We start from the raw sequence: 56,083 nt of genomic DNA on the forward strand, positions 1-56,083 counted from the left end.
CGCAGCTCACCACGGTCGACCAGCCCCACCAACCGCGCCAGCTGCCCGGCATCACTCCGCACGAACAGATCGATCCCCCGCACCCCACGCCCCTCATCCGACGGCGCGGGCATCCACACCGTCGTGTTCACTACCACCCCGCCCGGACGGACCACACCAGCCAGCGCGGCCAGCTGCTCCGGAGCGACCGGGGCCAGATTGAGGGCCAGATCGACCGGCTCGGTCACCGCGTCGGTCACCGCGGTGGCGGTGTGGTCGACGACCTCATCAGCGGTCTTGACCGCCTCGGCACTACGCGGACTGGCCGTCGCGATCACATAAGCACCAGCGTTCTTCGCCAGCTGCACCGCATAACCCCCGACCGCACCCCCCGCACCGTTGATCAGCACCCGCTGCCCGGCCGCCAGCTTCCCGTGATCGAACAACGCCTGATACGCCGTCAATCCCACCACCGGCAACGCCGCGGCCTCGGCCAACGGGATGCTCCTCGGCGCCGACGTCAGCACCTCCACCGGCGCCAGAACGTACTCCGCCGCCGCACCGGTCCCGTCCATCGGCAGAAAACCGACGACCGGATCACCCACCTCGAACCCGGTCACACCTTGACCCAGCGCGTCGACCGTCCCGGCGACGTCCAGACCCGGCGTGTGCGGCAGCACCACCGGAATCGGCCCCTGCATGAATCCACCCCGGATGTTGCCGTCGACGGAATTGAACGACGTCGCCGCCACCCGGACCCGCACCTGCCCGGGCCCCGGCACGGGCAGCTCCACGTCCTCGTAACGCAGGACCTCGGGGCCGCCGTACTCGTGGAAACGCACTGCCTTCATCGGACTCTCTCCTCGTCTTGCTTCAAATTCGAAGTATCTGAGGTGAACGATAGACCTGCTTTGAATTCGAAGCAAGTGACGTGGAGCACGACCGTCAGCGGGCCAGCAGGTCCCGGATCGCCGCCGTGATCTCGTCCGGGGCTTCCTCGGCCATGAAGTGCCCGGCCCGGGTCAGCCGGTGGTCCAGATCCGGCGCCCACGCCTTCCACACCCCGGCGGCGTCGTAGCCCAGCTGCGCGCCCCAGTCCTGCTGGACGACCGTCACCGGCATGGCCAGCTGCGACCCGGCGTCGAGGTCGGCTTGGTCGTGGTCGACGTCGATGTCCGCCGAGGCGCGGTAGTCCGCGACGATCGACGGCACCGCGGCGGCGCTCGCGCGCAGGTACTCGGCCCGCACCTCGGCCGGGATCGCGGCCGGGTCGTTGGCCCAGGCGTCGAGGAACGAGCCGAAGAACGCGTCCGCGCTGTTCGCGATCATCGTTTCCGGCAGGCCCGGCGGCTGCGCCATGAGGAACAGGTGGTAGCCGACCGCCGCCCGGACGCCGTGCAGCACGTGCCACATGTCCAGCGTCGGGACCACGTCGAGGATGCCGAGGTGGGTGATGGTCTCGGGGTGGTCCAGGCCCGCCCGGAAGGCCACCAGGGCACCCCGGTCGTGCCCGACGAGGGCGAAGCGCTCGTGGCCGAGCTCCGCCGCCAGCCGCACCACGTCGCCGGCCATCGCGCGCTTGGCGTACACGCTGCGGCCGGTGGCCGCCGGCTTGGCACTGGCGCCGTAACCCCGCAGGTCGGGGCAGATCACCGTGTGCTCGCCGGCGAGCCGTTCGGCGACGTGCCGCCACATCAGGTGCGTCTGCGGGAAGCCGTGCAGCAGCACGACCGGGCTGCCGCTGCCGCCCACGGCGGCGGCCAGCTCCACGCCGTCCGCCCCGGGCAGGCGGACGTGGTCGAAACCGGGAATCGTGCGAGTCATCGAAGATCGTCCTTCTGGTCGGGAACTCTGACCCGGCCAGCCTGGGCGCCGTCGATCAGCAACCGATCAGTGCGCGGGGCGCGGCCGACGCCCGGCCCCGATGATGGGGGCATGCGAATCGACGTGCTGGGTGCCGTGCGGGCGCTGCGCGACGACGGGAGCCCGGTGGACCTGGGCGGACCCCGTCATCGCGAGGTGCTCGCCCGGCTCGTCGCGGCCGAGGGGCGGCTGGTCACCACCGACACCCTCGTCGGCGACCTGTGGACCGACCCGCCGGTCCGCGCCGTGGGCGCGCTGCGCACGTTCGTCGCCGCCCTGCGCCGCGCCCTCGAACCCGGCCGCCCGCCCCGCACGCCGCCCCGGCTGATCGTCACCGAAGGGCCCGGCTACGCACTGCGCCTGCCGCGCGAGGACGTGGACGTCCACCGGTTCGAGGACGCCCTGGACCGGGCCCGGCGGGCTCCCGGCGCCGTGACCGACCTCAGCGCGGCACTGGCGGCCTGGCGCGGAACCGCCTATGCCGACGTGCCGGACTCCGCCTGGGCGCAGCGCGAACGGACGCGGCTGGAGGAACTGCGGCTGACGGCCGTGGAGCTGCGCGCCCGTGTCCTCCTCGACTCGGGCGAGGGCGGCGACCTGGTCGCCGAACTCGGCGCCCACGTCGCGGAACACCCGTGGCGGGAGCCGGCCTGGGGGCTGCTGGCCCGCGCCCTGCACCGGGCCGGACGCCAGGCCGACGCGCTGGCGACCCTCCGCCGGGCCCGCGCGATGCTCGTCGACCAGCTCGGGCTCGACCCCGGAGCCGACCTCCAGCGGGTGGAGACCGAAATCCTGACCGGGACCGCGTGGCCGGCCCCCGCGGCCCGGTTCGGCCCGCGCACCACCGTGGACCTGGCCCGCACCCTCGCGCTGGCGGGCGGCGACGCCCTCGTCCACTCGCGGCGCGACCGCCTCGCCGCGATCCAGGCGGCCGAACGCACCGGGGACCTCACCCTGACGGCCCGGATCATCGGCGCCTACGACGTGCCGGCGATCTGGAGCCGGGCCGACGACCTCGCGCAGTCCCGCGCCGTCGTCACGGCCGCCGAGCGCACGCTCGCCGCGCTCGGCCCCGGCGGCCCGGCCGACCTGAGGGCCCGCCTCCTGGCCACGGTCGCCGTCGAAAGCCGCACCGCCGATCTGGCCCGGTCCGGGCTGCGGCGCGCGCGGCAGGCCGCGGCCGAGGCCGAGGCACTGGCCCGCGGGCTCGGCGATCCCGCGCTGCTCGCGTTCGCGCTCAACGGCGTGTTCCTGCAGTCCTTCGCCCGTCCCGGGCTGGCGGCGGACCGGGACCGGATCGGCGCCGAAATCCTCGACCTGGCGACCCGGCACGAGCTGCCGGCCTTCGCCGTCCTCGGCCGCCTCGTCCGCCTGCAGTCCGCCTCGGCCGCCGGCGATCTCGACGCTGCGGCCGCGCACGCCACGGCGGCCGAACGGCTCGCCGCCACCGCCGAGTCGCCCCTGGTCGCCGTCCTCACCGCGTGGTTCCGTGCCCGGGCGACCGCCGCCCGCAGCACCGAAGCCGGCGGACCGTCCCCGGCCACGGCCGCCGCGCAGTACCGCGCCGCCGAGGACGCCCTCCGGACGGCGGGCATGCCGGGCCTGCACCGCGGCCTGTTCCCGCTGGCGCTGCTCGGGTTGCGCCTGCTGCACGACCGCGCCGCGCCCGATGACCCGCACCTCGACTGGGGTCCCTACCGCCCTTGGACGCAGCCCCACGTGTTGCTCGCCCGAGGCGAGCGGGAGGAGGCCCGCGTCGCGCTGGCCGCCGCCCCCGAACCCCCGCGCGACCACCTGCAGGAGGCGATGTGGTGCCTGACCGCCCACGCCGCCGTCGTTCTCGGCGAGCGCGGGATCGCGGCCGCCGCCGAAGAGGCGTTGCGCGACGCCAAGGCGGAACACGCCGGCGCGGCCAGCGGAATGCTGACCCTGGGCCCGGTTTCGCGGTACCTGGCCGCGGCGGCGGCCTGCGCCGCAACGAGATGAGCGCCGGAAAGTGGCCGAAGAGGCAGACTTCCCCGGCATCCGTTGACGTCACCAGCCGCCGGACACCAGGATCCCGCCGACGAACCCGAAGCCGGAACACGCGGCTGACCGAGGGGAAAATCCTTGCCTGGTGGAAGAATCGTCCCGGTGGTGACCGCTCGGCGGCCGGCGGCGCGGTGGCTTTTCCCGCTGGTGCCGCCGATGGCCCTGCTCGCGGCGGCGTGCGGTCCGGTCAGCGTGGCCGGGTCGGCGAACCCGGCCACGACCGCCCCGGCCACCTCGGCCACCTCGGCCACCTCGGCGGCGAGCGTCCCCGCCCCGGCGTCCACTGAGGAGCCCGCTTCCGGCGCCAGGACTCCGGACGCCGCCGTCGAGCGCTGGGTCACCCAGATCCTGCGAGAGCAGTACAAGGAGGCGTGCCTGTCCAGTGCTCCGGCGCTGCCCGCCGGTCAGGACGCCGAGGCCCTGTGCGCCAAGCCCCGGGCCGCGGCGAGCGCCAGGTCGCTGCACGACGCGTGGGCGAAGCCGGGCGTCAAACTGCCCCCGGAAGGCAAGGTGGAGGTCGCCACCGTGACGGCGAACGGCGACAAGGTCACGGTGCCGGACACAGCGGTCAAGCTCGACGGCCGTACCTTGCGCAGTCTCGAACTCATCGGCGCGACCGGCGACACCGGCTCGTTCAGCCTCAGCCTCAAGGTGGAGAAGCACGCCGGATCCTGGTACGTCACGGGTTTCGACCTCAAGGCCTGAGAACGGCGGCGGCTCAGATCTTGATGACGACCTTGCCCGCGGCGTGACCGTTCTCGACGGTGGCGAGGGCGGCAGGCGCATCGGAAAGCGAGTGCGTCGCCGTGATCACGGGAGCCAGGACTCCGTCCAGGGCCAGCCGGGCGGACCGCTCCAGGTTCTCCCGGTCGAGGCGGCGCTCGACGAACCGCCCCCCGAGCTCGGGCACGGACATGTCGCCGACGGAGATGACGTTGCGGGCCTCCCGGGCCAGCGGGGCGACCGTCCGCAGCGAGGTACCGCCGGCCAGGTCGACGATCCCGTCGAAGCCGTCCGGGACCAGCTCGCGCACCGCGGCGACGACGTCCCCGGCGGTGTAGTCGACGAACCGCACCCCGGCGGCCTCGGCGTGCTCGCGCTTGGCGGTGCTCCCGGTCCCGATCACCCGCAGCTCGCGCGCGACGGCCAGCCGGGCGACGGCGAGGCCCACCCCGCCCCCGACCCCGTTGACCAGGATCGTGGCCCCGGCCGGGAGGCCGAGCTGATCGAGCGCGTCCACCGCGGTCGTCCCGGCGATCGGCAGCGTGGCCGCCACGGTCGCGGACAGGCCCGCCGGGATGCGGGCGGTGTTCGGTGCGGACAGCACCGTCGTCTCGGCGTAGGTGCCGCCCCCGGTGAGCGCGAAGCCGAAGACCGCGTCACCCACCTCGAGCCCGTCGACGTCTTCGCCCAGTCCGAGCACGGTCCCCGCGGCCTCCATGCCCAGCACGCGGGGGAACGGACGCCCGCCGTCGAGCCCCGGGACCAGTCCCGAACGCAGAAGGTGGTCGAGCGGATTGACCCCGGCGACGTCGACCCGGACCAGCACCTCGCCGCGACCGGGGACGGGATCGGGACGCTCGAAGAACTCCTGCACCTCGGGCCCGCCGTGCCTGCCGTAACCCCACGCCTGTCCCATTTTTCGCTGCCTCCTGGATGACCGGCCCGGTGGTTCCGGGCGCTGTCGCCATCGTCACCGCTGACACCGGTGTAAGGGGCAATCGCCTGAGGCGCAGGTCACAACCTCAGGCCGGCTGGGCCGCCGGTTCCCCGGCCCCGGACAGCGCCACCCGGTGCCGGCTGTTGGCCCTGAGCAGCACGTCGAGGGCATCCCGGGTCTCGGCCAGGTGCGCGATTTCGGCGTCGATCCGATCGCGCTCGCGCATCATCGCCACGAACGTCTCCTCGGCGACGTCCAGATCACTGGGGGCATCCACACACGGCAACACGGTCGCGATCACCCGGCTGGACATCCCGGCGTCGAACAGCTGCCGGATGAGCGACACGCGCTGGACCGCGGCATCGGGATAGTGCCGCTGCCCCGCGGCCGAGCGGGAACTCTTCAGCAGGCCCTGTTCTTCGTAGTACCGCAGCGAGCGCGGACTCACGCCCGTGCGCTGGGAAAGCTCGCCGATCCGCACACCCGGAGTTTACGCCCGCGAGCTCCGGGCTCGGGCGACTGTCATGGCCCCGAGGCGTCGTGCGCCTCTCACCTCGATCACGAAGCTGGCTAGCTTGGCGAGGATGAGGTCAGCTTCACCCGCTCGTACGCTGCCGGGATCCAGGCGTCGGGGCGGTGGATCAGCATGACGCTGTCGACCCCACGGCGATGGGTTCCGGAGTCCCGTAGATCGGCAAGGCCCGGTGGAGGCATGACCGGCTGCCGGGGACCAAGGTTGAACGACAGCTGGGCAGTGGTGACGATCGCGGCATTGGCGTCCAGAGCGAGCCGCTTCAGCCGCCGGGTGACCTCGGCGACCTCGCCTTCACGGTTCTCGTAAGGCATTTCCGTCGGGCAGTGACCATTTGAAGTGAGTCGATGACGAGTTGTGTGTTCTCTTCCCCGGGTCGCCGAGTCGTGTGATCACGAGGGCTTCTCGTGGATCGAGGTCATCTTCGCCGCCATACGCGCCCAGTCGTCGTCGGTCATTCGACCTGTCCGCATGTCGACAACGCGAATCTTGGCCTCGGCGCAGATGAGCGTCGATCACGGTGAGGGACATCGCGCCTCAAGCCGTTCATGACCTCATCGAGATCGTCGAAGCCCATGGCCAAAGAGGAGTTGACGCCCTCACGGCTCGCGATGGCATCGACTTGGTCGATCGTCGACTGGAGCACGTCGGTCAACAGCTCGTACGCCCGGACCAACTGGCTCGCGAGCTGACCGACACGCTTGCCGAGGACCGCGGCTGTCCGCAATCGGTGCCAAGGTGGGCGAAGCCAACCCGACGACCAACCTGAGGAACCACGATGAGCCGACACGTCCAGGTCACCTTCGACGCCCACGACCCCCGAGCGCTTTCGGCGTTCTGGCGCGAAGTGCTGGACTACGTGCACCCGGCACCGCCCGGGGTCGAGCTGCCCGAGGGTGCCGATCCGCTCGCCGCGTGGGATGAGTTCCTCGCGCGGGCCGGGGTGCCGGAAGAACAGCGCAACAGCGGCTCCGCCGTCGAAGATCCCGATGGGCAGGGGCCGCGGCTGTTCTTCCAGCGGGTGCCGGAGGGCAAGACCGCGAAGAACCGGGTCCACCTCGACGTGCGGGCCGCACCGGGCCTGCAGGGCGCCGACCGGATGGCGGCGCTCGAGGCGGAGTGCGAACGGCTGGTCGCCCTCGGCGCGACCCGGGTGCGCCGCTTCGAGCCCGAACCTCCGCTCAGCGCCGGGTTCATCGTGATGACCGACCCCGAAGGCAACGAATTCTGCCTGGACTGACCGCGCAGCCGCGCCGGGAGGGGGAAATCGCGCTTGGCTGATCGGGCGCCGGGTAATCCCCCCGAAATCGGTTCCGCGGAACGGACGTGGAACCGCGATCAGGAAGGGGTCTGCCCCCGATGCCGAGCGAACAGCAGACGGCGCAGTTCGACGACTCGCTGCGCGTCATCGCCCTCGAGGTCGCCGACGACCTCGCCGAGCTGGCCAGGGTGCGCGCCTGGGCCGATCGGCTGCTGCAGGATCTGCCCGAAGAGCAGCGGGTGGACGCGCTCATGGTGGTCGACGAGCTGACCTCCAACGCCCTCCGGCACGGCCTGCCACCCCGCCAGGTACGCCTGCTGCGCAAACGCGACTGGCTGTCGGTGGAGGTCGACGACACGTGCGTCGACCCCGCCTGCCCGCGCCCCCCGTCGACCGACGGCGGCCACGGGCTCAAGCTCGTCTCCGCCATGAGCGTGTCCTGGGGGCAATGGCAGCGTCCCACCGGGAAGACCGTGTGGGCCGAGATCGACCTGTCCGCGTCCGGTGGGCCGCGCTGAGCGATCCGCGCGGTACCTCCGTTCGTCACCCGGACGGGTGGTAGCCGGGTTCGACGGCCTCCGGCGCTGGCCAAGCCGGCGGCCGGCGGGCGAAACTGGGAGCAAGTCACCAGGCGGGGCCTCCGGGCCGAGCTGGGGTGGCCCAGGTCCGCGGCCGGTTCAAACCGGAGCCGCCGCAGACCGCCCGCGGCTCTCGCCGGGGTGCACAAAGGACAGCTACCCGATTCGGCGGCATCCCACGGACCTCGAGCCCGTTCCGCCGGCGCGCGTCCGCTCGATCGGCCGCGAGCAAATCCGGTGATCTCGGCCCCGGCCTGTGGAAAGCTCACCGCATGCCGGACGATTCGGAGTGGCTGCCGCCGGCGGGGGCGGAGGCGCACGACAGCGTGGACCTGACCGCCGAGACCCGCAGGCTGCGCGTGCTGGGGTGGCGGGCGCTGGTCATCGCCGCACTGTGGCTGGTGGCCGCCGGCGGGGCGTTCACCGGGCTCGTGCTGTACAAATCTTCCGCCGGCGCGCTGCTGCGGGACGGTGCGCGGGTGTCCGGAACCGTGCTGACGGTCCACGACCGCCCGCGCGAAATCCACGTCACCTACTCCGTGCGGGGCGAGCCGTACGTCGCCGCCATCCGCGTCACCTCGAACCGGCGCTACGTCCAGGGCTCGACCGTCACGGTGGTCTACGACCCCGCCGACCCGGCTCGCGCGCGCACGACGCTCGAAGACGGCCTCGACCCCCGCGGGACCGTCTTCTTCTGGATGGTCGGCGTGGGCCTGCTGACGGCCGTGGTCCTCAGCCTCGTCGGCTGGGGCCGGTGGTCGTTGCGGCACCGGGCCGTGCTGCGGACCGGCTGGCGGCCGGCCGCGGTCACCGTCCGGCCCGATCCGGCCACCCGGTACCGGCACCGGCCGGACCTGCTCGTCGAGTACGGCGACGGAAGCCGGGCCGGGCTGCGGGCGACGCTGTCGAGCCACCGGAGCACCTGGCTGCGGCACCGGAGCGGCCGTCCGGCGTGGGTGGGCGGCTCGGGTGGGGAGATGGTCGTCCTCTTCGAGACCGGGCCCGGGCAGCGGCCCTACGCGGTGCCGGCGTACGGACGGGAGGCCCGGACGGGGACGTAGGCCCGGGGCGTCGGCGGCCACGGATTTTCCCCCGAACGGGCGAGCCGGCCGGAAGCACGGTAGGAAGTTGCGCAGGTCAGGTTCTCCGGCGCGCAGGAGGCCCGGCCCAGGCCCCGCCGGTCCAGCAGCCGGCCGGCGGGGCCGCCCCGCCGGGACCGGGCGACCGGGTCCGCGATCAGTCCCGGTCGACGGCGGTGAGCAGGTCGTTCTCCTGGACCGCCTGCGCCGACAACGTCTTGTAGCCGTGGTCGTCGAACACGACCGTCAGGGTGTCTTCGTCCGCGGACATCACCACGCCGGGGCCCCACTCCGCGTGCTCGACCGCGCTGTTGGCCGGGAACGCCCCGCCGCCGGACGAGACCGCCTCGGCCGTGCCGGCGATGCACGTGTCGCAGTTGCCGCACGGCTGCTCGAGCTGCTCGCCGAAGTAGCCGAGGAGGAACTGGCGGCGGCAGCCGGTGGTCTCGGCGTAGCCGCGCATCATCTCGATCCGCGACCGGATCAGCCGCTGGTGCGCTTCGGCCGCCTCGACACCCTGCTCGACGGCCTGGCCGGGGTCCACCGCGGACTTCCGGTATTCGAGACGGCCGTCGGCGGTGACGGCCACCGCGCCGGTCTGCTCCAGCAGGTTGACCGCCCGGGTGCGCTGGGCCGCCGATACGTTCAGCTTCTTGCCGAGTTCGGACGGCTTCAGCGGCGCGCCGTGCCCCGAAAGGGTGGTGGCCACCTCCGCCAGGGCCTGCTCCGGCGCTTTCGCCGCGGTGAGGAACTTCTGCCGGCCCAGGTCCCGCGGCCGGTGGTACAGGGTGATCTCCGCGGGCTCGCCGTCGCGGCCGGCGCGGCCGATCTGCTGGTAGTACGTGTCCAGCGAGTCCGGCGCGGCCGCGTGCAGGACGAACCGCAGGTCCGCCTTGTCGATGCCCATCCCGAACGCCGAGGTCGCCACCACCGCGTCCAGCTCGCCGCGCAGGAACTCCTCGTGCACCCGTTCGCGGTCGGCCGCCTTCATCCCGGCGTGGTAGGCCGCCACCCGGACCCCCTCGGCGGCGAGCTCCGCGGTGTAGGCCTCGGCGTCCTTGCGGCTGGTGACGTACACCAGCCCGGGGCGGGTCGCGGGGTCCGCGGTCAGCGCCCGCGTCCGCGTGATGACGGCCTGGTGCCGGTCGTCGTCGTTCGGCAGCGGGTCGACCCCGAGGCGCAGGTTGGGCCGGTCGAAGCTGGCGAGCACCTCCCGGTGGTCACGCAGGCCCAGCCGGGCCACGATGTCGGCGCGCACGGGCAGCGCCGCGGTCGCGGTCAGCGCGATCACCCGCGGGTGCCCGAGCCGCTCGATCACCGGCGCCAGGCGCAGGTAGTCCGGCCGGAAGTCGTGCCCCCACGCGGAAACGCAGTGCGCTTCGTCCACGACGAACAGCGAGACGCCGAGCTCGGCGACCGCGTCGAGCACTTCGTCGGAGGCCAGCTGTTCCGGGGACAGGAACAGGTACTCGGCGGTCCCCCGGCGCAGCGCCTCCCACGCGTGCTTGCGCTCGGCGGCGCGCTGGGAGGAGTTCAGGGCGACGGCCTCCGGCGCCCGGCTCTCCCCGATGCCCTCGATCTGGTCGTTCTGCAGGGCGATCAGCGGCGACACGACCAGCGTCGGGCCGTCCAGCAGCAACGCCGGCACCTGGTAGATCGCCGACTTGCCGGCCCCGGTGGGCAGCACGGCGAGCACGTCGTGCCCGGCCATCACCTGCTCCATCGCCTCGAGTTGTTCGCCGGTCAGCTGCCGCCAGCCGAATTTCTCGGCCGCGATCCGCTGGAGTTCGTCCCGTCTGCCTGCCATCCGCGGCAGGTACCCACGCGCCGGGCCCGAAAACACCGCCGGGGTCAGGCGCAGTGCCGGGCGGTGCCCTTCGACGTCCCGGAGCCGGCCGGTCGGCAGGTGGCGGTCGCGTGGCCGGCGACAGGTCCGCCGCGTTGCGTCCGATGTGGACCTGTTCACGGTGCGGCGGAAGACCCGGCCGCTCGTCCTCAGCGGGCGAAGTAGTGGCCGGCGTCGATGTCGGCGAGCAGTCCGGGGCGGGCCGGGTGCCAGTCCAGCAGCTTCCGGGTGCGGGTACTCGAGGCCGGCGTGTCCATCGCGAAGATCGGCCCGAGCCAGCCGAAGTGCTCGGCGGCGGCCTCGACCGGGACGGACGTGACCGGCAGGCCCAGGTGCTCGCCGATGCGCTCGGCGATCCGGCGCACCGGGATGCCCTCGTCGCCGACCGCGTGCAGGCGGCTGCCCGCGGGCGCCTGCTCCAACGCCAGCCGGTACAGCACGGCGGCGTCCAGCCGGTGCACGGCAGGCCACGCGTTGGCCCCGTCTCCCGGGTACGCCGACACGCCCCGCTCGCGGGCGATGTCGATCAACCGGGCGACGAAACCGTGGTGGTCGCCCTCGCCGTGCACCGACCGGGGCAGCCGCACCACCGAACCGCGGACACCGCGGCCGGCGAACGCGAGCACCGCCTCCTCCGCACCCAGCCGCGCCGCGGCGGGCGTCCCGGAGCCGGGAACGGTGTCCTCGGTCGCCGTCCCGCCGGCGCCGCCCGGGGTGCCGGAGCTGAGCACGAAGGGGCGGTCCGTGCCGGCCAGCGTCTCGACGAGGGTCTCGACGGCCCGCAGGTCCACCGCGACGGAGTGCCCGAAGTCGGTGAAGTCGTGGATGAACGCCGCGTGGACCACGCCGTCGGCCGACGCCGCACCGGCGCGCAGGCTGTCCAGGTCCTCCAAGGTGCCGCGGTGCACCTCGGCGCCGGCCGCGGCCAGGGTGGCCGCGGCGGCGTCCGAGCGGGCCAGGCCGAGCACGCGGTGCCCGGCGCCGAGCAGCTCCCGCACGACCGCGGAGCCGACGAAGCCGGTCGCTCCGGTGACGAATACGCGCATGATGGTGACGCTCCTTGTGATCGGGGAGTGAGGTGAACCGGCTCCTTCCACCCTGTCCCCCGGCGGCCGCCCCTGGCCAATGAAACTTCCGCACCGTGCAATACGGCCCGTGCATCACCGCAGCTCGCCGCCCCGGTGCAGGCGGCTACCCTGGACACATGCCCGACCTCCCGACGGCCGTGGACCTCGATCTGCGCCTGGTGCACAGCTTCACGGTCGTCGCCGAACACCGGCACTTCGGCCGCGCCGCCGAAGCGCTGCACCTCACCCAGCCGTCGCTGAGCCGGCAGATCCACCGCCTGGAACAGCAGCTCGGCGCCCGGCTGCTGGACCGCACCCCGCAGGGCAGCAGCCTCACCGAGGCGGGCCAGGTGTTCCTCTCCCAGGCCGAGGCGTTGCTGCGTACCGCGGCTCAGGCCGTGGCGCGCACGAAGGCCGCGGCCCGGCCGAGCCGGATCACCGTCGGCTACACCGCCGGCCTGATCGTCACGCCCGCCGTGCGCGAGCTGCGGAACCGCCATCCCGACGCTGAGGTGCACACCCAGTACGTGCCCTTCCAGGACGTCCGCGCCGCGCTGCTGGACCACCGGGTGGACGCGGTGGTCAGCCGCTTGCCGTTCCGCACCGACGGGCTGGACGTCACGGTCCTCTACGACGAACCGCGGGTCGTGCTCGTGCCGCTGGACCACCGGCTGGCGGGCAAGGAACAGGTCACCCTCGACGACATCGCCGACGAGCCCCTGCCCCGGCTGCGTGAGTCCGATCCGGAGTGGAGCGCCTACTGGCGCATCGACCCCCGCCCCGACGGCCGCCCCGCGCCCGACGGCCCCCTGATCGACGCCATCGAGGACAAGTTCGAGCTGGTGGCCGCCGGGGAGGCGGTGGCCATCTCGGCCGGCCACCACATCCGGGCCCTGCGCCCCGACCTCACGTCGATCCCGCTCGAGGGCGTCGACCCGGCCCACGTCGTCCTGGCCACCCGCGCCGACGACCGCGGCCGCCTGGTCGCGGCGTTCCGCAAGTACGCCCGGCTCCACCTCACCGGCGCTGGCTGAGCGTTGGGCCCTGCGGGCCGGCCTCATCCAGCCGAGCGTTTTCGGCCGGGTCAGCGTCACCAGGCCGGGAGCGCGCCGGGCCCGGGTCATTCCGAGCGCAGGTTGTCCCATCGGGTGACTTGCCGGAGCAGGGGCATCGTCAGACCGGTCACCAGCAGGACCGCCGCCACCGTGGCGCCCGCCAGTGCGAGCAGCACCGGGACGTCGATGATCATCGGCCGGCCCGCCAGCCGCAGGATCGGCGCGGTCAGCCCCAGCCCGGCCGCGACCGCCAGCACCACGCCGACCACCACCGGAATCCCGGTCTGCCACAGCGATCCGCGGGCCAGCACCCCGATCGGCACGCCGGCCGCGGACAGGGCCGCGAGCGGCCGCCGCCGTTCGCTGATCTGCTCGATCGACAGCATCAGCAGGCTCATCGCGGCCACCGCGAGCACGAACAGCGACGCGGTGATCAGCACCGAACGGAAGCTCTCCACCATCTGCCGGTCGCGGGCGCGGAAATCGTCGAGATAGTCGCTCTTGCCTGCCGAGGCGTTCCACGCGAGCGGGTTGACCGCCCTCGCGACGTTGTCGGTCAGCGCCTGCACGTCGCCGGTGCCCGACACGTAGACCACGACCGACGAGTCCGGGAGGGTGCGGCCGCCGAGCGCGCCGGGCGTGACCAGCAGGCTGTCGCCCGCCGCGTCGGCCGCCTGCACGACCTTGACGCCGGCCGGGACCGTCCACTCCGGACCGATCACGTCCTCTCCGCGGGAGTAGCCCTGCAGCCGCAGCTTGCCGGTCGGCGCCGAGCCGCCCGGGGACACCAGGGAGAACACGTCGCCGTCGGAGCAGGCGCCGATGTTCGCCCGGGCCCTGAGCACCACGCAATCGCCGACCACGACGTAGTTCCGCTCCTCCCCGGACCGGAACGTCAGGTTCCTGGCCGGGTGCACACCGGTCACCCCGGGCACGGCCGACACCAGCCTGCCGACCTCGGCCTCGTGCGCGGCGGTGGTGTCGACCCGGACCGGGGCGGCGGCCACGCCGTCCGGCGCGGCCTGCCGAGCGTCGCCGCTCGCGAGCGAGGCGACCACGCCCTGGATCAGGATCGTGCCGGCCAGCACGACGACCAGGCCGGACACCACCCGGCTGGCGGTGCCGCTGTCCAGCTGCAGCCGCCGGATCGCGAGCTGCCAGGACGGCGAACCGCCGTGCAGCCGCTCCACGAGCCGCTCGACCAGCCACGGCAGCAGGGCCGCGACGCCCACGAGCAGGAACACGCTGCCCACCGAGAGCGCCAGCGCGGCGGGCGTGTCGCCGCTGCCCCGCTCGAAGACCAGGGTGGCGGCCAGGAACAGCACGCCGATCGCGGTGAGCGCCCAGCGCCACCACATCCGCCGCCGCACCGGCTTGCCCTGGCGGACCACGCCGAGCGGTTCCACGATCGTGCGGCGCAGCCCGAACAGCGCCGAGCCGACCGCCAGCCCGGGCACCAGCAGCACGATCACCACGACCAGCGGCCAGGACGGGACGAGGTCCTCCGGGAAGATCCGCAGGCCGAACGGCAGGATGTCGGCGACGAACGTGCGCAGCACGGCGAAGAACCCGATCCCGGCGGCGAGCCCGATCACGGCCCCGACCAGCGATTCGGCCGCCGCGACCCGTTTGACCTGCCGGGAGTCCAGGCCGACCAGGCGCAGCGCGGCGAGCCGGCGTTCCCGCTGCGCCGCACCCATCCGCGACGCGGTGATCACGAAGATCAGCAACGGCAACAGCAGCACCGCCGCGATCGGCAGGATGACGCCCAGCGTGATCGCCGACAGCCCGAGCCCGGTGTAAGGCAGGCCGAACGCATAGACCTTGCGGCCGTCGGCCTCGGCCTCGATCTGCGCGGCCGGCACCCCGTAGTACGCGCTGAGGTCGCCCGCGCCGGCGACGCCTTCCCGCGCGATCAGGCCGGCCACGTGCCCCGGCAGCTGCGCTTTCAGCGAGCCGCCGCCCGGCGCGGCCAGCTTCGCGGCGAGCTCCGGCGACACGATCAGCTCGCCCGGCGCGGGCAGACGGCCGAGCCCCGGCGGCACCGGCGAGTTCGCCCCGGTCGCCGCGACCGCGGCGACGTTCACGAACTCGTCGCCAGCCGACGCGTACCAGCGGTGGACCAGCAGCGGGGCGACGCCCGCGCGAGGCTGGGTGACCTGCGCGATCGCCGCCTTGCGCTCCGCCTGCGCGCCCACGAGGTGGTGGACCGCCGCCGCGGGCAGCAGCACCGCGACCGCGAGCGCGATCCCGAACGCGGTCATCGCCAGGCGCAGCAGCGCCGCGCCGGACATCCGGCCGCCCCCGACGGCCAGCCGGAGTCCCAGCGCCAGATCCCCCATCACGCGACCAGCTCCCGGTCGATCGTGCGCCCGTCGCGCACCAGGACCTCCCGGTCCGAGTAGGCCGCCACCCGCGGCTCGTGGGTCACCAGCACGACCGCGGCGTGCGTCTCCCGCGCCGCCTGGGTCAGCAGCTGCATGACCTTCTCGCCGTTGAGCGAGTCGAGCGCCCCGGTCGGCTCGTCGGCGAAGATCACCTTCGGTCCGGTCACCAGCGCCCGTGCCACCGCCACCCGCTGCGCCTGCCCGCCGGACACGTCACCGGGACGGCGCTTCGCCGGCCCGTCGACCTCCAGCCGGGCGAGCCATTCGGCCGCCTTGGCCTCGGCCTGCTTCCGCCTGGTCCCGGCCAGCCGCAGCGGGAGCGCGACGTTCTCCAGGCAGGACAGCTCGGGCACGAGCTGGCCGAACTGGAAGACGAAGCCGAATTCGGTGCGCCGCAACGCACTGCGTCCCTTGTCGTCCATCCCGACGAGGTCGGCGCCGCGGTAGGCGATGGTGCCCGAGTCCGGCCGGATGATGCCGGCGAGACAGTGCAGCAGCGTCGACTTGCCCGAACCGGACGAGCCCATGATCGCGAGCACTTCCCCCGCCGAGACCGACAGCCCGGCCCCGTCGAGGGCCCGCGTCGGGCCGAACGACTTGTGCAGTCCCTTGCCGGTGAGCAACGGCGTTCCGGTCATCAGCGCACCGCCTTCTCGAGTTCACCGAGGCGCGCGGCGGTGAGCTCGAGCCACCGCAGGTCCGCCTCGAGGTGGAAGAGCGCGTGATCGCAGATCAGCTGATCGGCGAGGTCGCCCCCGTTCTTGCGCTTCGTGAGCGCCCGCATCGCGTTCAGGTGCTCGCCGCGCTGGATCGTCAGCACGTCGGCGGCGCTGCGCCCGGAGAGCAGCGCCAGCACCACCTTCGTGTACAGCGTGTTCTGCAGGTACGGCTGCGGGTTTTCCGGCGTGCGCAGCCACGTCTCGACGTCGGTGATCCCCGCGTCGGTGATCGTGTAGCGCTTGCGCTCCGGCCCCTCGCCGCTCTCGACGCCCGCCACCTCGACCATGCCGTTGCGCAGCAGCCGCGACAACGTCGAATAGACCTGGCCGTACGCCAGCGGGCGGTCTTGCCCGAACTGCTCGTCGTAGGCCCGTTTCAGGTCGTAACCGTGCCGCGGGCCGGACTCGAGCAGCGCGAGCAAGGTGTGCGGAACCGACATGCTCGTGCCCCCTCCTCGACCCGGGGGTTCCGGGCCTGCCGATCACTATACTCTCGAAGTATACTCGCCGTGTATACGAGGGTGGGCCGCCGGTGTTCGGGTTGCGATTTCCGGAGTGGTCCCCGGCCGGCACCGCCCCTGACCGCCGGACTCCCAGAGTTCTCCCAGGACTTCCCAGGAACCGGCCAGGCCGGCCCGCCACGCTCGCCGCATGACCATCGAAATCCGGGGCCTGACCAAGCGGTACGGGCCCGACACCGTGGTGGACGACCTGTCGTTCACCGTCGAACCCGGGCAGGTGACCGGGTTCCTCGGGCCCAACGGCGCCGGCAAGTCCACCACCATGAAGATGATCGTGGGCCTGGCCGCGCCGACGCGGGGCTCGGTCACCATCGACGGGCGCCGCTACCGGGATCTCCCCGTGCCGCTCACCGAGGTGGGCGCGTTGCTCGACGCCGGTGCCGTGCACGGCGGCCGGAAGGCGCACGACCACCTCCTGGCCCTCGCGGTGAGCAACGGCCTCCCCCGGCGCCGGGTCGGCGAGGTGCTCGCCCGGACCGGGCTGGAGGGCGTGGCCGGCAAGCGGGCGGGCGGGTTCTCGCTCGGCATGCGGCAGCGGCTCGGCATCGCGGCCGCGCTGCTCGGCGACCCGCGGGTGCTGATCTTCGACGAGCCGGTGAACGGGCTCGATCCCGAGGGCATCCGCTGGATCCGGGACCTCATGCGCTCCCTGGCCGGCGAGGGCCGGGCGGTGCTGGTGTCCAGCCACCTGATGAGCGAGATGGCGCAGACCGCCGACCACCTGGTCGTCATCGGCCGGGGACGGCTCGTCGCCGACACCGCCGTGAGCGAGCTCGTGCGGGGCGAGGGGACCGTGCTCGTCCGCACGCCCGATCCGGGCTTCGCGCGGCTGCTGGCCACCGCCGGGGCGGCCGTGCGGGCGGGGGCCGAGGCCTCGCTCGTCGTGTCCGGCATGACGAGCGCGGAGATCGGCAAGCTCGCGGCCTACCACGGCGTCGCGCTCGCCGAGCTCACCCCGCAGCGCGTCTCCCTGGAGGACGCCTTCATGGAGCTGACCAAGGACAGCGTCGACTTCAGGGACGCCGATCACCAGGACACTGCCGAACACCCGGAGGCCGTCGCATGAGCGTGTCGTTCGCCTGCTCCGTCCGCGCGGAGTGGATCAAGCTGCGCAGCCTGCGCTCCACCTGGTACACCCTGGCGTGCCTGTTCGCGGCCGGGCTCGGCATCACCGGCCTCGCCATGAACGCCGCCGCGAAGGACTTCCCCGGCGAAGGGCCGTGGGACCCGACCAATCGCAGCCTGACCTCGTACATCGTCGCCCAGCTGGTCATCGGGGTGCTCGGCATCCTGGTCGTCACGGCCGAGCACGCGACCGGCCTGATGCAGACGTCGCTGATCGCCACGCCGCGCCGGCACCGGCTGCTGGCGGCCAAACTGGTCGTGGCGGTGGCGGTCGCCGTGGTGGCGGGCCAGGTGCTGATGTTCGCCGCCTTCTTCCTCGGCCAGGCCGTCCTCGCCGGCCACGGCGTACCGCACGCGGGGCTCGGCGATCCGGGTGTGCTCTCCGCCGTGACGGGAGGCGGGCTCTACCTCGCGGCGATCGCGCTGCTGGCGGCCGGGCTCGGCACGATCATGCGGGCCACCGCGGGCGCGCTCGCCACCCTGGTCGGCATCGTCTTCCTGGTCCCGGCCCTCGCAGGCCTCTTCCCCGCGTGGGTGCGGAACCTCTTCCTGTACTGGCCGACGCTCGGCGCGTCCGCGGTGCTCAAGACGGTGCCCGATCCGGAGTTCCCGCACCCGTGGCTGAACCTGGCCGGGATGTGCGCCGGGGTCGCCGCCGTGCTGGCCGTGGCGTTCGTGGTCTTCCGGCGCCGGGACGTGTGATGCGGGAGGTGATCCGCGGCCTGGTGGCGGCCGCCGCCGCGCTCCTCGCCATGGCGGGCGTCGCTGCGGCCGGCCTGGCCCTGCTGGGGGCCGGCCGCGTCGGCGGGCTCGGCGGGCTGACCGCGGCGGCCGTCGCGCTCGCCGTGGGCGGCTCCGCCGAGGCCGGCGGGACCCCGGCCGGCGGGCTGCCGGTGGCCGTGCGGGTCGGCCTCGAGGTGATGCCGCTGGGGGTTTCCCTGGCGGGCGCGGTGGTGCTCGGCTCGCTGCTGCTGCGGCGCGGGGACGGATTGCTCGTCCGCGGAGCCGTGGCGGCGGTGGCCCTGCCGGCGGGACTCGCCGTGCTCGCGCTGCTGGCCCGGGGAACGCTGACGATGCCGGACGGCGTCGGTGCGGGTGCTGCGGGAGCCTGCGGGCGAGCGGCCGGTCCCGTGCGCCTTCCCGGCTCCGGCCGGCTCGACGCCGGGTTCTCCGTGGCCGTGGGGCCGGTGGTGGTGGGGGCCACGGCGGGGGTGCTCGTGGTCGTCGGTGTCTGCTGGCTCGTGACCCGGTTCCCGGCCGTGGCCGCGGGTGTGCGGGCGGTGCGGTGGCCGGCCGTCGGGCTCGCGGTGCTGTGCCTGGCGGTGGCCTGGACCTTCGGCGGCACCGCGGCGGCCGGGGGTGTCCTGCTCGCGCTCCCCCAGCTGCTGGGCGGAGCCGTGTTGCTGGGGCTCGGCGTGCCGTGGACGATCGGCTCCTCGGGCGCGTTCTCGTGCGCGCTGCCCGCATTGCCCGTCTCGCCGGGCGGCCCGCTGCTCGGCCTGTCGGCCGTGGTGTTGCTGGGCTGCGGCGTCGCCGTCGCCGCCCGGACCCGGCGATCCGGCGGACCGCTGCGCCGGGCCGCGGGGCTCGCCGTGCGGTTCGCTCCGGCCACCGCTGCCGTGCTCGCCGTCGTGACGCTGCTGTCGCGGATTTCCGCCGACGTCACCGTCAGCGCGTTCGGGTTCTCGCTGCCCGTCTTCGCCGTGCGGTTGACGGCGAACCCGCTGCTCGCGCTGGTGGCCGGCCTCGGCGGCGGCGCGGTGGCGGGTTTCGCGGGCTCCCTGCTCGCCGACGCGATCTCCGTATCCTCACGGGCATGGAAGCGATGACGTCCCGGCTGCTGGTGGTGGACGACGAGGCCACCGTCCGCGAACTGCTCTCCGCCGCGCTGCGGTTCGCCGGCTTCCGGGTGACGTCGGCGGCGACCGCGCGGGAAGCCGTGGCCGCGGCCACCGCGGAGCCGCCCGACCTGGTGCTGCTGGACGTCATGCTGCCGGACATGGACGGCTTCGAGGTGGTCCGGCGGCTGCGCGAACGGCACCCGGGCCACGGCGCGCCGGTGCCCGTCCTGTTCCTCACCGCGCGGGACCGCCAGTCCGACAAGGTCACCGGCCTGTCCCTCGGCGCCGACGACTACGTGACGAAGCCCTTCGACCTGGCGGAGCTGATCGCGCGGATCCGCGCGATCCTCCGCCGGACCGCCGGCCCCGCCGCGGGCGTGCTCACGGTGGGTCCGCTCGCGCTCGACGCCGAGGGCCGCCAGGTGACGCGCGCGGGGCAGGCGATCCGCCTGTCCGCCACGGAATTCCGGTTGCTGCACTACCTGATGGAGAACGCCGGGCGCGTGGTGTCGAAGGCGCAGGTCCTCGACCGGGTGTGGCGCGAGGACTTCGGCGGCGACGCCGGCATCGTCGACACCTACATCTCCTACCTGCGACGCAAGATCGACACCGGGGAGCCGAAGCTCATCCACACCGTGCACGGCGTCGGCTACGTGCTGCGGGAGCCCCGGCGGTGAGGCGGCTTTCCCTGCGGGCCCGGCTCCTGCTGCTCACCGCGAGCCTGCTGCTCGCCGGCCTGACCCTCATCGGCACGCTGGTTTCCGGGGAGCTGGAACGGTTCCAGCTCGACCGGCTCGACGGGCAGCTGCGCTCGATGACCGAGCTCATCTCCCGCGCCTCCGGACCACCGCCGGCCGCGACCCCGGCCGTGCGGCCCGATCTCGTCGACCCGGCGCTCGAACTGTTCGGCACTCCGTACGTGGTGTACCTCGACGCGAGCGGCGCGGTGGCGGGCGGCTTCCACTCGTCGCGAGTGGACAGTGCGACGCTGCCGCCGTCCGACGCGCTGCGCTCGGTCCCGGCCGACGGGACGGCCGTCGACCTCGACGCCGCCGACCGGTCGCAGCGCTGGCGGGCGGTCTCCCGGCCGGCCGTGCGCTGGGGCGGGCGGGTCGTTTCGGCCGCGCCGCTCGCCGAAGCCGACGCCACGATCGCCCAGCTGCGCACGAGCAGCCTGGTCACCGGCGCCGCGCTGCTCGTCGTGCTGACCGCGGCCGGCTGGTTCGCGCTCGGCCGGGGTCTGCTGCCGCTGCGCCGGATCGAGCACACGGCCGCCGCGATCGCGGGCGGCGACCTCTCCCGGCGCGTGCCGGACCTCGCGCCGCCCGGCACGGAGATCGGGCACCTGGCGGCGTCGCTCAACACGATGCTCGGCCAGCTCGACCGGGCCTTCGCCGACCGGGCCGCGTCCGAGGCGCGGATGCGCACGTTCGTCTCGGACGTCAGCCACGAACTGCGCACCCCGCTGTTCGGCATCAAGGGTTCCACGGAGCTCTACCGGATGGGGGCACTGCGCGGACCGTCCGATGTGGACGAGACGATGCGGCGCATCGACCGCGAAGCCACCCGGCTCACCGCGCTCACCGAAGACCTGCTGCTGCTCGCCCAGCTCGACGAGGCACCGGAGGAGCAGCTCGACCGCACCCCGATGGACCTGCGCACCCTCGCCGGCGACGCCCGGCACGACCTGAGGGCACTCGACCCGGCCCGCGAAGTGTCCCTGACCGGGCCCGGCGGCCTCGGCCCACCCGGCCCGGCCCCGGTCGACGCCGACGAGGCCCGCCTGCGGCAGGTCGTCACCAACCTGGTGGGCAACGCCGCCGCCCACACCCCGGCGGGCACCCCCGTCCGCATCGGCGTCGGCACGGTGGCCGGCCGCGCGGTGCTCGAGGTGGCCGACGAGGGCCCGGGGATGACGGCCGAGCAGGCGAGCCGCGCGTTCCACCGCTTCTACCGCGCCGACCGCTCCCGGACGCGCACGCCCGGCGCGGACGCCGGCCTGGGCCTCGCGATCGCCCGCTCCCTGGCCCGCGCCCACGGCGGCGACGTCGAACTGGAGACCGCGGTCGGGGAAGGCGCCTGCTTCCGGCTCGCGTTGCCGGTGCCCGAAAGCGGGTCCACGGACTGACCCGCGAGCCGCTTCGCCTTCGCGGCGAGGCCCGGCGGCGTGCCGGGGGTGCTCACCCGCCGGAGGCGGCATGACCGTCGGCGCGCCGGAAGGACTTGGCCGCGCTCAGTGCTCTCCCGGAACGGACCCGCCCGTAAGAGATCGGTAACCGCGTTTCGGCGGCCGCTGGGCGATTCGTCCCGGTTGAATGACCCGGGAACGAAGGAGGACGAAATGCATCGCACGCGGCGCCTGCTCACCCGGCCGTGGGTCCTGGGTGTCCTGGTGACGAGCCTGGTCGCCGTCGCCGTCGGCCTGTACTGGTTCCAGCCCTGGCAGCTGGTGGTGAACGAGACGGTGCAGGAGGACCTGCCCGCGGCCGCGCCGGTGTCGCCGTCCGCACCCCTGACCTCGCCGCCGTCGCCGTCGGCGTCCGCTGCGCCGGCCGCGCCCGCCGAAGTGGCCGGCGGCACCCTGATCAGCCACGAGCACCGGACCACCGGCACGGTCCGGATCCTGCGGGCCGCCGACGGGTCACTCGTGCTGCGCCTGGAGAACCTCGACACCAGCAGCGGCCCCGACGTGCACGTGTGGCTCACCGACGCACCGGTGAAACCGGGCAAGGACGGCTGGGCCGTGTTCGACGACGGCAAGCACGTCGACGCGGGCAAGCTGAAGGGCAACAAGGGAAACCAGAACTACCCGCTGCCCGCCGGCACCGACCTGACCGCCTACACGAGCGTGAGCCTTTGGTGCGACCGGTTCGACGTCTCCTTCGGCGCCGCGGAACTGACCCCGGAAGCGGTCTGACAATTACTGCGGCCGCCCCGGCCTGGCTAGGCTCGGGACAATGAACCGCCCCACCGCGAAGCGGTCGATCATGCCCCTGGCCGGGCTGGCCACCCCCATGGCCATCCGGGTGGCCGCCACGCTCGGCCTGGCGGACCACGCCGGAACCGAAGGCGCGACGGCGGAGCAGCTGGCGGCCCGCACCGGGACGTCGGCCGCCGCGCTGAGCCGGCTGCTCGACCACCTGGTCGCGGTGGAGGTCTTCGACCTGGACACCGCGTCCGGCCGCTACCGGCCGACGGACCTCGGCGCCCAGCTGCGGGAAGACGCGCCCGAAGGGTTCCGGCCGCTGCTCGACATCACCTGCGCCGGGGGCCGCGCCGAACTGGCGTTCGTCGATCTCCTCGAGGTGATGACCGACGGCGCGCCCGCCTACCCGCGCCGGTACGGCCGCGACTTCTGGGCCGATCTCGATGCCGACCCGAAGCTGCGGACCTCGTTCGACGCCCAGATGAACTGGCGGTTCCGCGAGCACGCGCCGCTGATCGCCCGGAACTTCGACTGGGGCCGCTTCCCCGACATCGTCGACGTGGGTGGTGGTGACGGACCGTTGCTCGTCGAGATCCTGCGGGCGCACCCGGGCGTCCGCGGCCGGCTCCTCGACCTGCCGCCGACGGCCGAGGCGGCCGCCCGGCGGCTGACGGCCGCCGGGCTCGGCGACCGGGCGAGCGCCGTCCCCGGCAGCTTCTTCGACCCGCTGCCGCCGGGGGCCGACGCCTACGTGGTGTCGGACATCCTGCACGACTGGGACGACGAGCACGCCCGCGCGATCCTGGCCGGCTGCCGCCGCGCCGCCGCGCCGGACGCGTCCGTCGTGGTGATCGAGCCGGTGCGGGGCCACGGTGCCGACACCGCGATCGATCTGTTCATGCTGATGTGCTTCGGCAGCAAGGAACGCAGCGTCGAGGAGCTGACCGAACTGGCCACCGGCTGCGGCCTCGCCTTCCGCGGCGCGGTCCCCGTGACGAGCGGGCGGTGGGCACTGGAGTTCACGACCCGGTCGTGACCCCGCCGGGACGCGGAAGTGAATCCCGGCTCGGAGGATGGCCACCCCGAACAGCGTGCCGGCGGCGAAGACCGCGGCGCTGCCGAGCAGAGCCCGCCGGAAGTGCCGGACGGCCGGTGACCGCGCGGCCACCCGGCTTCCCCGGACGCCCTGACCGGCCGGGAGACCGAGGTGCCGCGCACGGTCGCGACCGGGGCGGCGAACCGCGAGATCGCGGCGAGGCTTCACCTCCGCGAGGGCACGGTGAAGAACCACATCTCCCGCATCCTCGGCCTGCGCGACCGCACGCAGGCGGCCGCCCGCGACCGGGGCCTCATCCGAGCGCCGCTGCGCGCTGCCTCCGGTGGGCGGCCATCCGGACCGGGGAGTTGACCGCGCCGTCGCCGGCGTAGCCGCCGATGCGTTGCACCACCTCGAAGAACACCCGGCCGCCCAGCACGACGGTGAAGAAGTGCAGCAGTTCGCCGGTTTCGTCGCGGTCGTAGAGCACCGAGTGCTGCCGCAGGGCGGCCACCAGCTCGGGGTCCGGAGCCAGGCGGGCGTCGAGGTCGTCGTAGTAGTTCCCGGGGATTTCGAGCAGCGGGGCACCGAGTTCGCGCATCCGGCGGGCGCTCGCGAGGGCGTCCTCGGTCGTCAATGCGATGCGTTGCGGCTCGCGCACCCCCGGCGCCCAGTCTCCGCGCCGGAGCAGGGCCGACTCGAGGGCGACGCGGACGCGGCCGGAGCGGTCGGCCACCGTCCGGCTGCGCACCAGGCCGAACGGCGCCGCGAACTCGGTCACCGGCTCCGGTTCGAGGCCGAGGACCGCGCGGTAGAACAGGGCCGCCTCGTCGAAGTGGTCGAACGGCTGGGTCAGGGCCAGGTGGTCGATCCCGGTCACCCCGGCACCCGCGCCGGCCGCCGGGAGCTGCGTGAAGTCGCCGAGCCAGCTGTCCGCGGCGCCGGCACCGGTGCGGCAGAAGAACACCGACGTCCCGTCCGGTGCCGCGACCGCCGAGAGGTCCGCTTCGCCCGCGCGGTGGCTGCGCGGCAGGATCGGGGCGAGCAGCCGCTGGGCACGCCGGGCGGAGGCGACCGGGTCCGCGCTCTCGACGGCGATCGCGCCGACCGACGCGCCCGCCGCGGCGGGCGAACCGTTGAGCAGGATCCGCGCGTCGCCCTGCTGCCACAACCGGACCGGCTTGGACCGGTGCTGCCCCGTCTCGGCGAACCCGAGCCCGCGCAGGGCGTCCGTGAGGCGGACCTCCGCTTCGGCGTCCACCGCCAGCTCGACGAACGCGTGGCCGGCCAGCTCCGGTGCCGGCGGCAGGTCGGCGACGCCCAGGGTTTCCTGCAGGCTCAGCAGCGAACGCATGGCGTCGACGGCGGCAGGCCCCGGGTCGGCCTGGCGGAAGACGTCGTTGAACACCTCGAGCGACAGCGGCCCGCGGTAGCCGGCCGCGAGCACGTTCCGGGTGAACGCGGTCAGGTCGAACGCGCCCTGGCCGGGGAAGAGCCGGTGGTGCCTGCTCCACTGCAGGACGTCCATCTGCAGCCGGGGCGCGTCGGCCAGCTGCAGGAAGAACAGCTTCTCGCCGGGGATCGTGCGGATCGCGGCCGGGTCGCTGCCGCGCGACAGGATGTGGAAGCTGTCCAGGCACAGGCCCAGCGCGGGGTGGGCGGCCCGGCGCACGATGCGCCAGGAGTGCTCGTAGGTGTTGACGAACCGGCCCCACGCCAGCGCTTCGTAGGCGATCCGGATGCCCCGCGCCGCGGCGCGTTCGGCCAGCAGGTGCAGCTGCTCGGCGGCGAGGTCGTCGTCGTCGACCGCGTCCGGGGACACCGACGAGCACACGAGCATCGTGTCGGCACCGAGCTGGTCCATCACGTCGAACTTGCGCTCGGCGCGCCGGAGGTTCCGGGCGAGCACGTCCGGCGGCACCGCTTCGAAGTCCCGGAACGGCTGGTACAGGTCGATCGACAGGCCGAGCTCGGCGCAGTGTTCGCCGATCTCCTTGGCCGGCCACGACGAGGCGACGAGGTCGTTCTCGAAGATTTCGACCCCGTCGAACCCCGCGCGGGCGGCCGCGGTCAGCTTGTCCTCCAGGGTGCCGGAGAGGCAAACCGTGGCGATCGAACGGCGGGGTTCAGTCGAGGACATCGGCGGGCTGCCTTTCCGGGGAAGCGGTGAGCGCGGCGAAGTGGTCCAGCATCCGCGCGGCGTCGGGTTCGGTGCCGGTGAACAGGGCGAACGCTCCGGCGGCCTGGAAGACCGCCATGCGGCCGCCGTCGAGGACGCGGGCCCCGAGCGCGCGGGCGGTGCGCACCAGCCCGGTTTCGAGCGGGCGGTAGACGACCTCGGCGACCCACAGGTCCGGGCGCAGCAGCGCGGCGGGCAGCGGCAGTCCCGGGTGCGCGGCCATGCCGGTCGGGGTGGCGTGCACGAGCCCGTCCGCGGCGCCGACGGCCGTCTCGAGGTCCGTTCCCGCCGACGCCCGGCCGGCCCCGAACCGGCCGGCGAGGGCGCCGGCCAGCCCTGCCGCCCGGCCGGGGTCGAGGTCGAAGACCTGGACCCGGCCCGCGCCGGCGGTGAGCAGGCCGTGGGCCACCGCGGCGCCGGCCCCACCCGCCCCGAGCACCACGACCGCGCCGAGGTCCACGCCGGGCAGTCCGGTCTCCAGGCCGCGGGCGAAGCCGGACCAGTCGGTGTTGTGCCCGATCGCGCGGCCGTCCTCGAACACGACGGTGTTGACCGCGGCCAGCGCGGCCGCGTCCGGCGACAGCTCGTCGAGGTGCCCGAGCACCAGCTGCTTGCACGGGTGCGTGATGTTCAGCCCGCGGTACCCGGCTTCGCGGGCCGCGGCCAGCATCGGGCCGACGGCGGTGGACGGCACGTCGTGGTCGTCGAGGTCGAAGCGGGCGTAAACCAGGTCCAGCCCGAGCCGGCGGGCCTCGGCCTCGTGCAGCGGCGGGCTGAGCGACGGTCCGACGCCCGCGCCGATCAGCCCGGTGAGCACCGTGCCCGGTGTGGCCCGCGCCGCGTGCGCGCGGATCGCCTCGGTGGCCGATGACAAGGACACGAGCACCCCCGTAATGTACGAACTAGTACGTTATTTGTACCCCACCGTGCCGCCGCCGGGAAGGCCCCGCCGGCCCGGCGACGCCCTAGAGTGGGCACAGCAGCCCCAGCGAGGAAGGAAGTCCGTGGCCGTACCGACGTCGGACGACGTGGCGCGCAGCCGGCCCGAACGCGTCCGCGACGCCGACCGGACCCGCTCCGAGATCCTGGACACCGCCGCCCGCGAGTTCGCCGAGAAGGGGTTCGACGGCGCCCGGGTGGACGAGATCGCCGCGAAGACCCGCACCACCAAGCGGATGATCTACTACTACTTCACGAACAAGGACCAGCTGTTCGTCGAGGTGCTCGAACGCGCCTACACGGTCATCCGCTCGCTCGAGCAGGACCTCGACGTCGACCACCTCGACCCCGCCGAGGCGATCCGGCAGCTCGCCGGGCTCACCTTCGACCACCACGAGTCCCACCCGGACTTCGTGCGGCTGGTCAGCATCGAGAACATCCACCGCGCCGAGCACATCGCCCGCTCGAACGCGCTGTCCAACCTGGCCAACCCGGCGCTCGACGTGCTCGCCCGCATCCTCGCCCGCGGCCGCGAAGCCGGGCAGTTCCGCGACGACGTCGACGCGCTCGACGTGCACATGGCCATCAGCGCGTTCTGCGTGTTCCGCACGGCGAACCGGCACACGTTCAACGCCATCTTCGGCCGCGACATGCTCGACCCGGTCCACCGCGACCACCACCGCCGCATGGTCGGCGACCTGCTCGTCAGCTACCTGACGACGCGCTGACCTCACGCGATCCGGACGATCCGGTCGGCGATCGGCGGGTACCGGGCCAGCACTTCCGGGTCGTGGCCCGGCACCACCGGACCGGAGCCGGCGAGCTCGCGGATCCGGTCGAAGGCGCCGTACACCCCGGTCGTCGAGTGCAGCAGCGGCGCCGGGCGGTCGTGCTCGATGTTCTCGTGGAAGTGGCTGGCGTCCGAGGCCAGCACGACCGGGCCGGCGGCGGTTTCGATCCGGACGACCTGCGTGCCCGCGGTGTGCCCGCCGACGAGGTGGACGCTCAGCCCCGGCACGACCTCGGCGTCGCCGTCGACCGGTTCGACCGGCCCGGCCCGCAGGTGTTCGAGCGCCACTTCGTCGAGCAGCCACCGTTCCCGCTCGATCCGCTTGGCCCACGGTCCGGTCCAGTAGTCCACTTCGGACCGCTGGACGACGAACCGCGCTCCGGGGAACTCGCCGACCGTGCCGCAGTGGTCGTAGTGCAGGTGCGTGAGGACGACGTGGCCGACGCTCGACGGCTCGACGCCGAGCGCGGCGAGCAGCCGGACCGGTTCGACGTAGTCGAGCCCGTCGAGCCGCCGCGCCCGCTCCGGGCGGATGCCCGCGTCGACGAGCACCGTGTGCTCCGGCGAAACCGCCAGCCAGACGTAGTAGGCGGTCGGGTGGGGTTGCGCGGAATCCGCGTCGTAGCCCAGGAAGTGCTCGCCGCGGTACCCCGTCCGGCGCCCGTAGCACAGCGCGTAGACCTCGAACGCGCTCACCGCGGGACGCCGGCCTCGCGCCGGTCCGGGGCCGGGTCCTTGAGCCCCAGCCGCGCGGTCGGCACCCGGTAGGTCTCCTTGCCGGTGGCCACGGCGATGACGTTCACCAGGCACAGCGCGGCGGTGAAGGCGGCGACGCCCAGCCACGCACCCCGGCCGGTGCCCGCGACGCCCACCGCGATGCTGGGCAGGAAGCCGCTGATCGCGAACCCGATCTGGGTCCCGATCGCGGTGCCCGACAGCCGCACCCGCGCCGGGAACATCTCCCCGTAGAACGACGGCCACACGGCACTGGTCGCGGTGTAGACGACGCCGAACATCCCGATGCCGACGACGAAGATCCACAGGTAGCTGCCGGCCGCGACGGCGCCGAGGTACGGGAAGATCAGGATCGCGCACCCCAGCGACCCGGCGATGAACAGGCGTTTGCGCCCGACGCGGTCGGAGAGCTTCGCCCACAGCGGGATCGCCACCACGGCGGCGACGTTGGCCAGCACCCCGACCCACAGCATCGGCGTCCGGCTCAGGCCCACCGTGTTCACCGCGTAGCTGAGGGCGTAGACGGTGAAGATCGTGCTGACGGAAGCGATCAACGCGGCCACGACCACGCGCAGGACGTCGGCCCAGTGGTCCCGCAGCAGCACGGCCAAGGGCAGCTTCGCCACCTCGCCGCTCGCGACCTCCGACCGGAACACCGGCGTCTCCTCCAGCGACCGGCGGATGTAGTAGCCGACCAGCACCACGACCGCGCTGAGCCAGAACGGCACCCGCCAGCCCCAGGACAGCAGCTCGTCCTGCGGCAGGGCGGCGACCGGCAGGAACACCGCGGTCGCCAGGATCTGCCCGGCCTGGGTGCCGCTCAGCGTGAAGCTCGTGTAGTAGGCGCGCCGGTGTTCCGGCGCGTGCTCCAGGCTCATCGAGTTCGCGCTGGCCTGCTCGCCGCCGGCGGACAGGCCCTGCAGCAACCGCAGCGCCACCAGCAGGATCGGCGCGGCCACGCCCAGCGTGCCGTACCCGGGCAGGCAGCCGACGAGCACCGTGGACAGCCCCATCAGCAGCAACGTCGCCAGGAGCACGCGTTTGCGGCCGAACTTGTCGCCGAGGTGGCCCAGCAGCAGCGCGCCGAGCGGCCGCGACACGTAGCCGACGCCGAAGGTCGACAACGCCAGCAGCGTGCCGGTCGCCGGCGACGAGGCCGGGAAGAAGATCTTGTTGAAGACCAGCGCGGCCGCCGTGCCGTAGATGAAGAAGTCGTAGTACTCGAGCGCGCTGCCGATCCACGCGGCCAGGGCCGCCTTGGCGGGCCGTCCCGCGGGTGGGGCGACGCTCTCCGGACGTTCGGTCACGGCAATCTCCTCCGCGGGTGCGCCACTGCAGTCCGATCAACTAACCGGTTAGGTATGTACCGTACGGTTAATTAGAGAGATTGAAGTGCGGCGGAGGGCTTGTCAAGAGTCAGGACCCAACGGAGTTGCGGCGAGAGGCCAGCCACGTCACCCTCGCCGACGTCCGGCTGGCCACCCTTCGCTGAGCCGCCCCGCATGACTGCTGCCCCCGGTCGTCTCCGGGGGCTGCAGTCATTCGGGGAGGGAGTTGTGCACGTAGAACCACGTGAAGGCGCGATGCGAAGAATAGAGGAAGTACTCGCCGTACGTCTGCTCGGACAACTGCAGGTCGGGACACTCCGCCTTGATCGCGGTCCAGCGGTCGAGGTCGGTGACCGTCTCTGCCGCCGGCGTCGGCCGGCCGGTCTCGTGCGCGGGGTACGGCTCGTGGCGGGCGGACGCCGTGGCGTCGGCCTTCTTCGCGGTGAGAAAGGCCGCGAGCTCCGCGAACTTGTCCTCCAGGTCCTTCAGTTTCGCCCCGTACGCGGTCTGGTCCTGCCTCTCCCCCAGCTTCAGTCTCGCCTCGACCATGGTCGTGTGGACCGACCGGGCGAACTTGAGGGCGGCGATCCGCGTGCCGATCGGGATCTTCGTGTGCTTCGGGTACTTGAACCTCTTCCGCCACTGCTCATCGGTCAGCCGGTCGATCACGGCCCGCAGGTCGAGCAGCTTGGCCTGCAGCTTCCGCTCGAGCTCGGCCAGGTCCTCCGGCCGGGTCGCCGCGCCGCGCTCGCCTTCCGCCTCGCCGGCGCCCGGGTAGAGGCCGAGCATGTGCAGCTCGAACCGCGTGCCGGGGTGCTCGCCGACCAGCTGCGACAGCAGCGCCGTGCAGCTCGGGCACGGCGATTTGGTGATCTCCAGCAGGATGTACCGGGGTTGCCGGGCGGCCAGCAGCGGCATCACCCCCTGAGCGAACCGCTCCTCGGCGTGCGGGCCACGGCCGCTTTGGATCGGCCACAGCGACTCGAAGCCCGCCGGGCGGCTGATGAGTTCGGTCACCGGCTTCCCGTCGACGGTGACCCACAGGTTGGTCGCGGCGGCTTTGGGGTTGAGCTCCTGAAGCGCGACGACCAGCTGATCGGGTTTCATCCTCGCGATTTCGTCGACGACCGACCGCTGCACGGTCCCGAGCGCGCTGGTCGTGGCCGCGTTGCCCGCGGCGCGCTGGAGCGCCAGCACCCGGCCGTGCACGGGGTGGACGCCGTCCATGCGGGACCGGACCGGGCGCCCGGCGAGCGGCCCATCGGGGATGTCCATCCGGAGGAAGGTCACCTCATCCGGCTTACCGCACCCCGCGACGCGCGAGACGTCCCGCACGGGCAACGTCGAGGGCGGTCTTCGCCGCCCGTACGGCGCGCCCGTCAGCTCTTCGTGCCCGGCCGGCGTCGCCTCCGGACGGCCGATGCCGGCCGCCGCAGGGAAGCCGCCGCCGCGGCCGCGACGGCGTCGGCCACCGTCGACAGCGCGGGCAGGTCCAGCTTCCACTGCTGCCAGTAGAGCGGCACGTCCACCGGCCGGTCGCGCACGAGCGGCACCAGCGTGCCGTCCCGCAGCCCGGGCGCCGCCTGCACTTCGGGCACCATGCCCCACCCGAGCCCCGCTTCCACCGCGGCGACGACCATCTCCGACGCGGGGACGTAGTGCCGCAGCGCGCTCGCCCCGTCCCCGCCGAGCAGCCGCACGAACGCGTCCTGCAGATCGTCGTGGTCGTCGAACACCACGACGGGCGCGGCGGACAGGTCGTCCCGCAGCGCGCCGGTCACCCACCGCGCCACGAAGGCGGGGTGGGCCAGCGGCAGGTAGCGGAGGCTGCCGAGCGGGCGCGCGGAGCAGCCCTGCACGGGCGTGGCCGACGACGTCACGGCCGCCATCACCCGGCCCTCGCGCAGCAGCGTGGTGGTGTGTTCCTGATCCTCGCGGTGCAGTTCGAAGCAGATCGGCGGATCGGCGTCGACCCCGGCCAGCGCGGGCAGGAACCAGGTGGAGAGCGAGTCGGCGTTGACGGCGATCGGCACGCGCACGGGCTCGCCGCTCATGCCGAGCTCGGCGCGCGCGTCCTGCTCGAGCGCCGCGAGCCGCCGCGCGAACCGGACCACGACCTGCCCGGAGCCGGTGACGCGCACGGGTTTGGTCCGGGTCACCAGCACACTGCCGGTCCGCTGTTCGAGGGCCTTGATCCGCTGGCTGACGGCCGAGGGCGTCACGTGCAGCGCGGCCGCGGCGGCGTCGAACGTCCCGCCGTCCACGACCGCGAGCAGCGTGCGCACCTGCTCCAGCGGCAGCTCGGTCATCACGGGGGCTGATCTTAGGCGGAAATCTTCAGCTGCGCTGTTGCACCCACGAGCGCGTCCACAGTGGACGGAACGGCCCCAGCCGGTTTTCGGGCGACCTCGCCGTGGCTAGGTCCCGGTGGCGGCCTTGGCTCGATAAGTCGACTTCTTGGCCTGGTTCCCGCACACCCCCATCGAGCACCACCGCCGCGTCCCCGGCCGGGACGTGTCCAGGAACAGCGCCCCGCACCGGGTGCCTTCGCACCGCCGGACCTTCGCGAACTCCGGCGACGTCACCAGCTCCAGCGCGTCCCGGGCCAGCAACGCCAGCATCGCCGACGCGGGATCCGCGGCCTGCCAGCGCAGTTCACCCGACGCGGTCAGCGAAGGCGCGGGCACCGCCAGCGCCGCGACCCGGTTCAGCCGCTGCCGGACCGGCGGGCGCACCGAAGCGGTCAGCAGCTCGTGGATCGCCTCGCGGACCGCGCGGGCCTCCTCGGCCGGCGACGGCCGGACCGGGGTGGCGAACGGGCCGAACTGATCGATCCACGCGCCCCACGCCGGCGCGTCCGGCAGCTCCTCGGTCTCCGACGGGGTTCCCCGGTACCGGAGCGTCCGGACGAAGTCGAGGCACAGGCGGCCCGCTCCCGCGCGGAATCTGTCCGTCATACGGGTCACAGTACGCCGGAACCGGTTTGACTGGTACCGTCTGGAACCGATCAAACCGGTTCCGAACCTGGGGGCGCGCGCATGACCGAAACCGAGCAGAAGGCCCCGCCCGGCTGGCTCGTGCTGCTGCTGGCCGTCTCCTGCGGACTGACTGTCGCCAACCTCTACTACGCCCAGCCGCTGCTCGCCGAGCTGCGGCAGACCTTCGGCGTCGGCGAGGCCGCCGCCGGCGGGGTGGTCACCGCGACCCAGATCGGGTACGCCGCCGGCATGCTGCTGCTCGTCCCGCTCGGCGACCGGCTCGAGAACCGCGGCCTGGTCGCGACGCTGCTCGCGGTCGCCTGCGCCGGCCTGGTCGTCACCGGCGTCGCCCCCGGGTTCGCCGTCCTGCTCATCGCTTCGCTGGCCGTCGGGGCGACGTCGGTCGTCGTGCAGATCCTCATCCCGTTCGCCGCCGACCTGTCCCCCGACGCCATCCGCGGCCGGATCGTCGGGCGGGTCGTCAGCGGGCTGCTGTTCGGGATCCTGCTGTCCCGCGTGGTCGCCAGCCTGCTCGCCGAGGTGACGAGCTGGCGCGTCGTGTTCCTGATCTCGGCCGGCGCGATGGCCGCGCTCGCCCTGGTGCTGCGGTTCATCCTGCCGCGCCGCGCCCCCAAGACCGACGTCCGCTACGGCGAGCTGCTCCGCTCCACCCTCGCGATGGCGCGCAAACACCCCCCGCTGCGGCACCGCGCCCTCTACCAGTCGGCGATGTTCGGGGCGTTCAGCGCGTTCTGGACGACCATCGCGTTCGTCCTCACCGCACCGCCGTTCAACTACTCCCAGCTGGGCGTGGGCCTGTTCGCGCTGGCGGGCGCGGCCGGCGCCGCGGTGGCCCCGCTGGCCGGCCGCTGGGCCGACCACGGCCACGGCCGCCGGCTGACCGCGGGCGCGTTCGTGCTGTGTGCCGCCGCCTTCGCGCTCGCCGGACTGGGCGCGCACAGCGTCATCCTGCTGGCGATCGCGGCGATCGCCGTCGACACGGCCGTGCAGGCCACCTTGGTGGTCGGCCAGCACACGATCTACCAGCTCGACCCGTCAGCTCGCGCCCGCATCAACAGCGTCTACCTGGGCACGTTCTTCATCGGCGGCGCCATCGGCTCCCAGGCCGGCTCGATCGCCTACCACCTCGGCGGCTGGACGGCGGTCGTCGTGTTCGCGGGCGTGCTCCCGCTGCTCGGCCTGGCCGGGATGACCCGCACGCGCGTCTAGCTGTGATGTCCAGGGAGGTCAGCCGGGTGACCGGCGGCTTGCCGCCGGTTGAGCTGTGGGGACGGTGGTGATTGTAGAAGTGCAGCCACCCCGGTAGCGCACTCCGGCGTCGGTGTTCAGAGTCGTAGAAGCGGGCATAAGCCCAGCCCTCGGCCAGGGTGCGGTGGAACCGTTCGATTTTCCCGTTGGTCTGCGGCCGGTCAGTCCGGGTTCGTTTCGGGACGATCCCCAGCTCGGCGCAAGCCTCACGCCAGGCGTGAGAGCGGTAGGCCGAGCCGTTGTCCGAGAGCACACGCTCGACGGTGACGCCGCGGCCGACGAACCGGTCGAGGCACGACAGGCCGTCACGGGTCACCTCAACTCAGGACAACGTCCCTGGACATCACATCTAGCGCCTCGGCGAGGAGGCCGGCACGTTCGCCTGATGGGCGAGGTGTGTCGTGGCGTGTATCGTCGGCTTCGGATCAACTGGGGAGGACATCATGATCGACGCAATCGTGCTGGAACCACTCACCAACCGCATCGCCGCAGCCGCCGACCAGGGCATGTGGGACGTTCCGCTCGTGCTCGAGTCCGTGCCGGAGCGCACCGCCCTGGTCGCCGACCAGGGCATCTACGACTGGCCGGTCGTCGCGGGCGAACAGCGGGACGCCTGACCGGACGCGGCCGGGGGGGACCTCGTCCGTGGGCTTGGAGAAGCCCAGGCTCAAGCCTTCGCATCCGGTGACCCGCACCGCGGCCGGTGACGTTGTCATCGGCAAGCTCGCTCGTAACTCCTATGTGGTGCGTGATGCGCCGCAGGCCTTTGTCGACTTGCTGTTGCTCCTCGACGGCACGCGCACGACAGCGCAGCTGGCCGACGAGCTGCCGGCCGACGAAGAGCAGGTGCGCCGGCTCGTCGGGCAGCTGGCCGGGGCGGGGTTGCTGGACGACGGGGCCGCCGAGTCCTCGTTGAGCGCGGTCGAACTGGAGCGGTATGACCGCCAGCTGCTCCAGTTCTCCGCGTACGAACGGGATTCGCTGCCGGGATTCGCCTACCAGGAACGCCTGCGTGCCCAACGGGTGTGTCTGCTCGGCATGGGCGGCTGGGGATCGTGGCTGGCGCTGAACCTCGCACTGACCGGCTTCGGCACGTTGCGTCTGGTCGACGGTGACCGGGTCGAGCTGTCCAACCTCGGCCGGCAGGTGCTCTACGACACCTCCGCCGTCGGCGAGCTCAAGGTGACGGCGGCACGCGACGCACTGAGACGGATCAACCCTCACGTCGCCGTCGAGGGAGTGCCGGAGTTCGTCGGTCCCGACCGTGCCCAAGTCGAACGACTGCTGCGGGACACGACACTGATTTGCCTGTGCTGGACCAACGACGCGCATTTCGTCCCCGGCACGACCGGGGAGATGGTCCACGAAGTGGCGAGGCGGTCGCGAATCCCCGTGCTGGAGGTGGCGGGGGATCCGTTCGACGTCACCGTCGGACCGCTCTACCCGAACGATGGCACCGGACCGTGCTTCCGATGTGTGCGGCCACAGCTCCGGTCGTTGTGGTGGGGGCCGAGCACGACGACGTCGGAGCTGCGCAAGGCCCAGCTGAGCGTGACACCGCTGCGGCGGACCGAGAACTGGCAGAGCGCGCCCTCCTTGTCCACGATGGCGGGGCTCGCGGTGAACGACCTCATGGCCTTCGCGACCGGATACGCCGAACCGACGCTGCTGGGGCGTCGGTTCAGCGTCGCCCTACGCACCCTGGAGACGAGAACCGACGAGTTCACGGCCCGCGCGGACTGCTGCGCGACACACCGGTAGAACATCTGCCCGGTGGCGAGGTCGAGCGCACGGTTACAACGTCAACGTTCCTTGACGAGGCACCAGGACCGGGACAACCGGGGCCCCGCCCACTACGCGCCGATGATCGTGTCGAGGTTGGCGCGGGTGGTTTCCAGCTCACCGATCGCCGCGTCGAGCCGGCTCCGCTGCTGCCGCAGGGCGTCGACGAGCTCCGGGCAGCTGGGCGACAGCCGGCCGTCGTCGTCGACGAGGCACGGCAGGACTTCCCCGATCTGCGCGGTGGACAACCCGGCCGCGAGCAGGATCCTGATTCGCCGCACCGCGGCCACGTCGGTCTCGCCGTAGACGCGGTAGCCGCTCGGCCGCCGGTCCGGTGTCAGCAGGCCCTGGTGCTCGTAGTAGCGCAGTGCGCGTTGGCTGACACCCGTCCGCCGGGCCAGCTCCCCGATCCGCATCCCCACCCCCCGGGACTTGACTCTGACGTCGACGTCAGGTTCTCACTTAGCCGCCATGACCTCCGTGACCGTCCTCGGACTCGGCCCCATGGGCCGCGCCCTCGCCGCCGCGTTCATCGCCGCCGGCCACCCGACCACCGTGTGGAACCGCAGTCCCGGCAAGGAAACCGGCCTCGACGCGGCCGTCGCCGGGACGGCCGCCGAGGCGGTGGCCGCCAGCCCGCTCGTCGTGGTGTGTGTACGGGATTACGCCGCGGTACGCGCGGTTCTCGACGCCGGAGCCCTCCGCGGCCGCACCCTGCTGAACGTCACCGGCGGCTCACCGGCCCAAGCCCGCGAGCTGGCTTCCTGGGCCGCGGACCACGGGATCGGCTACCTCGACGGCGTGCTCGTGGCGACGACCGACGCCATCTGCGGCCCGGACGCCACCCTCTTCGCCAGCGGTCCGGCCCACACCTGGGCGGAGCACCGCGGCACGCTCGCGGCGCTCGGCGGGACCACGAGCCACCTCGGCGAAGACCCCGGCCGGGCCGCCGCGTTCGACGCGTCGCTGCAGGACATGCTCTGGACCTCGATGAGCGGCGTCGTCCACATGTTCACCCTCGCCAAGGCCGAGAACATCGACGCCACCGACCTCGCCGGGCACGCCAAGACGCTGCTCGGCTTCTTCCCTGACATGATCGACTTCCTCGCCGGCCAGGTGGCGTCCGGTCGCTACCCGGGCGACGCGGGCACCCTCGAAGCCACCGCCGCCACGATGGACCACGTCCTCGCCGCCATCCGGGCGAAGCACCTCGACAACGGCGTGCTGTCCGCCGCCCGGGCCGAAGTGCAGCGCGCCCTCGACGCCGGGTACGGCGCCGACGGCTTCGGCAGGCTCGCCGCACTACCGCCGGCTCACCGGCGCGGCCGGAAGTAGTGCTTCGTGATGTACTCGCCCACGCCCGTGCCGAGCGTCGTGCCGTCCACGTCCGCGGAGCGGAAGTGGATGCCGGCCCAGATGCGGGCGCCGACCACCTCGGCGGTCGCCTGCGAGAAGCTGCCGAAGTGCCGGGTGGTGCCGCTGTCGACGCTGGACGCGCTGAAGGAAACGTTGTCCCGGCCGAAGAAGTGTGCGTACGCCGTCATTTGCGCGGCGGTCCGGCAGGTGTGGCCGGACGGGTAGTCCGGGTTCGGCGGGGTGACCACCAGCGGGGTCCACCCGGGATCGGGCTCGGTGGCCGGGTTCCCGTCGGTGCCGGCGAACCGGATGGCCGTGACCGGCCGCCAGAAGTGCCAGAACTCCTTGTCGTTCGCGCAGGCGATGGCGCCGTCCGTGCCGGCGAAGTCCGCGAGTGCGTACAGGCGCGCGGTTTCCAGCACGCCGAGCCGCTGGGTGAGCGCGAGGTCGCGTTTCATCCCCCAGCTCACGGACCGCCGGTCGTGCCACCAGAGCGCCGCCTCGGTCTGGTCCGCGGTGCGGGCGGTGCTCGTCGCCGAGCCGAGCCGCTTGACCTCGGCGAAATCGCGGGCGTAGGCGCGGCTCGTGACCGACGGCGGCCCCGGCGTCCGGAACATCGTCGCGTCCGGGACGGCGAACGGCTTCAGGAAACCGACCCACGCGCCGCTGTTTTCGAAAGCCGGCGGGGTGGGGCGGTACTGCCCCGGCTCGGTACCGACGGTCCAGAGCCGGGGGTCGAAGGCGCCGTCGCCCTGCCGTGCGGTGACCATCGCGGCGGCCGCCTCGGCGCCGACCCGGACGCCGCCGCGCTTCGCCGGTCCGTCCGGCAGGCCGGCGAGCCACTCGTCGTACTGGACGCGCAGCCTTTCCCGTTGTTCCGGGAAAATCGCGTCCAGCACGCGGTAGGCGGCCGTGCCGACGGCGGCGTCCGCCGACTCCCGGCCGGTGGCCCGCGGAGCGACGAGGTAGGGCTCGTACGGGGTACCTTCGATCGCGTTCACCGCGTCGTAGACCGCGCCGCTGACCATCGCGAACCCGCGTCCGGCGACCTGCGGCGGCGCCTGGTGCGCGACGTCCCAGATGGCGGTCTGCGCGTTGAGGTCCCAGACCACGACCGCGTTCGGTGCCGCGTTCGCGCCGGCCGCCTCCGGTGGCGCGAACGGCGTTGCCAGGATGAGCGCCGCGAGAACCGCCGCGCAGCGTGCCTTGACCATCGTCAACCCCACGGATATGCGTTTCGCATCGACACTGCCACGCAACGTATCGCCAGCCGGTCCGCGGGGGCAATCCCCTCAGGCGAAGACTGCCCGGTTCGCCTCCACCCATTCGGCGTACGTCGTTCCCGGCCGGCCGAGCAGTTCCTCCACGACACCGGTCGGCACCTGCGGGGATCGCAGCGTTTCCGCGAAGCCTTCGAGCAGCCAGCCGACGGCCTCTTCCGGGATGCCGAAACCGATCCACCGCGCGCGCTGCTCCGCCGGGCTCAGCTCGCGGAACCGGATCTCCCTGCCCAGCACGGATCCCAGGGTTTCGACCTGCCCCCGCAGGCTGATCGCTTCGGGTCCACTGAGGACGTACGTCGCTCCGAGGTGCCCGTCCGATCGCAGGACCCGGGCGGCCACGGCGGCGATGTCGCCGAGGTCGATGGGTGTTTGCGTCGCGTCGCCGTAGGCCATCGCCACCTCGCCCGCCCGGACCATGGGCGCCCAGTCGAGCGTGTTGTTCATGAACGCACCCGGCCGCAGAAAGGTCCAGGCGAAACCCGCCTCCCGGACGGCCGCTTCGACGGCGGCGTACTCGTGGCCGCTGGACCCCTCGTGCTCGTCCCCGACACTGCTGCCCGACAACGCGACGACCCGCTCGACACCGGCGTCGGAAGCCAGCTCGCAGAACCGCCGCACGGTCCGCGCCATCGGGGCGAGGTACACCGCCGAGACGCCCTTGAGCGCCGCCGGCAGCGTCGACGGCCTCGCCAGCGACCCGACGACCACCTCGGCCCCGGCCGGCAGCCGCGCGCGTTCCGGGTCGACGGTCAGCGCCCGCACGGGCACCCCCGCCGCGACGAGTTCGTCGACCACCAGCCGGCCGGCACTGCCGGTCGCACCCGTCACCAGGATCGTCATGAGCACCCTCCTCATTCTCGTACGCCATACGAGATCGTACGGCATACGAGAGCCCCGGCGCACATGATGACTCTCAGGAGGAGATGGTCGGCAGTTCCGGGGCCGCGACGTCGTAGACCTTGCCGTCCTGGGTCAGCAGGGCGGCCAGGACCTTGGCCTTGCGGTCGGTCTGCTCCGCCGTTCCCCAGCGGACGATCTTGCCGTTGGCCAGCGTGAACTCCACACTCGCCGGCGTCTTCGCCGTCGCCGTCGTGACCTGCTTGAGGAGCTGCTCCGGGATCACCCCGAGCACCGCGGTCACCGCGCGGGTCACCGGGTCGTCCGCCGACACCTTCGGCAGCTTGAGCTCCGGCAGGCCCGGCGGCCGGGCCGAGACCGTCTTGAACACCACGCCGCCGCCGTCGACCAGGTGGACGCCGTCGCCGCCCGGGCCGCTGTCGAAGAACGCGATCGCCGTCCGCTCGGTCACCGTGATCTCGACGGTGTTCGGCCACGAGCGCGACACCTCGACCGTCGCGATGCCCGGCATCGCCGCCACCCGGTCGCGGATCTCGTCGGTGCTCAGCCGCAGCATCGGCTTGTCCGCCGGGACCGCCGCCACCGTGCGGATCTGGTCGGCGGGCACCGTGCGGGACCCGCTGACCGCGACCTCCTGCGCGCCGAGCATCGAGCTGAAGAACAGCAGGTAGACCAGGGCCACCACGGTGAGCACCGAAAGCAGCGCGACCCACCGGCGGCGGATCTCCACCTGCCGGTTGGGCCGGTTGGGCCGGTTCCGCGGCGAAGGACGCGCGGCGCGGGTCCGGCGGCGCTCCTCCTCGGAGCGCCGCCCCCGCCGCTGCCGCGCCAGGGCAGCGCGATCCGGGACGTCCTCTTCCGAGGAGGGCGGACGGCGGCGTTCCCTGGTCGGACTCATGGCCTCAGCGCTTGTCCAGCTCGGCGAGGATCTCCGGGCCCAGCTGCGTCACGTCCCCCGCCCCCATGGTCACCACGAGGTCGCCCGGCTTGGCCAGCCCGGCCACCAGCGGCGCGGCGACGTCGAACGCCGGCTCGTAGTGCACCGACGCGGTCACCCGGTCGGCGATCAGCGCACCGGTGACGCCCGGCTCGGGCTCCTCGCGCGCGCCGTAGACGTCCAGCACGACGACCTCGTCGGCCAGCGACAACGCGGAAGCGAACTCGGCCGAGAACGTCTTGGTCCGCGAGTACAGGTGCGGCTGGAACACCACGATCACCCGGCCGGACCCGGCCGCCGTCCGCACCGCGCGCAGCTGCGCGGCCACCTCGGTCGGGTGGTGGGCGTAGTCGTCGTAGACGCGGACGTCGCCGGCCCGGCCCTTGAACTCGAACCGCCGCCGCACCCCGCCGAACGCCGCGAGCCCCGCGACCATGCCGTCGACCGGCGCCCCGAGCTCGATCCCGGCCAGCAGGGCCGCGACCGCGTTGAGCGCCATGTGCTCGCCCGGCACGGCGACGCGCACGGAAACCTCGGTGCCGCCCAGCTCGAGCCGCACGACCCCGCCGTCCGGGGCCGGCGCGTAGTCCAGGACCCGCGCGTCGGTGCCCGTGCGGCCGTAGCGGCGGACCCGGACACCCAGGTCGGCGGCCTGCTGGCCCAGCTCGTCGGCCGCAGGATCGTCGGCGCAGACGATGAGCAGGCCGCCCGGCACGATCCGGCTGACGAACTCGGTGAAGACCTTCGTGTACGCCTCGGCCGTGCCGTGGTGGTCCAGGTGGTCCGGCTCGACGTTCGTCACGACCGCGACCGACGGCGAGTAGGTCAGGAACGAGCCGTCGCTCTCGTCGGCCTCGGCGACGAACACGCCGCCTTCGCCGTGGTGGGCGTTGGCCCCGGACTCGTTGAGGTCGCCGCCGATGGCGAACGACGGGTCCAGCCGGCAGTGCTGCAGCGCCACGGTGAGCATCGACGTCGTCGACGTCTTGCCGTGCGTGCCCGCGATGCAGGCGACGCGGTGGCCTTCCATCAGCCCGGCCAGGGCCTGCGCCCGGTGCAGCACCGGGATGCCCGCCGCGCGCGCGGCGGCCAGCTCGGGGTTGGTCTCCTTGATCGCCGTCGAGACGACCACGGCCGACGGCGGCTCGGACAGCGCGGAAATGTTTGCGGCCGCCTGGCCGACGAACAGCTCGGCGCCCTGGGCCCGCAGCGACAGCAGCGCGCGCGACTCCTTGGCGTCCGAGCCCGACACGAAAGCGCCCCGGGCCAGCAGGATCCGGGCGATGCCGGACATCCCGGCCCCGCCGATCCCGATCAGGTGCGCCCGGCGCAGTTCTGCGGGCAACTCAAGCTGTGCCGATTCAACCACGAGCGGCCTCCAGAACGATGCGGGCGAGGGTCTCGTCGGCTTCGCGGTGGCCCATGCCGACCGCCGCCGCGCCCATCTTCGCGACGCGGTCGGCGTCGGTGACCAGCGGGACGACGAGCTCGGCGACCTTCGCCGGGCTGAGGTCGGCGTCGTCGACCATCAGCGCGGCCCCGGCGTCGACCGCCGGACGGGCGTTGGTGGCCTGCTCGCCGTTGCCGATCGGCAGCGGGACGAACACCGCGGGCAGCCCGACCGAGGTCACCTCGGCGACGGTCATCGCGCCCGAGCGGCAGATCGCGACGTCGGCCGCGGCGTAGGCCAGGTCCATCCGCTCCAGGTACGGCACCGGCACGTACGCCGGCTTGCCCGGGAACTCCTGCACGACCAGCGTGTTCTTCGGCCCGTGCGCGTGGAGGACGCCGACGCCGGCGTCGGCCAGGTCCTTCGCCGCGCCGGACACGGCCGAGTTGATCGACTGCGCGCCCTGCGAACCGCCGAACACCAGCAGCGTCGGCGCGTCCGGATCGAGGCCGAAGAACTCGCGCGCCTCGGCCCGCAGCGCGGCCCGGTCCAGCGCGGTGATCGACCGCCGCAGCGGGATCCCGACGACCTCGGCGTTCGGCAGCGGCGTCCCCGGGACGGCGACCGCGACCCGCGCGGCGAACCGCGCCCCGACCTTGTTCGCCAGGCCGGCCGACTTGTTGGCCTCGTGCACGACGATCGGGACGCGCCCGCGCGCGGCCAGGTAGGCGGGCAGGGCGACGTAGCCGCCGAAGCCGACGACGACGTCCGCGCCCACCCGGTCGAGGACCTCGCGGGTCTTGCGGACCGAGTCGCGGACCTTCAGCGGCAGCCGGATCAGCTCCGGCGTCGGCTTGCGCGGCAGCGGCACCGGCGGGATCAGCTCGAGCGGGTAGCCGCGGGCCGGGACGAGCTTGTTCTCCAGGCCGCGCTCGGTGCCGAGCGCGACGACCTTCGCGTCCGGGCGCAGCCGCATGACGGCGTCGGCCAGGGCGAGGGCCGGTTCGATGTGTCCTGCGGTGCCACCCCCGGCGACCACGACCACGGGCGCCTTGCCCGTGGCGGCTCGCTCGGTTCCCTTGACGGGCTTACTCACCTATGACCTCTCCGGTTCGCGGTACTCCGGGTACCACGGCTCGCTGTTGTCCGCGCGGCCCCGCCGCGAGACGTGCTCGTGCGGGCCGTGCTCGTCCGTGCCGCGCTGCGGCGCACCGGTTCGCGGACCGACCTGCGTCGTTCCTGTGCCGGGGCGGGCCGGGCCGCACGGGGCGCCGGCCGGGCCGCCTTCGCCCCACTCCGCGCCGCCGCCTTGCGCGTGGCGGGCGGGCGGTACGGGTCGGGCGCGGGCAGCCGCAGCAGACGCCCGAATTTACCCGGCCCCTGTGTGCGCAGTGCGGCCACCGCCTCCGGTTCGTGCCGGGCGGCGTTCGCGAGCACCCCCATGATGAGCATGGTGATCACCAGCGACGTCCCGCCGTAGGAGATCAGCGGCAGCGTGACGCCGGTGACCGGCAGCAGGCCGACGACGTAGCCGATGTTGATGCCGGCCTGGGCGACGAGGAACACCGTCAGCGTGCCGGAGACGATCCGGATCCACGGGTCGATGTTGCGGGTGGCGATCCGCAGCCCGACGACGGCGACCCCGCCGAACAGGGCGAGCACGACGACACAGCCGATCAGGCCGAGCTCCTCGCCGATCAGGGCGAAGATGAAGTCGTTCTGCACGTTCGGCAGGTAGCCCCAGTTGGAGGTGCCCTGGCCGAGGCCCTTGCCCAGCAACCCGCCGTCGGCCAGCGCGAGCTTGGCCTGGTTGGCCTGGAAGCCCTCGGCGCTGACGTCGGCGTCCGGCGAGAGGAACGACAAGACCCGGGCGAGCCGGTAGGGCGCGATGACGGCGAGCACGAGCACGCCGGCCAGGCCGCCGGCGAGGATGACGCCGAAGAGCCGTTTCGGGGCGCCGGCGAACCACAGCAGCGCCAGCAGCACCACGGCCAGGGTGACCGTGCCGCCGAGGTCGGGCTGCAGCATGACCAGGGCGAACATCAGCAGCGCGATCGGCACCACCGGCACCAGCAGGTGCCGCCACTGGTGGATCACGTTGTACTTGATCACCAGGATGTGGGCGCCCCAGAAGGCCAGCGCGACCTTCGCCGCTTCGACCGGCTGGAAGGTGAATTCGCCGATCTTGAACCAGCCCTGCGAGCCGTTGACCTCCGAGCCGAGCGGGGTGAGCACGAGCACCAGCAGGCCGAGGCAGATCACCGTCGCGGTGGCCGACATCCGCCGGATCCGCTCCAGCTTGACCCGCAGGCCCAGCCAGAACACGACCGAGCCGAGCGCGACGAAGACGAGGTGCTTGACGAACAGCGAGTACACGCCGCTGCCGGTCTTCGGGTTGTAGGAGGCCACCGAAGACGCCGAGAGCACCATGACGATGCCGATGACGGTGAGCACGCCGGTGAGGGCGAGCACGAGGTGGAACGACGCCAGCGGCCGCGAGAGCCACGCGGTCAGCGCGGTCCGGACGGCGACGAAGCCGCTCTCCTTGCGCTCGCGGCGCGGCCGCTTCGGCGGCGGTGCGGGCTTGTTTTCAGCTGTCGTCACTCGGTTCCCCCGCTGCGTCGTCGCGAAGGACACGCACGGCCGCGGCGAACGCGTCGCCGCGCTCGCCGTAGCTCGAGAACATGTCCAACGACGCCGCGGCGGGTGCCAGCAGCACCACGTCACCGGGCCGGGCCATCGCGCTGGCCGCACTCACCGCCGCAGTCATGGGTTCATCGTCACCCGGACGGAGGCTGTTCACCGGGACATCCGGCGCGTGTCGCGCAACCGCGGCGGCGATCACGGGTGAATCGACACCGAGTAGCACGACTCCGCGAAGGCGGCCCGCGATGCTGCTCACCAGCTCGTCGACCGACGCGCCCTTGAGCTGGCCCCCGGCGATCCACACGATGCTCGCGTGGGCGCGCAGGGACCCGGCGGCCGCGTGCGGGTTGGTCGCCTTCGAGTCGTTGATGTACCGCACCCCGGCCACCTCGGCGACCTCGACGGCCCGGTGCGGCGCCGGCTGGTACTCGCGCAGGCCCTTCGCCACGGCGTCCGGCGAGACGCCGTGCGCGCGGGCGAGCGCGGCCGCGGCGAGGGCGTTGGCGACGTTGTGCGGGCCCGCGGGGCGGACGTCGGCGAGGGTGGCCAGCGCCTCGGCGCTGTTGTCCGGGTCGGCGACGAAGGCCCGGTCGACCAGCAGGTCCTCGACCACGCCGAATTCCCCGGCGCGCGGGGTGTCGAGCTGGAAGCCGACGCGACGGGCGCCTTCCGGGGCGTGCTCGGCGGCGATCCGGGTGGACCAGTCGTCGTCGGCGTTGTGCACGGCGACCTTGGCGCGGGCGTAGACCCGGCCCTTGGCGGCCGCGTAGGAGTCCATCGAGCCGTGCCAGTCGATGTGGTCCTCGGCCAGGTTCAGCACCACGGCCGCGTCTGGGGCCAGCGTCGAGGACCAGTGCAGCTGGAAGCTCGACAGCTCCACGGCCAGCACGTCGTACCCGGCCTGCACCGCGTCGAGCGCCGCGTAGCCGATGTTCCCGCAGGCCACGGCGTTGCTGCCGGCGGCCTTGAGGATGGATTCGAGCATGCCGGCGGTGGTCGTCTTGCCGTTGGTGCCGGTGACCACCAGCCACGCCGGTGGGTGCTCCCGCAGCTGCCCGACGCGCCAGGCCAGCTCGACGTCGCCGATGACCTCGACCCCCGCCTCGGCGGCCGCCACGAGCAGCGGTGACGTCGGCCGCCAGCCCGGGCTGGTGACGACCAGGACGGCGTCGGACGGCGGCTCGGTCAGCCCCGGCACCAGCTCGGCGCCGAGGCCGTCCAGCTCGGCCAGGCGCTCGGCGTTGCCGTCGGTGACGGTGACGCGCGCGCCCAGCTCGACCAGCGCCGGCACCACCGACTTGCCGGTGACCCCGGCCCCGGCGACGAGAACGTGACGACCAGCGACATCCATGTCAGCCGCCGAGGCCTAGCTGCTCGCTGTAGAACAGGCCGAGGCCGAACATGCAGCAGATCGCCGAGAGCAGCCAGAACCGGATGATCACCGTGGTTTCCGCCCAGCCGGCGAGCTCGAAGTGGTGGTGGAACGGCGCCATCCGGAACAGCCGCCGCCGGGTCGTCCGGAACACCGCGATCTGCGCGACCACCGAGATCATCTCGACCATGAACAGGCCGCCGATGACGATGGCGAGCAGCTCGGTGCGGGTGGTCATGGACAGGCCGGCGACCAGGCCGCCGAGGGCCAGCGAGCCGGTGTCGCCCATGAAGATCTTCGCCGGGGCCGCGTTCCACCAGAGGAACCCGACGCAGGCGCCGGTCGCCGCGGCGGCGACCACGGCCAGGTCCAGCGGGTCGCGGACGTCGTAGCAGGCGGCGGCCGGCGCGTTGGCGCAGGAGAGCCGTTCCTGCCAGAACGAGATCACCACGTAGGTGGCCAGCACCATCGCCGCCGCGCCGCCGGCCAGGCCGTCGAGGCCGTCGGTGAAGTTCACCGCGTTCGACCAGCCCGAGATCACGATGTAGCAGAAGATCACGAAGATGACCGACGGGAAGGTGATCAGCGCGAGGTCACGGACGTAGGAGAGGCTCTCCGACGCCGGCGTGATGCCGTGCTCGTTCGGGAAGTTCAGCACCAGCACCGCGAAGGCGATGGTGACCACGAGCTGCCCGACCAGCTTCGCGGTCTTGTTCAGCCCCAGGTTCCGCTGCTTGCGGATCTTGATGAAGTCGTCGAGGAAGCCGACGATCCCCAGGCCCACCGCGAGCATCAGGACGAGCAGCCCGGAGGCCGTCGGCGCGCCGCTGCGGGAGTTGAACATCCAGTTGATCAGGTGCGCGGCGAAGTACCCGACGACCATCGCGATGATGATCGCGACACCGCCCATGGTCGGGGTACCGCGCTTGGACTTGTGTCCCTGGGGGCCTTCCTCGCGGATCTCCTGGCCGAAGCCCTGCCGGGAGAAGACCCGGATCAGGTAGGGCGTGAGCAGGATGGAGATCAGCAGGCCCGCCGCGGCCGCGATCAGGATGCTGATCACGCGTCACCACCGTTCGAGCGATTCTCGGAGTTGTCGGTTTCCCGGGGTTCGAGCAGGGCCTCGGCGACCCGCCAGAGGCCGGCGGCCTTGGAGGCCTTGACCAGCACCACGTCCCCGGGGCGGAGCTGATCATGCAGCAGGGCGATCGCGGCCTCGACGTCGGGTACCAAAGTGGATTCCTCGCCCCAGGAACCCTCCTGGAACGCACCCTGGTGCATGGCCGCCGCCTCGGGCCCGATGACCACGAGCTTGGCGATGTTGAGCCGGACGACGAGCCGGCCGATCTCGTCGTGGGCGTTGACCGAGTCCGCACCGAGCTCGCCCATCACGCCGAGCACGGCCCAGGACCGGCGGCCGGTCTCCCGCGTCATCGCGGCGAGGGCCTTCAGGCCGGCCCGCATCGACTCGGGGTTGGCGTTGAAGGAGTCGTTGAGGATCGTCACGCCGTCGGGCCGGGTGACGACCTCCATGCGGCGGGCGGACCGCCGTTCGAGGGCCGAGAGCCGGGCGGCGATGTCCGCCGGGCTCACCCCGAGCTCCAGCGCGACCGCCGCGGCGGACAGCGCGTTGCCGACGTGGTGCTCGCCGTGCAGCGGCAGCCGGACGTCGGCCTCGCCGGACGGCGTGATCAGCCGGAAGGACGCGCGGGCCTGCTCGTCGACGGTGATGTTCTCCGCGCGGACCTGGGCGGACGGGCTTTCGCCGACGAACACCACACGGGCCTTCGTCCGGCTCGCCATCGCCGCGACCAGCGGATCGTCGAGGTTCAGCACCGCGACGCCGTCCTCGGGCAGGGCTTCGACGAGCTCGCCCTTGGTCTTCGCGATGCCTTCGCGCGAGCCGAACTCGCCGACGTGCGCGCTGCCGACGTTGAGCACGACGCCGATCTTCGGCGGCGCGATCTCGGCGAGGTGCGCGATGTGCCCCGGGCCCCGCGCGGACAGCTCCAGCACCAGGTGCCGGGTCTCCGCGTCGGCCCGCAGCGCCGTCCAGGGGTGGCCGAGCTCGTTGTTGAACGACCCGGGCGGCGCGATCGTCGGGCCGAGCGGCTCGAGCAGCTGCGCGATGACGTCCTTGGTCGAGGTCTTGCCGGAGGAGCCGGTGACCCCGACGACGGTCAGCTCGCCCTCGGCGAGGCGCTGCACGACGTGCCGGGCCAGCTTGGCCAGCGCGGCCAGCACCGCGGCGCCGGAGCCGTCCTTGTCGCCGGTCAGCGCGACCGACCGCTCGTGGGCCTCGCCGGCGGGCAGCGGCGGGACGACGATCGCCGGCGCGTCGACTTCGCGGGCGGCCAGCACGGCCACGGCGCCGGCCTCGACGGCCTGCGCGGCGAAGTCGTGGCCGTCGACCTTCTCCCCCGGCAGCGCGACGAACAGGCCGCCGGGCGTGAGCTTCCGGGTGTCGAACTCCACGGTGCCGGTCACCTGCGCGCCCGGCTCGGCGCGGTGCAGCCGGCCGCCGACGACGTCGGCGATCTCGGCCAGGCTGAGCACGATCACACACTCACCTCGAGTTTGTTGCGGATGGCCGCGGCCAGCTCGTCGCGGTCGGAGAACGGGTGCACGACACCGCCGGCCTCCTGGCCGGACTCGTGCCCCTTGCCGGCGAGGAAGACGATGTCGCCCGGCTCGGCGAGCGAGACGGCGTGCGCGATGGCCTCGCGGCGGTCGCCGATCTCGATGACCTCGCCGCCCTCGGCGGGGCCGACCGCGCGGGCGCCGGCCAGCATGGCGGCGCGGATGGCCGCCGGGTCTTCGGAGCGCGGGTTGTCGTCGGTGACGATCAGGACTTCGCTGCGGCGGGCCGCGGCCTCGCCCATCATCGGGCGCTTGGCGGTGTCCCGGTCGCCGCCGCAGCCGAGGACGGTGATGATCCGGCCCTCGGTGCGGGCCCGCAGCGCGTCCAGGCCCTGGGCGACCGCGGCGGGCTTGTGGGCGTAGTCGACGACGGCGGTGAACTCCTGGCCGACGTAGACGCGCTCCATCCGGCCCGGCACCTGGACCTGGGCGAGCCCGGAGACGATGTGCTCGAGACCCACCCCCGCGGTGCCGAGGATCGCGGCGGCGAGCACGGCGTTGGCGACGTTGAACTCGCCGGGCAGGGGGATCCGGGCCGCGGCGCGGACGCCGTCCGGGCCGTGCAGGGTGAACGTCTGCTCACCCTGCGGGGTGGTCTCCAGGTCCGTGGCCTTCCACACGGCGTCGGTACCCGGGTCGGTGGTGACCGTGATCGTCTGCGGCGTGAGCAGGGCCTGGCCCCACGCGCTGTCGACCACGACGACCTCGTGCGTCGAGCGGCCGTCGAACAGCAGGGACTTCGCGGCGAAGTACTCCTGCATGTCCTTGTGGAAGTCCAGGTGGTCCTGGGAGAGGTTGGTGAAGGCGCCGACCGCGAACCGGGTGCCGTTGACGCGGCCCAGCGCGAGCGCGTGGCTGGAGACCTCCATCGGCACGTGCGTGACGCCGCGTTCGAGCATCACCGCGAGCAGCGCCTGCAGGTCCGGCGCCTCGGGCGTGGTGAACCCGCTGACCAGGCGTTCGCCGGCGATCCGGGTCTCCACCGTGCCGATCAGGCCGGTGGTCAGGCCCGCGGCCTGCAGGCCGGCGTCGACCAGGTAGGACGTCGTGGTCTTGCCGGAGGTGCCGGTGACGCCGAGCACCGACAGCTTCAGCGAGGGCTCGCCGTAGATCCAGGCGGCGATCTCGCCGAGCGCGGCGCGCGGGTCCGGGTGCACGAGGATCGGGACACCGGCGTCGCGCAGGGCGGGCCGCTCGGCGCCTTCGGCGTCGGTGAGCACCGCGACGGCACCGGCGGCGACGGCCTGGTCGCTGAAGTCGGCACCGTGGGCGCGGGCGCCCGGGAGCGCGGCGAAGAGGTCACCGGGCAGCACGTGCTGCGCGCGCAGCGTGGTGCCGGTGACGGTGAGCTCGGCGGCGTCGGGGCTCTCGGCGATGAGGCGGGCGTCCGCCCTGGCGAGCAGCGTCGCCAGCGGGACCGGGTCGATGCGCGCCGGGCGGGGCGGCGCGGGGACCGCTTTCACCGGGCTTTCCGGCACCTGGGAACTGGACGAGGACACGGACACGGCCAAGAGGCTACCGGCGGCCGGTTGGGGCGCCCGCACGCGGTACGGCGATTGCGTGCGAGCCGGGTACATGTGGTAGACGGCGCTCTGGACCCCGTTGCCCCGCAACGGTTTCGAGGTTCTCGGCCGATGTGGACGTTCACGCGCCGAAGCCCCCTCACCCGGTGAGGGGGCTTTAACGGACAGTGCCTGCCCTACGGGGTGATGATGAGCGGAACCTCCGGCGAGGGCCCGTCCGACAACGGAATCTGGTACCGCTGCGTCACGTACGACGCGATGGTGTGGAACAGCGGCGCGGCGGAGTGCCCCACCGGCAGCGTCGTGTCCGGCGCGTCCAGCCGGATCCCGACGACGAACCGCGGGTGGTCGGCGGGCAGGATGCCGGCGAAGGTGATGTTGTACAGGTGGTCGCTGTAGGCCCTCGTCCGCGGGTCGACCTGCTGGCCGGTGCCGGTTTTCCCGGAGATCTGGTAGCCCTCGACCGCCGCCGTCGGCGCGGTGCCCTTCTGCAGGCCCTTGCCGTTCTGGGCGACCGCGCGCATCATGTCGCGCACCGTCTTGGCCGTCTGCGGGCTGACCACCCGGACCGACTTCGGGGCCGGCTCGGGCACGGTCGTGCCGTCCGGGTTCACCTTGGCCTTGACGATCCGGGGCTCGACGCGCAGGCCGTCGTTGGCGATCGCCTGGTACATCCCGGCCATCTGCAGGATGGTCATCGACAGGCCCTGGCCGATCGGCAGGTTGCCGAACGTCGTCGCCGACCACTGGCTGCGCGCGGGCACCACGCCCGCGCTCTCGCCGGGCAGGCCGACCCCCGTGCGCTGGCCGAGCCCGAACGACTTGAGCAGGTTGGCGTAGCGCTCCTCGCCGATCTGCTGCGCCAGCAGCAGGGTGCCGATGTTGGAGGACTTGGCGAAAATGCCGGTGGTGGTGAACTTCTGGGTGCCGTGGGTCCAGGCGTCGTGCACCGTCTTGTCGGCCACCTGCAGCGCGCCCGGCACGTCGATCGTCGACTCCGGCGTCGCGATGCCGTAGTCGATCGCCCCGGTGGCGGTGACGAGCTTGTTGACCGACCCGGGCTCGAACGGCGTGGTGACCGCCGGGTTGGCCAGGTCGTCGGTGGTCCAGTGGCTCTGGTCGTTGGGGTCGAACGTCTTGTCGTTGGCCAGCGCGTAGACCTCGCCGGTCTTGGCGTCCATGACGACGGCCTGGCCGCCCTTGGCGTGCGACTGCTGGACGTAGTCGGCCAGCTGGCGCTGCACCTCGTACTGCAGGTCGGAGTCGATGGTCAGCTCGAGGTCCGAGCCAGGGACGGCGGCCTGCAGGTCGCGTTCGGTGCCCGGGATGACGACGTTGTCGCTGCCGTTCTTCGTGTTGACCATCATCCGGCCCGGCGTGCCCGCCAGATCGTTGTCGCGCAGCAGCTCCAGCCCGACCAGGCCGTGCAGGTTGTGCTTGGAAACGTCCGAGTCGTCGGAGCGCCAGTTCGCGGCGCCGACGATGTTCGACGCCAGGTTGCCGCCCGGGTATTCGCGCAGCGCGCGCTTCTCGACGCCGATCCACGCGAAGTGCTTCACGATGTCGGCGGCGATGGACGGCTCGACGTTGTTCACCAGGTAGGTGAAGGACGCCTGCTTGTGGAACAGGTCGAGCAGCTGCTGCTCGGTGAGCACGTTCGGCAGCTTGCCCGCGATGTACTTCGCGGCCGCGGCGGTCTCGGAGTCGAACGTCTTCGTCGTGCCGGGGTTCTTGGCGGCGAAGTCGTCCATGCTCTTGCGCAGTGCCTTGAGGTTCACCGAGAGCGTGCGCACCTCGACGCTGAACGCCAGCTTCGCGCCGTTGCGGTCCACAATGGACCCGCGCTGGGCGGGGATGTCGATGGTCTGGGTGCGCTGCCGCTCGGCCGCGGCCGAGAGCGCGGCGGCGTCGAACCACTGCACCTGCACCAGTTTCACGCCGGCGACGATCAGCACGGCGACCAGCAGCAGGCGCACGACGGAGAACCGGCTGCGGTGCCCGCCGTTGGCGCGGCGCGCGGCCGCGCTGCGGGTGCCCGCGGCGTACGTCCGCCGGGCGCTGCCCGCCGCGCGGGCGCGGACCTGGCTGCGGCCGGAAGCCATCACTGGCCGCCTCCGGGCTGGGCCGGCGGCTGCTCCTCGGCGGGCACGGCGGGCTGGTCGCCCTCGATCGGCGCGCCCTGCTGCGACTGCGTGCCCGCGGCGGGCGCGGCGGGCGGTGCGGCCGGCACGACGGGCGCGTCCGCCTTGGCCTTCTTGGGCTCGCCGACGAGCGAGGTCTTCCCGTCGGGGCCGACGACGATCCGCGCCGGGTCGCCGCCGGGCACCATGCCCAGCTGCTGGGCCGCGGGGGCCAGCGAAGCGGGCGACTCGGCCTTGGCGACGTCGCGCTGCAGCTGTTCCTTCTGCTCGGCCAGGTTCGCGTTGGTGGTGCGCAGCTGCTCGAGCCGGTAGGAGTCGGCGATCGCCTGCGTGGTCAGCCACAGCGTGGTCGCCACGCCGGCGGCCAGCAGCGCCATCATCATCAGCACGAACGACGCGCGCGACTTCGGCAGCAGCAGCTTGAGCTCGAACTTCGGCTTCTCCGCCGTCTCGGCGGGCCGGACCTTCGGCTCCGGGCGCGCGTCGCGCTCCTTGAGCAGGTCGGCGCGCTGGGCGCGGCGCGCGTAGGCGCGCTCGGCCGCGGACGTGCGGCCGCGCGACCCGCGCCGGGACGGGGTCTGCGTCGGCTGCCGGCCCGGCTCGACGGTGTCCGTCGAGGTGCGGTCGGCCTCGGTGCGACCCCCCGTCGCCGGCGCGGCCCGGCGGCGGGAGGACTTCGCGGGAGCGGTCATCGCGGCTCTCCGATCCTCTCAGCGGCCCGCAGCCGCACCGAGGCGGCGCGCGGGTTCCGTTCGATCTCCTCTTCGCCGGCCTTCTCGGCGCCGCGCGTGAGGAGTTTCAGCTCCGGTCCGTGCCCCGGCAGCTCCACCGGGAGCCCTTCCGGGGTGCGGGACTTCGCGAGCTCGGCCAGCGCTTGCTTGACCAGCCGATCCTCCAGGGACTGGTAGGACTCGACGACGATCCGGCCGCCGACCTTCAGGGCGCCCAGCGCCGCCGGCATGGCCCGGCGGAGCACTTCGAGCTCGCCGTTGACCTCGATCCGCAGGGCTTGGAACGTCCGCTTGGCCGGGTGCCCGCCGGTGCGGCGGGTGGCGGCCGGGACGGCGTCGTAGAGCAGCTCGACCAGCCGCCCGCTGTTGGTGAACGGCTCCTTTTCGCGGGCGGCCACGATCGCCTTGACGATGCGCTGCGCGAAGCGCTCTTCGCCGTAGTCCCGCAGGATGCGGACGAGCTCGCCGGGCGCGTAGGTGTTGAGCACGTCGGCGGCGGTGAACCCGGTGGTCGGGTCCATCCGCATGTCCAGCGGCGAGTCCTTCGAGTAGGCGAACCCGCGTTCGGCGCGGTCCAGCTGCATCGACGAGACGCCGAGGTCGAACAGGATGCCGTCGGCCTTGGCGACGCCCACGCTTGCGAGGGCCTCCGGGAGCCCGTCGTAGACGGTGTGCACCAGATCGACCCGGTCGCCGTGGCGGGCCAGGCGCTCCTTCGACTTCTCGAGCGCGGCGGGATCGCGGTCCAGCGCGACGAGACGCAGCCGCGGAAAGGCTTCCAGGAGGGCGTCGGAATGCCCGCCGAGGCCGACCGTGGCGTCGACGAGGACGCCGTCGCGGTCGGCGAACACGGGGGTGAACAGCTCGACGATGCGCGCCAGCAGTACCGGGACGTGCTCGGGTGCCGTCATGGTGTTCCCTCCCCCTCTCTCGCCTGGGCGGCCCGGGGGAAATATGGCGGATGCCGTCAGGTCCCTGTCCGCCCGCTGCCGACCTGGTACCGGGGAAGGTGCACCAGGGCTGTTGAGCGGACAGAGGCCTCACGGCATCCGGGTGGGCGTCCCCCGAACGCGCGGGCGGCGAACCTCTTCGTCCCCCGACGACGAAGGTGCACCGCGACCGCACGTCTAGAAGACGCCCGGCAGTACTTCCTCTCGAGCCTTCGCGTAGCTGTCTTCGTGCTCCTCCAGGTACGCCTGCCACGCTTGGGCGTCCCAGATCTCCAGCCTGGTGATCGCCCCGATCACCACGCACTCCTTGCTGAGTCCTGCGTACCGTCGGAGCTCGGGCGCGATGGTGATGCGCCCCTGCCCGTCCGGGCGTTGCTCGTCCGTGCCGGCGAACAGGTAGCGCTGGTAGGCCCGAACCGCCTCGTTCGTGAACGGGGCCTCGGCGACCTTGCGCGCCATCTGCTCGAATTCGGCGCGGGGGAAGATGAAGAGGCAGTGGTCCTGCCCCTTGGTGACCATCAGCCCACCCGCCAAGGCGTCACGGAACTTCGCGGGCAGCGCGAGCCGCCCCTTGTCGTCCAGCTTCGGGGTGTGGGTGCCGAGGAACACGGCCTCCACCTCCCTACCGTCCACGGTGGCGAACCACCCCGGACGGCCACGGGGCTTCCCTTCCGCCCCACTGGCCACCACCGTACCCCACTTTTCACCACAGTCAACGCGACAAACGGGCAGACCACTCCGTCGAGTGTTCCGTTTGCGCAGGTCAGCAGGGTGGGGCCTGGTGGGGGCTGTGGTGGGGGACGGTGGCCAAGATCCCCCACGCAGGGACCCGGAGCAACCTCAGCTGTTCCCCACGCGTCCGCATAACGGCCGCGAAAGAACCCTCCACCCCCTCCAAGTCCCCCGGTGGGTCAAAGTGGGGAGCCAAGGTGGGCCCCAGTGGGGAGCCAGGGTGGGGCCCAGTGGGGAGCCCGGCGAACCTCGGCGCGACCCGCGTGCCCAGCCAGGCATCACCACCCGTGACCCACGGGGCATCACCCGTGACCCGCGCGGCATCACCCGTGACCCGCGGGGCATCACACCGCCGGTCCGAGCCGACCGTCCCACCACGCGCGATGCCCCTCCAATCACGCGAGATGACCCTCCAATCACGCGTGATGCCTCCCCAATCACGCGTGATGCCCCTCGGCGCTCAGTCTTCCGGGCTGAGGAGCGCCGTGACCCGTGCCGCGAGGCGGGTGCTGTCGACCGGGCTGACCGTCACCCACTCCGTCCCGCCCCGGCCCGCGGTCTTCGTCGCGCAGTACGCGCCGACGTCCGTGTCGAACCACGTCAGCCCGCCCACCCGCGCCACCCGCCCCGACGCCGACCGGCGGCTCACGCTGAACTGCCCCGCCGCGTACACCGGCCGCGCCTGGATGGCCCGGACCTCCTCGAGCTGCGCCGACGTCGCTCCCGACACGGCGTCCGAGTCCCCCGAGAGGGTCGACGCCGGGAGGCTGATGCCGTAGCCGGGGCCCGCCGACAGCTCCGGCAGGACGTCGACGATCGCCGTGCCGAGCTCACCTTCGCGGATCGAGTCCAGTCCGATCGTCTGCTCCGGCTGGGTCGCCAGGACGCCGCGGCGGCCGCGGGCCGCCGTCACCGCGCGGAACGGTGTCGCCGACGTCATGTCCGCCAGCGCCTCGCACGCGACGTACACCTCGGCGTCCGCGAGCAGGTCCAGCCGCGCGGCCAGAGCCGGCTCCAGCCGGGACCCGTCATAAAGGCCCCGCGAAGCCAGGTTCTCGTAGACGGCCTCGCGCACTTCGGCGCGTTCGGCGTCGGTGACCCCGACGCTGCGGACGCTCAGCGGTTCCGGCGGGCGGTCGTGGCCGAGGTCGGTCCAGAGGATGTCGAACGCCGACGCCGAAACCCGGATCAAGCCCGCCCCAGCGCCGGCGGGACGGGGAAGGTCTCGGCGGGCACGTGCCCGCGCAGCGCGGTGTCCCGCGTCCGCAGGACGTCGATGGCCTTCTGCCGCGCGGCCTCGGCTTCGGCGCGGCGGGCCGCCATCTCCCCGGCCAGCCCGGCGAGGACGAGCACGTTCCCGCTGGACGCGGCGTCGCGGATCATCGACGCCGGGTCGTAGGTCACCGGCGGCGGCATGTCGGCCCTGGCCCGCGCGGCCACCTCGGCCTGCGCCCCGACCGCCCGGCCGACCGACGCCGAGACGGCGGCGGAGTGCGAAAGCCACTTCGCGGCCCGGCCCAGCGCCGCCCGCGCCGCGTCACCCGCCTGGCCACGCCAGTGCTCGTCCGAGGAGGCGACCAGTGCGGCGACGTCGGCGGTGGACTCCTGCAGCCGTTTCGCCAGCCCGTCCCAGCGCGCGCCGGCTTCCCCGGCGGCGACGGGGTCGTTGCCGCGCTCGACCTCCGCGGCCATCGCCTCGTGGCTGTAGGCCTCGTACCGCGCGGTGGGCACGGGTGGTTCGGGCACGGCGCACCTCCTGTCAGGGCAGCTCGGGTTCGACGAGCCCGGCCACCGTGCCCGCGCGGCGGCACGCGAGCGGGGTGTCCGAGAAGCCGGTGTTGCTGACGTCGATCTGGACGCTGGCACCGTCGCCGATGCCGAGCAGGACGGCACAGGTGCCGTCGGCGGCCTTCTTGTCGGCGACCTTCAGCGCGGGGTGGCGGCCGACCGTCGTCTTGGTGACGTTCTTCTTGGCGACGTCGAGGTCGGTCAAGCCGTGTTTCTCGTCGAAGGTGACG

The 56,083-nt window shown here is 73.0% G+C and carries 54 protein-coding genes and 1 pseudogene (1 of these 55 cut by a window edge); 19 read left to right on the forward strand and 36 right to left on the reverse strand.

Annotated features, from left to right (window positions below; genetic code table 11):
* Together DV20_RS26975 and DV20_RS26980 are read right to left on the reverse strand one after the other, a co-directional pair.
* A partial coding sequence (locus DV20_RS26975; protein WP_043785061.1) for an NADP-dependent oxidoreductase occupies positions 1 to 830 on the reverse strand: 830 nt, incomplete at its 3' end.
* A 94-nt stretch (positions 831 to 924) separates the two neighbouring features.
* Complete coding sequence (locus tag DV20_RS26980) at positions 925 to 1,803, reverse strand: alpha/beta fold hydrolase (protein ID WP_043785062.1); 879 nt, start codon at positions 1,801 to 1,803, stop codon at positions 925 to 927.
* Positions 1,804 to 1,914: 111 nt separating this feature from the next.
* On the opposite strand from DV20_RS26980, the gene DV20_RS47040 reads away from it, so the two are divergent.
* Both DV20_RS47040 and DV20_RS46730 read left to right on the forward strand, forming a co-directional pair.
* On the forward strand, positions 1,915 to 3,828 hold the full coding sequence (locus DV20_RS47040) for an AfsR/SARP family transcriptional regulator (protein ID WP_043785064.1): 1,914 nt from the start codon (positions 1,915 to 1,917) through the stop codon (positions 3,826 to 3,828).
* Between the two features lie 150 nt (positions 3,829 to 3,978).
* Positions 3,979 to 4,578 (forward strand): hypothetical protein, encoded by a 600-nt coding sequence (locus DV20_RS46730; protein ID WP_235190973.1) that lies wholly within the window; start codon positions 3,979 to 3,981, stop codon positions 4,576 to 4,578.
* A gap of 13 nt (positions 4,579 to 4,591) precedes the next feature.
* Here DV20_RS46730 and DV20_RS26995 read toward each other — a convergent pair whose 3' ends face one another.
* From DV20_RS26995 to DV20_RS43185, 3 genes are all read right to left on the reverse strand, one after another.
* Positions 4,592 to 5,512, reverse strand: coding sequence for an NADP-dependent oxidoreductase (locus DV20_RS26995; RefSeq protein ID WP_084093686.1), 921 nt, complete (start codon positions 5,510 to 5,512; stop codon positions 4,592 to 4,594).
* A gap of 106 nt (positions 5,513 to 5,618) precedes the next feature.
* Positions 5,619 to 6,014 (reverse strand): MerR family transcriptional regulator, encoded by a 396-nt coding sequence (locus tag DV20_RS27000; RefSeq protein ID WP_043785065.1) that lies wholly within the window; start codon positions 6,012 to 6,014, stop codon positions 5,619 to 5,621.
* 89 nt (positions 6,015 to 6,103) lie between these two features.
* Positions 6,104 to 6,379: a DnaB-like helicase C-terminal domain-containing protein gene (locus tag DV20_RS43185; RefSeq protein WP_051736137.1), complete on the reverse strand. Its 276-nt coding sequence runs from the start codon at positions 6,377 to 6,379 to the stop codon at positions 6,104 to 6,106.
* A gap of 464 nt (positions 6,380 to 6,843) precedes the next feature.
* Here DV20_RS43185 and DV20_RS27015 point away from each other — a divergent pair, with 464 nt between their 5' ends.
* From DV20_RS27015 to DV20_RS27025, 3 genes are all read left to right on the forward strand, one after another.
* Positions 6,844 to 7,305: a VOC family protein gene (locus DV20_RS27015; RefSeq protein ID WP_043785069.1), complete on the forward strand. Its 462-nt coding sequence runs from the start codon at positions 6,844 to 6,846 to the stop codon at positions 7,303 to 7,305.
* Positions 7,306 to 7,424: 119 nt separating this feature from the next.
* Entirely contained in the window at positions 7,425 to 7,844 is a 420-nt protein-coding gene (locus tag DV20_RS27020) for an ATP-binding protein (protein WP_043785071.1), read from the forward strand.
* A gap of 332 nt (positions 7,845 to 8,176) precedes the next feature.
* On the forward strand, positions 8,177 to 8,965 hold the full coding sequence (locus DV20_RS27025; RefSeq protein ID WP_051736138.1) for a DUF3592 domain-containing protein: 789 nt from the start codon (positions 8,177 to 8,179) through the stop codon (positions 8,963 to 8,965).
* Positions 8,966 to 9,140: 175 nt separating this feature from the next.
* Here the strand turns inward: DV20_RS27025 and DV20_RS27030 are convergent, their stop codons facing one another.
* Both DV20_RS27030 and DV20_RS27035 read right to left on the reverse strand, forming a co-directional pair.
* Entirely contained in the window at positions 9,141 to 10,790 is a 1,650-nt protein-coding gene (locus DV20_RS27030) for a RecQ family ATP-dependent DNA helicase (RefSeq protein ID WP_043785304.1), read from the reverse strand.
* Positions 10,791 to 10,978: 188 nt separating this feature from the next.
* Positions 10,979 to 11,875, reverse strand: a complete 897-nt coding sequence (locus DV20_RS27035; RefSeq protein WP_043785075.1) for an SDR family oxidoreductase — start codon at positions 11,873 to 11,875, stop codon at positions 10,979 to 10,981.
* Between the two features lie 158 nt (positions 11,876 to 12,033).
* On the opposite strand from DV20_RS27035, the gene DV20_RS27040 reads away from it, so the two are divergent.
* Positions 12,034 to 12,930, forward strand: coding sequence for a LysR family transcriptional regulator (locus tag DV20_RS27040; RefSeq protein WP_043785077.1), 897 nt, complete (start codon positions 12,034 to 12,036; stop codon positions 12,928 to 12,930).
* Between the two features lie 86 nt (positions 12,931 to 13,016).
* Here DV20_RS27040 and DV20_RS27045 read toward each other — a convergent pair whose 3' ends face one another.
* From DV20_RS27045 to DV20_RS27055, 3 genes are read right to left on the reverse strand one after another with little or no spacing between them, the layout of a single operon-like run.
* The gene (locus DV20_RS27045) at positions 13,017 to 15,293 is read right to left on the reverse strand and encodes an FtsX-like permease family protein (RefSeq protein WP_235190977.1); all 2,277 of its coding nucleotides are present in this window, start codon (positions 15,291 to 15,293) and stop codon (positions 13,017 to 13,019) included.
* Entirely contained in the window at positions 15,293 to 15,976 is a 684-nt protein-coding gene (locus tag DV20_RS27050) for an ABC transporter ATP-binding protein (RefSeq protein ID WP_043785080.1), read from the reverse strand. Before DV20_RS27050 ends, DV20_RS27045 begins: the two co-directional genes overlap by 1 nt.
* Positions 15,976 to 16,497, reverse strand: a complete 522-nt coding sequence (locus DV20_RS27055) for a PadR family transcriptional regulator (protein ID WP_043785082.1) — start codon at positions 16,495 to 16,497, stop codon at positions 15,976 to 15,978. The genes DV20_RS27050 and DV20_RS27055 overlap by 1 nt, the downstream gene beginning before the upstream one ends.
* 211 nt (positions 16,498 to 16,708) lie before the next feature.
* On the opposite strand from DV20_RS27055, the gene DV20_RS27060 reads away from it, so the two are divergent.
* From DV20_RS27060 to DV20_RS44290, 8 genes are all read left to right on the forward strand, one after another.
* Positions 16,709 to 17,644 carry an ABC transporter ATP-binding protein gene (locus DV20_RS27060; protein WP_051736139.1) on the forward strand — a complete coding sequence of 312 codons (936 nt, stop codon included), beginning with the start codon at positions 16,709 to 16,711 and terminating at the stop codon, positions 17,642 to 17,644.
* Complete coding sequence (locus DV20_RS27065) at positions 17,641 to 18,405, forward strand: ABC transporter permease (RefSeq protein ID WP_043785084.1); 765 nt, start codon at positions 17,641 to 17,643, stop codon at positions 18,403 to 18,405. The genes DV20_RS27060 and DV20_RS27065 overlap by 4 nt, the downstream gene beginning before the upstream one ends.
* Positions 18,405 to 19,532 (forward strand): streptophobe family protein, encoded by a 1,128-nt coding sequence (locus DV20_RS27070; protein WP_043785087.1) that lies wholly within the window; start codon positions 18,405 to 18,407, stop codon positions 19,530 to 19,532. The genes DV20_RS27065 and DV20_RS27070 overlap by 1 nt, the downstream gene beginning before the upstream one ends.
* Positions 19,529 to 20,221: a response regulator transcription factor gene (locus DV20_RS27075; protein WP_043785090.1), complete on the forward strand. Its 693-nt coding sequence runs from the start codon at positions 19,529 to 19,531 to the stop codon at positions 20,219 to 20,221. The genes DV20_RS27070 and DV20_RS27075 overlap by 4 nt, the downstream gene beginning before the upstream one ends.
* On the forward strand, positions 20,218 to 21,672 hold the full coding sequence (locus DV20_RS27080; RefSeq protein ID WP_043785093.1) for a sensor histidine kinase: 1,455 nt from the start codon (positions 20,218 to 20,220) through the stop codon (positions 21,670 to 21,672). Before DV20_RS27075 ends, DV20_RS27080 begins: the two co-directional genes overlap by 4 nt.
* A 213-nt stretch (positions 21,673 to 21,885) precedes the next feature.
* Positions 21,886 to 22,461, forward strand: a complete 576-nt coding sequence (locus DV20_RS27085) for a DM13 domain-containing protein (protein ID WP_043785099.1) — start codon at positions 21,886 to 21,888, stop codon at positions 22,459 to 22,461.
* A 40-nt stretch (positions 22,462 to 22,501) separates the two neighbouring features.
* Positions 22,502 to 23,506: a methyltransferase gene (locus DV20_RS44285; RefSeq protein ID WP_084093687.1), complete on the forward strand. Its 1,005-nt coding sequence runs from the start codon at positions 22,502 to 22,504 to the stop codon at positions 23,504 to 23,506.
* A gap of 150 nt (positions 23,507 to 23,656) precedes the next feature.
* Positions 23,657 to 23,878 (forward strand): response regulator transcription factor, encoded by a 222-nt coding sequence (locus DV20_RS44290; protein WP_084093688.1) that lies wholly within the window; start codon positions 23,657 to 23,659, stop codon positions 23,876 to 23,878.
* Here DV20_RS44290 and DV20_RS27095 read toward each other — a convergent pair.
* Together DV20_RS27095 and DV20_RS27100 are read right to left on the reverse strand one after the other, a co-directional pair.
* On the reverse strand, positions 23,820 to 25,646 hold the full coding sequence (locus DV20_RS27095; protein WP_043785104.1) for a bifunctional sugar phosphate isomerase/epimerase/4-hydroxyphenylpyruvate dioxygenase family protein: 1,827 nt from the start codon (positions 25,644 to 25,646) through the stop codon (positions 23,820 to 23,822). The two genes, DV20_RS44290 and DV20_RS27095, sit on opposite strands and share 59 nt — an antisense overlap.
* Positions 25,633 to 26,502: a shikimate dehydrogenase gene (locus tag DV20_RS27100; protein WP_407638353.1), complete on the reverse strand. Its 870-nt coding sequence runs from the start codon at positions 26,500 to 26,502 to the stop codon at positions 25,633 to 25,635. Before DV20_RS27100 ends, DV20_RS27095 begins: the two co-directional genes overlap by 14 nt.
* A gap of 187 nt (positions 26,503 to 26,689) precedes the next feature.
* Between DV20_RS27100 and DV20_RS27105 the strand changes: the two genes are divergently transcribed.
* The gene (locus tag DV20_RS27105) at positions 26,690 to 27,352 is read left to right on the forward strand and encodes a TetR/AcrR family transcriptional regulator (protein ID WP_051736140.1); all 663 of its coding nucleotides are present in this window, start codon (positions 26,690 to 26,692) and stop codon (positions 27,350 to 27,352) included.
* Positions 27,353 to 27,354: 2 nt separating this feature from the next.
* Here the strand turns inward: DV20_RS27105 and DV20_RS27110 are convergent, their stop codons facing one another.
* The 5 genes from DV20_RS27110 to DV20_RS27130 form a co-directional block, all read right to left on the reverse strand.
* Entirely contained in the window at positions 27,355 to 28,110 is a 756-nt protein-coding gene (locus DV20_RS27110; RefSeq protein WP_043785108.1) for an N-acyl homoserine lactonase family protein, read from the reverse strand.
* Positions 28,107 to 29,456 carry an MFS transporter gene (locus DV20_RS27115; protein WP_043785112.1) on the reverse strand — a complete coding sequence of 450 codons (1,350 nt, stop codon included), beginning with the start codon at positions 29,454 to 29,456 and terminating at the stop codon, positions 28,107 to 28,109. The genes DV20_RS27110 and DV20_RS27115 overlap by 4 nt, the downstream gene beginning before the upstream one ends.
* Before the next feature lie 231 nt (positions 29,457 to 29,687).
* Positions 29,688 to 30,752, reverse strand: coding sequence for a hypothetical protein (locus DV20_RS27120; protein WP_152603764.1), 1,065 nt, complete (start codon positions 30,750 to 30,752; stop codon positions 29,688 to 29,690).
* A 104-nt stretch (positions 30,753 to 30,856) separates the two neighbouring features.
* Entirely contained in the window at positions 30,857 to 31,786 is a 930-nt protein-coding gene (locus DV20_RS27125; protein WP_200876508.1) for a LysR family transcriptional regulator ArgP, read from the reverse strand.
* Positions 31,787 to 31,894: 108 nt separating this feature from the next.
* Positions 31,895 to 32,434, reverse strand: coding sequence for a CGNR zinc finger domain-containing protein (locus tag DV20_RS27130; protein WP_043785121.1), 540 nt, complete (start codon positions 32,432 to 32,434; stop codon positions 31,895 to 31,897).
* A gap of 81 nt (positions 32,435 to 32,515) precedes the next feature.
* On the opposite strand from DV20_RS27130, the gene DV20_RS27135 reads away from it, so the two are divergent.
* The gene (locus DV20_RS27135; RefSeq protein ID WP_043785123.1) at positions 32,516 to 33,685 is read left to right on the forward strand and encodes an MFS transporter; all 1,170 of its coding nucleotides are present in this window, start codon (positions 32,516 to 32,518) and stop codon (positions 33,683 to 33,685) included.
* A gap of 10 nt (positions 33,686 to 33,695) precedes the next feature.
* On the opposite strand, the pseudogene DV20_RS44295 reads toward DV20_RS27135, so the two are convergent.
* Positions 33,696 to 34,007, reverse strand: a pseudogene (locus tag DV20_RS44295) (integrase core domain-containing protein); the annotation flags it as partial.
* A gap of 160 nt (positions 34,008 to 34,167) precedes the next feature.
* Between DV20_RS44295 and DV20_RS45620 the strand changes: the two are divergent.
* Positions 34,168 to 34,341 carry a hypothetical protein gene (locus DV20_RS45620; protein WP_160169758.1) on the forward strand — a complete coding sequence of 58 codons (174 nt, stop codon included), beginning with the start codon at positions 34,168 to 34,170 and terminating at the stop codon, positions 34,339 to 34,341.
* Between the two features lie 67 nt (positions 34,342 to 34,408).
* Complete coding sequence (locus DV20_RS27140) at positions 34,409 to 35,485, forward strand: HesA/MoeB/ThiF family protein (protein WP_051736142.1); 1,077 nt, start codon at positions 34,409 to 34,411, stop codon at positions 35,483 to 35,485.
* 92 nt (positions 35,486 to 35,577) lie between these two features.
* Here the strand turns inward: DV20_RS27140 and DV20_RS27145 are convergent, their stop codons facing one another.
* Entirely contained in the window at positions 35,578 to 35,922 is a 345-nt protein-coding gene (locus tag DV20_RS27145) for a MerR family transcriptional regulator (protein ID WP_043785125.1), read from the reverse strand.
* 55 nt (positions 35,923 to 35,977) lie between these two features.
* Between DV20_RS27145 and DV20_RS27150 the strand changes: the two genes are divergently transcribed.
* Positions 35,978 to 36,841 (forward strand): NAD(P)-dependent oxidoreductase, encoded by an 864-nt coding sequence (locus DV20_RS27150; protein ID WP_043785128.1) that lies wholly within the window; start codon positions 35,978 to 35,980, stop codon positions 36,839 to 36,841.
* Here the strand turns inward: DV20_RS27150 and DV20_RS27155 are convergent.
* The 17 genes from DV20_RS27155 to DV20_RS27235 form a co-directional block, all read right to left on the reverse strand.
* Positions 36,820 to 38,076, reverse strand: coding sequence for a vanadium-dependent haloperoxidase (locus tag DV20_RS27155; protein WP_084093690.1), 1,257 nt, complete (start codon positions 38,074 to 38,076; stop codon positions 36,820 to 36,822). The genes DV20_RS27150 and DV20_RS27155 overlap by 22 nt on opposite strands.
* A gap of 78 nt (positions 38,077 to 38,154) precedes the next feature.
* Complete coding sequence (locus tag DV20_RS27160) at positions 38,155 to 38,985, reverse strand: NAD(P)H-binding protein (protein WP_043785318.1); 831 nt, start codon at positions 38,983 to 38,985, stop codon at positions 38,155 to 38,157.
* Positions 38,986 to 39,058: 73 nt separating this feature from the next.
* Complete coding sequence (locus tag DV20_RS27165; RefSeq protein WP_043785131.1) at positions 39,059 to 39,901, reverse strand: cell division protein FtsQ/DivIB; 843 nt, start codon at positions 39,899 to 39,901, stop codon at positions 39,059 to 39,061.
* Positions 39,902 to 39,905: 4 nt separating this feature from the next.
* Positions 39,906 to 41,309, reverse strand: a complete 1,404-nt coding sequence (gene murC, locus DV20_RS27170; protein ID WP_043785134.1) for a UDP-N-acetylmuramate--L-alanine ligase — start codon at positions 41,307 to 41,309, stop codon at positions 39,906 to 39,908.
* Positions 41,302 to 42,426: an undecaprenyldiphospho-muramoylpentapeptide beta-N-acetylglucosaminyltransferase gene (murG, locus tag DV20_RS27175; protein ID WP_043785136.1), complete on the reverse strand. Its 1,125-nt coding sequence runs from the start codon at positions 42,424 to 42,426 to the stop codon at positions 41,302 to 41,304. Before murG ends, murC begins: the two co-directional genes overlap by 8 nt.
* Positions 42,423 to 43,934, reverse strand: a complete 1,512-nt coding sequence (ftsW, locus tag DV20_RS27180; protein WP_043785138.1) for a putative lipid II flippase FtsW — start codon at positions 43,932 to 43,934, stop codon at positions 42,423 to 42,425. Before ftsW ends, murG begins: the two co-directional genes overlap by 4 nt.
* Positions 43,921 to 45,327, reverse strand: a complete 1,407-nt coding sequence (gene murD / locus DV20_RS27185; RefSeq protein WP_043785141.1) for a UDP-N-acetylmuramoyl-L-alanine--D-glutamate ligase — start codon at positions 45,325 to 45,327, stop codon at positions 43,921 to 43,923. Before murD ends, ftsW begins: the two co-directional genes overlap by 14 nt.
* 1 nt (position 45,328) lies before the next feature.
* On the reverse strand, positions 45,329 to 46,411 hold the full coding sequence (gene mraY / locus DV20_RS27190) for a phospho-N-acetylmuramoyl-pentapeptide-transferase (RefSeq protein WP_043785144.1): 1,083 nt from the start codon (positions 46,409 to 46,411) through the stop codon (positions 45,329 to 45,331).
* The gene (locus DV20_RS27195) at positions 46,408 to 47,910 is read right to left on the reverse strand and encodes a UDP-N-acetylmuramoyl-tripeptide--D-alanyl-D-alanine ligase (RefSeq protein WP_043785147.1); all 1,503 of its coding nucleotides are present in this window, start codon (positions 47,908 to 47,910) and stop codon (positions 46,408 to 46,410) included. Before DV20_RS27195 ends, mraY begins: the two co-directional genes overlap by 4 nt.
* On the reverse strand, positions 47,907 to 49,451 hold the full coding sequence (locus DV20_RS27200) for a UDP-N-acetylmuramoyl-L-alanyl-D-glutamate--2,6-diaminopimelate ligase (RefSeq protein WP_084093691.1): 1,545 nt from the start codon (positions 49,449 to 49,451) through the stop codon (positions 47,907 to 47,909). Before DV20_RS27200 ends, DV20_RS27195 begins: the two co-directional genes overlap by 4 nt.
* Before the next feature lie 236 nt (positions 49,452 to 49,687).
* Positions 49,688 to 51,613, reverse strand: a complete 1,926-nt coding sequence (locus DV20_RS27205; RefSeq protein ID WP_043785151.1) for a peptidoglycan D,D-transpeptidase FtsI family protein — start codon at positions 51,611 to 51,613, stop codon at positions 49,688 to 49,690.
* The gene (locus tag DV20_RS27210; RefSeq protein WP_043785155.1) at positions 51,613 to 52,344 is read right to left on the reverse strand and encodes a hypothetical protein; all 732 of its coding nucleotides are present in this window, start codon (positions 52,342 to 52,344) and stop codon (positions 51,613 to 51,615) included. Before DV20_RS27210 ends, DV20_RS27205 begins: the two co-directional genes overlap by 1 nt.
* Positions 52,341 to 53,294, reverse strand: a complete 954-nt coding sequence (gene rsmH / locus DV20_RS27215; protein ID WP_043785159.1) for a 16S rRNA (cytosine(1402)-N(4))-methyltransferase RsmH — start codon at positions 53,292 to 53,294, stop codon at positions 52,341 to 52,343. The genes DV20_RS27210 and rsmH overlap by 4 nt, the downstream gene beginning before the upstream one ends.
* Positions 53,295 to 53,510: 216 nt before the next feature.
* Positions 53,511 to 53,942, reverse strand: a complete 432-nt coding sequence (gene mraZ / locus DV20_RS27220; RefSeq protein WP_043785321.1) for a division/cell wall cluster transcriptional repressor MraZ — start codon at positions 53,940 to 53,942, stop codon at positions 53,511 to 53,513.
* A 583-nt stretch (positions 53,943 to 54,525) separates the two neighbouring features.
* Positions 54,526 to 55,257, reverse strand: a complete 732-nt coding sequence (locus DV20_RS27225) for an ESX secretion-associated protein EspG (RefSeq protein WP_043785165.1) — start codon at positions 55,255 to 55,257, stop codon at positions 54,526 to 54,528.
* Positions 55,254 to 55,811, reverse strand: a complete 558-nt coding sequence (locus DV20_RS27230) for a PPE domain-containing protein (RefSeq protein WP_043785168.1) — start codon at positions 55,809 to 55,811, stop codon at positions 55,254 to 55,256. The genes DV20_RS27225 and DV20_RS27230 overlap by 4 nt, the downstream gene beginning before the upstream one ends.
* A gap of 13 nt (positions 55,812 to 55,824) precedes the next feature.
* A protein-coding gene (locus DV20_RS27235; protein ID WP_235190974.1) for a DUF3558 domain-containing protein crosses the window boundary here: on the reverse strand, positions 55,825 to 56,083 show its 3' portion. The gene runs 302 nt beyond the window's last position; the window shows 259 of its 561 coding nt (coding positions 303-561); the start codon falls outside the window, past its right edge; the stop codon is at positions 55,825 to 55,827.

Origin of the sequence: Amycolatopsis rifamycinica, assembly GCF_000695625.1 — a bacterium.
In the GTDB taxonomy this organism is placed as follows: Bacteria; Actinomycetota; Actinomycetes; order Mycobacteriales; family Pseudonocardiaceae; genus Amycolatopsis; species Amycolatopsis rifamycinica.

Excerpts from the sequence above, each read along its gene's own strand:
- DV20_RS27155 (WP_084093690.1), bottom strand. The coding sequence starts at position 38,076 with ATGGTCAAGGCACGCTGCGCGGCGGTTCTCGCGGCGCTCATCCTGGCA.
- DV20_RS27125 (WP_200876508.1), bottom strand. The coding sequence starts at position 31,786 with ATGACCGAGCTGCCGCTGGAGCAGGTGCGCACGCTGCTCGCGGTCGTG.
- DV20_RS27070 (WP_043785087.1), top strand. The coding sequence starts at position 18,405 with ATGCGGGAGGTGATCCGCGGCCTGGTGGCGGCCGCCGCCGCGCTCCTC.
- DV20_RS27065 (WP_043785084.1), top strand. The coding sequence starts at position 17,641 with ATGAGCGTGTCGTTCGCCTGCTCCGTCCGCGCGGAGTGGATCAAGCTG.
- DV20_RS27015 (WP_043785069.1), top strand. The coding sequence starts at position 6,844 with ATGAGCCGACACGTCCAGGTCACCTTCGACGCCCACGACCCCCGAGCG.
- DV20_RS27205 (WP_043785151.1), bottom strand. The coding sequence starts at position 51,613 with ATGGCTTCCGGCCGCAGCCAGGTCCGCGCCCGCGCGGCGGGCAGCGCC.
- DV20_RS44285 (WP_084093687.1), top strand. The coding sequence starts at position 22,502 with ATGAACCGCCCCACCGCGAAGCGGTCGATCATGCCCCTGGCCGGGCTG.
- DV20_RS27030 (WP_043785304.1), bottom strand. The coding sequence starts at position 10,790 with ATGGCAGGCAGACGGGACGAACTCCAGCGGATCGCGGCCGAGAAATTC.
- DV20_RS27165 (WP_043785131.1), bottom strand. The coding sequence starts at position 39,901 with ATGAGTCCGACCAGGGAACGCCGCCGTCCGCCCTCCTCGGAAGAGGAC.
- DV20_RS27045 (WP_235190977.1), bottom strand. The coding sequence starts at position 15,293 with ATGGGGGATCTGGCGCTGGGACTCCGGCTGGCCGTCGGGGGCGGCCGG.
- DV20_RS27050 (WP_043785080.1), bottom strand. The coding sequence starts at position 15,976 with ATGACCGGAACGCCGTTGCTCACCGGCAAGGGACTGCACAAGTCGTTC.
- DV20_RS27055 (WP_043785082.1), bottom strand. The coding sequence starts at position 16,497 with ATGTCGGTTCCGCACACCTTGCTCGCGCTGCTCGAGTCCGGCCCGCGG.
- DV20_RS26995 (WP_084093686.1), bottom strand. The coding sequence starts at position 5,512 with ATGGGACAGGCGTGGGGTTACGGCAGGCACGGCGGGCCCGAGGTGCAG.
- DV20_RS27075 (WP_043785090.1), top strand. The coding sequence starts at position 19,529 with ATGACGTCCCGGCTGCTGGTGGTGGACGACGAGGCCACCGTCCGCGAA.
- DV20_RS27150 (WP_043785128.1), top strand. The coding sequence starts at position 35,978 with ATGACCTCCGTGACCGTCCTCGGACTCGGCCCCATGGGCCGCGCCCTC.
- DV20_RS47040 (WP_043785064.1), top strand. The coding sequence starts at position 1,915 with ATGCGAATCGACGTGCTGGGTGCCGTGCGGGCGCTGCGCGACGACGGG.
- DV20_RS27020 (WP_043785071.1), top strand. The coding sequence starts at position 7,425 with ATGCCGAGCGAACAGCAGACGGCGCAGTTCGACGACTCGCTGCGCGTC.
- DV20_RS27145 (WP_043785125.1), bottom strand. The coding sequence starts at position 35,922 with ATGCGGATCGGGGAGCTGGCCCGGCGGACGGGTGTCAGCCAACGCGCA.
- DV20_RS26980 (WP_043785062.1), bottom strand. The coding sequence starts at position 1,803 with ATGACTCGCACGATTCCCGGTTTCGACCACGTCCGCCTGCCCGGGGCG.
- DV20_RS27095 (WP_043785104.1), bottom strand. The coding sequence starts at position 25,646 with ATGTCCTCGACTGAACCCCGCCGTTCGATCGCCACGGTTTGCCTCTCC.
- DV20_RS27040 (WP_043785077.1), top strand. The coding sequence starts at position 12,034 with ATGCCCGACCTCCCGACGGCCGTGGACCTCGATCTGCGCCTGGTGCAC.
- DV20_RS27060 (WP_051736139.1), top strand. The coding sequence starts at position 16,709 with ATGACCATCGAAATCCGGGGCCTGACCAAGCGGTACGGGCCCGACACC.
- DV20_RS27085 (WP_043785099.1), top strand. The coding sequence starts at position 21,886 with ATGCATCGCACGCGGCGCCTGCTCACCCGGCCGTGGGTCCTGGGTGTC.
- rsmH (WP_043785159.1), bottom strand. The coding sequence starts at position 53,294 with ATGACGGCACCCGAGCACGTCCCGGTACTGCTGGCGCGCATCGTCGAG.
- murD (WP_043785141.1), bottom strand. The coding sequence starts at position 45,327 with ATGGATGTCGCTGGTCGTCACGTTCTCGTCGCCGGGGCCGGGGTCACC.
- DV20_RS27035 (WP_043785075.1), bottom strand. The coding sequence starts at position 11,875 with ATGCGCGTATTCGTCACCGGAGCGACCGGCTTCGTCGGCTCCGCGGTC.
- DV20_RS27130 (WP_043785121.1), bottom strand. The coding sequence starts at position 32,434 with ATGACGGACAGATTCCGCGCGGGAGCGGGCCGCCTGTGCCTCGACTTC.
- DV20_RS45620 (WP_160169758.1), top strand. The coding sequence starts at position 34,168 with ATGATCGACGCAATCGTGCTGGAACCACTCACCAACCGCATCGCCGCA.
- DV20_RS27120 (WP_152603764.1), bottom strand. The coding sequence starts at position 30,752 with ATGGACATCCCCGATGGGCCGCTCGCCGGGCGCCCGGTCCGGTCCCGC.
- DV20_RS43185 (WP_051736137.1), bottom strand. The coding sequence starts at position 6,379 with ATGCCTTACGAGAACCGTGAAGGCGAGGTCGCCGAGGTCACCCGGCGG.
- DV20_RS27025 (WP_051736138.1), top strand. The coding sequence starts at position 8,177 with ATGCCGGACGATTCGGAGTGGCTGCCGCCGGCGGGGGCGGAGGCGCAC.
- DV20_RS27135 (WP_043785123.1), top strand. The coding sequence starts at position 32,516 with ATGACCGAAACCGAGCAGAAGGCCCCGCCCGGCTGGCTCGTGCTGCTG.
- DV20_RS27160 (WP_043785318.1), bottom strand. The coding sequence starts at position 38,985 with ATGACGATCCTGGTGACGGGTGCGACCGGCAGTGCCGGCCGGCTGGTG.
- DV20_RS27210 (WP_043785155.1), bottom strand. The coding sequence starts at position 52,344 with ATGACCGCTCCCGCGAAGTCCTCCCGCCGCCGGGCCGCGCCGGCGACG.